At 41.0% G+C, this 57,671-nt stretch carries 53 protein-coding genes (1 of these 53 running past the window's edge); 2 read left to right on the forward strand and 51 right to left on the reverse strand.

Going from position 1 to position 57,671, the window contains the following annotated elements:
• A partial coding sequence (gene galT, locus Q4549_RS14215; RefSeq protein WP_303553019.1) for a galactose-1-phosphate uridylyltransferase occupies window positions 1-690 on the reverse strand: 690 nt, incomplete at its 3' end.
• Window positions 691-1,295: 605 nt separating this feature from the next.
• On the opposite strand from galT, the gene Q4549_RS14220 reads away from it, so the two are divergent.
• Window positions 1,296-3,077 (forward strand): long-chain fatty acid--CoA ligase, encoded by a 1,782-nt coding sequence (locus tag Q4549_RS14220; RefSeq protein WP_303553018.1) that lies wholly within the window; start codon window positions 1,296-1,298, stop codon window positions 3,075-3,077.
• A gap of 69 nt (window positions 3,078-3,146) precedes the next feature.
• On the opposite strand, the gene Q4549_RS14225 is transcribed toward Q4549_RS14220, so the two are convergent.
• From Q4549_RS14225 to Q4549_RS14275, 11 genes are all read right to left on the reverse strand, one after another.
• A complete protein-coding gene (locus Q4549_RS14225; protein WP_303514465.1) occupies window positions 3,147-3,518 on the reverse strand; it encodes an AAA family ATPase in 372 nt (123 codons plus the stop codon).
• Between the two features lie 9 nt (window positions 3,519-3,527).
• Window positions 3,528-5,426 carry a nucleoside-diphosphate sugar epimerase/dehydratase gene (locus tag Q4549_RS14230; protein ID WP_303553017.1) on the reverse strand — a complete coding sequence of 633 codons (1,899 nt, stop codon included), beginning with the start codon at window positions 5,424-5,426 and terminating at the stop codon, window positions 3,528-3,530.
• A gap of 34 nt (window positions 5,427-5,460) precedes the next feature.
• Window positions 5,461-6,630, reverse strand: a complete 1,170-nt coding sequence (locus Q4549_RS14235) for a DegT/DnrJ/EryC1/StrS aminotransferase family protein (RefSeq protein WP_303553016.1) — start codon at window positions 6,628-6,630, stop codon at window positions 5,461-5,463.
• A gap of 81 nt (window positions 6,631-6,711) precedes the next feature.
• Entirely contained in the window at window positions 6,712-7,332 is a 621-nt protein-coding gene (locus Q4549_RS14240) for an acetyltransferase (protein ID WP_303553015.1), read from the reverse strand.
• Window positions 7,333-7,334: 2 nt separating this feature from the next.
• Window positions 7,335-7,955 (reverse strand): sugar transferase, encoded by a 621-nt coding sequence (locus Q4549_RS14245; protein ID WP_303553014.1) that lies wholly within the window; start codon window positions 7,953-7,955, stop codon window positions 7,335-7,337.
• Window positions 7,942-9,075 carry a glycosyltransferase family 4 protein gene (locus Q4549_RS14250; RefSeq protein ID WP_303553013.1) on the reverse strand — a complete coding sequence of 378 codons (1,134 nt, stop codon included), beginning with the start codon at window positions 9,073-9,075 and terminating at the stop codon, window positions 7,942-7,944. The genes Q4549_RS14245 and Q4549_RS14250 overlap by 14 nt, the downstream gene beginning before the upstream one ends.
• Before the next feature lie 4 nt (window positions 9,076-9,079).
• Window positions 9,080-10,180, reverse strand: coding sequence for a glycosyltransferase (locus Q4549_RS14255; RefSeq protein ID WP_303553012.1), 1,101 nt, complete (start codon window positions 10,178-10,180; stop codon window positions 9,080-9,082).
• The gene (locus Q4549_RS14260) at window positions 10,177-11,247 is read right to left on the reverse strand and encodes a glycosyltransferase (RefSeq protein ID WP_303553011.1); all 1,071 of its coding nucleotides are present in this window, start codon (window positions 11,245-11,247) and stop codon (window positions 10,177-10,179) included. The genes Q4549_RS14255 and Q4549_RS14260 overlap by 4 nt, the downstream gene beginning before the upstream one ends.
• A 2-nt stretch (window positions 11,248-11,249) precedes the next feature.
• Entirely contained in the window at window positions 11,250-12,368 is a 1,119-nt protein-coding gene (locus Q4549_RS14265; RefSeq protein WP_303553010.1) for an O-antigen ligase family protein, read from the reverse strand.
• A 20-nt stretch (window positions 12,369-12,388) separates the two neighbouring features.
• On the reverse strand, window positions 12,389-13,486 hold the full coding sequence (locus Q4549_RS14270) for a glycosyltransferase (RefSeq protein ID WP_303553009.1): 1,098 nt from the start codon (window positions 13,484-13,486) through the stop codon (window positions 12,389-12,391).
• Complete coding sequence (locus tag Q4549_RS14275) at window positions 13,479-14,786, reverse strand: lipid II flippase MurJ (protein ID WP_303553008.1); 1,308 nt, start codon at window positions 14,784-14,786, stop codon at window positions 13,479-13,481. The genes Q4549_RS14270 and Q4549_RS14275 overlap by 8 nt, the downstream gene beginning before the upstream one ends.
• Window positions 14,787-15,171: 385 nt before the next feature.
• On the opposite strand from Q4549_RS14275, the gene Q4549_RS14280 reads away from it, so the two are divergent.
• Window positions 15,172-15,813 (forward strand): glycine zipper family protein, encoded by a 642-nt coding sequence (locus tag Q4549_RS14280; RefSeq protein ID WP_303553007.1) that lies wholly within the window; start codon window positions 15,172-15,174, stop codon window positions 15,811-15,813.
• Between the two features lie 86 nt (window positions 15,814-15,899).
• On the opposite strand, the gene ppiC is transcribed toward Q4549_RS14280, so the two are convergent.
• From ppiC to Q4549_RS14475, 39 genes are all read right to left on the reverse strand, one after another.
• On the reverse strand, window positions 15,900-16,178 hold the full coding sequence (gene ppiC / locus Q4549_RS14285; protein WP_303553006.1) for a peptidylprolyl isomerase PpiC: 279 nt from the start codon (window positions 16,176-16,178) through the stop codon (window positions 15,900-15,902).
• Window positions 16,179-16,299: 121 nt separating this feature from the next.
• Window positions 16,300-17,466, reverse strand: coding sequence for a nucleotide sugar dehydrogenase (locus Q4549_RS14290; RefSeq protein ID WP_303553005.1), 1,167 nt, complete (start codon window positions 17,464-17,466; stop codon window positions 16,300-16,302).
• A gap of 235 nt (window positions 17,467-17,701) precedes the next feature.
• On the reverse strand, window positions 17,702-18,532 hold the full coding sequence (locus tag Q4549_RS14295; protein WP_303553004.1) for a glycosyltransferase: 831 nt from the start codon (window positions 18,530-18,532) through the stop codon (window positions 17,702-17,704).
• Window positions 18,533-18,579: 47 nt separating this feature from the next.
• Window positions 18,580-19,809, reverse strand: coding sequence for a hypothetical protein (locus tag Q4549_RS14300; RefSeq protein WP_303553003.1), 1,230 nt, complete (start codon window positions 19,807-19,809; stop codon window positions 18,580-18,582).
• A 6-nt stretch (window positions 19,810-19,815) separates the two neighbouring features.
• A complete protein-coding gene (locus Q4549_RS14305; RefSeq protein ID WP_303553002.1) occupies window positions 19,816-21,030 on the reverse strand; it encodes a hypothetical protein in 1,215 nt (404 codons plus the stop codon).
• A 2-nt stretch (window positions 21,031-21,032) separates the two neighbouring features.
• Complete coding sequence (locus Q4549_RS14310) at window positions 21,033-21,713, reverse strand: acylneuraminate cytidylyltransferase family protein (RefSeq protein WP_303553001.1); 681 nt, start codon at window positions 21,711-21,713, stop codon at window positions 21,033-21,035.
• Window positions 21,714-21,720: 7 nt separating this feature from the next.
• Window positions 21,721-22,878 carry a UDP-N-acetylglucosamine 2-epimerase gene (gene neuC / locus Q4549_RS14315; protein ID WP_303553000.1) on the reverse strand — a complete coding sequence of 386 codons (1,158 nt, stop codon included), beginning with the start codon at window positions 22,876-22,878 and terminating at the stop codon, window positions 21,721-21,723.
• Window positions 22,875-23,888, reverse strand: a complete 1,014-nt coding sequence (locus Q4549_RS14320; RefSeq protein ID WP_303552999.1) for an N-acetylneuraminate synthase family protein — start codon at window positions 23,886-23,888, stop codon at window positions 22,875-22,877. The genes neuC (Q4549_RS14315) and Q4549_RS14320 overlap by 4 nt, the downstream gene beginning before the upstream one ends.
• Window positions 23,875-25,308 (reverse strand): lipopolysaccharide biosynthesis protein, encoded by a 1,434-nt coding sequence (locus Q4549_RS14325; protein ID WP_303552998.1) that lies wholly within the window; start codon window positions 25,306-25,308, stop codon window positions 23,875-23,877. Before Q4549_RS14325 ends, Q4549_RS14320 begins: the two co-directional genes overlap by 14 nt.
• The gene (locus tag Q4549_RS14330) at window positions 25,301-26,629 is read right to left on the reverse strand and encodes a hypothetical protein (RefSeq protein WP_303552997.1); all 1,329 of its coding nucleotides are present in this window, start codon (window positions 26,627-26,629) and stop codon (window positions 25,301-25,303) included. Before Q4549_RS14330 ends, Q4549_RS14325 begins: the two co-directional genes overlap by 8 nt.
• The gene (locus tag Q4549_RS14335; protein ID WP_303552996.1) at window positions 26,626-27,384 is read right to left on the reverse strand and encodes an oxidoreductase; all 759 of its coding nucleotides are present in this window, start codon (window positions 27,382-27,384) and stop codon (window positions 26,626-26,628) included. The genes Q4549_RS14330 and Q4549_RS14335 overlap by 4 nt, the downstream gene beginning before the upstream one ends.
• Window positions 27,377-28,294 carry a Gfo/Idh/MocA family protein gene (locus tag Q4549_RS14340; protein ID WP_303552995.1) on the reverse strand — a complete coding sequence of 306 codons (918 nt, stop codon included), beginning with the start codon at window positions 28,292-28,294 and terminating at the stop codon, window positions 27,377-27,379. The genes Q4549_RS14335 and Q4549_RS14340 overlap by 8 nt, the downstream gene beginning before the upstream one ends.
• Window positions 28,288-29,085 carry an SDR family NAD(P)-dependent oxidoreductase gene (locus tag Q4549_RS14345; protein ID WP_303552994.1) on the reverse strand — a complete coding sequence of 266 codons (798 nt, stop codon included), beginning with the start codon at window positions 29,083-29,085 and terminating at the stop codon, window positions 28,288-28,290. The genes Q4549_RS14340 and Q4549_RS14345 overlap by 7 nt, the downstream gene beginning before the upstream one ends.
• Window positions 29,078-29,776 (reverse strand): acylneuraminate cytidylyltransferase family protein, encoded by a 699-nt coding sequence (locus Q4549_RS14350; RefSeq protein ID WP_303552993.1) that lies wholly within the window; start codon window positions 29,774-29,776, stop codon window positions 29,078-29,080. Before Q4549_RS14350 ends, Q4549_RS14345 begins: the two co-directional genes overlap by 8 nt.
• 2 nt (window positions 29,777-29,778) lie before the next feature.
• Window positions 29,779-30,837, reverse strand: a complete 1,059-nt coding sequence (locus Q4549_RS14355; RefSeq protein ID WP_303552992.1) for a nucleotidyltransferase family protein — start codon at window positions 30,835-30,837, stop codon at window positions 29,779-29,781.
• A 16-nt stretch (window positions 30,838-30,853) separates the two neighbouring features.
• Entirely contained in the window at window positions 30,854-31,507 is a 654-nt protein-coding gene (locus Q4549_RS14360) for an acetyltransferase (protein ID WP_303552991.1), read from the reverse strand.
• Complete coding sequence (gene neuB, locus Q4549_RS14365) at window positions 31,500-32,573, reverse strand: N-acetylneuraminate synthase (protein ID WP_303552990.1); 1,074 nt, start codon at window positions 32,571-32,573, stop codon at window positions 31,500-31,502. The genes Q4549_RS14360 and neuB overlap by 8 nt, the downstream gene beginning before the upstream one ends.
• Before the next feature lie 19 nt (window positions 32,574-32,592).
• The gene (neuC, locus tag Q4549_RS14370; RefSeq protein WP_303552989.1) at window positions 32,593-33,774 is read right to left on the reverse strand and encodes a UDP-N-acetylglucosamine 2-epimerase; all 1,182 of its coding nucleotides are present in this window, start codon (window positions 33,772-33,774) and stop codon (window positions 32,593-32,595) included.
• Between the two features lie 17 nt (window positions 33,775-33,791).
• Window positions 33,792-34,943, reverse strand: coding sequence for a LegC family aminotransferase (locus Q4549_RS14375; RefSeq protein WP_303552988.1), 1,152 nt, complete (start codon window positions 34,941-34,943; stop codon window positions 33,792-33,794).
• Window positions 34,944-34,955: 12 nt separating this feature from the next.
• A complete protein-coding gene (locus tag Q4549_RS14380; protein WP_303552987.1) occupies window positions 34,956-36,146 on the reverse strand; it encodes a UDP-N-acetylglucosamine 4,6-dehydratase in 1,191 nt (396 codons plus the stop codon).
• Entirely contained in the window at window positions 36,143-37,411 is a 1,269-nt protein-coding gene (wecC, locus tag Q4549_RS14385) for a UDP-N-acetyl-D-mannosamine dehydrogenase (RefSeq protein WP_303552986.1), read from the reverse strand. Before wecC ends, Q4549_RS14380 begins: the two co-directional genes overlap by 4 nt.
• A gap of 17 nt (window positions 37,412-37,428) precedes the next feature.
• The gene (gene wecB, locus Q4549_RS14390; RefSeq protein ID WP_303552985.1) at window positions 37,429-38,553 is read right to left on the reverse strand and encodes a non-hydrolyzing UDP-N-acetylglucosamine 2-epimerase; all 1,125 of its coding nucleotides are present in this window, start codon (window positions 38,551-38,553) and stop codon (window positions 37,429-37,431) included.
• A gap of 191 nt (window positions 38,554-38,744) precedes the next feature.
• On the reverse strand, window positions 38,745-39,833 hold the full coding sequence (gene wecA, locus Q4549_RS14395) for a UDP-N-acetylglucosamine--undecaprenyl-phosphate N-acetylglucosaminephosphotransferase (RefSeq protein ID WP_368411620.1): 1,089 nt from the start codon (window positions 39,831-39,833) through the stop codon (window positions 38,745-38,747).
• A 54-nt stretch (window positions 39,834-39,887) separates the two neighbouring features.
• Window positions 39,888-40,856 (reverse strand): Wzz/FepE/Etk N-terminal domain-containing protein, encoded by a 969-nt coding sequence (locus tag Q4549_RS14400; protein WP_303552983.1) that lies wholly within the window; start codon window positions 40,854-40,856, stop codon window positions 39,888-39,890.
• A 53-nt stretch (window positions 40,857-40,909) separates the two neighbouring features.
• A complete protein-coding gene (locus tag Q4549_RS14405) occupies window positions 40,910-43,714 on the reverse strand; it encodes an SLBB domain-containing protein (protein ID WP_303552982.1) in 2,805 nt (934 codons plus the stop codon).
• Window positions 43,715-43,902: 188 nt separating this feature from the next.
• Complete coding sequence (locus Q4549_RS14410) at window positions 43,903-44,418, reverse strand: outer membrane beta-barrel protein (RefSeq protein ID WP_303514353.1); 516 nt, start codon at window positions 44,416-44,418, stop codon at window positions 43,903-43,905.
• Window positions 44,419-44,670: 252 nt separating this feature from the next.
• Entirely contained in the window at window positions 44,671-45,636 is a 966-nt protein-coding gene (locus Q4549_RS14415) for a DHH family phosphoesterase (RefSeq protein WP_303552981.1), read from the reverse strand.
• A gap of 28 nt (window positions 45,637-45,664) precedes the next feature.
• A complete protein-coding gene (gene cysC / locus Q4549_RS14420) occupies window positions 45,665-46,273 on the reverse strand; it encodes an adenylyl-sulfate kinase (protein ID WP_303514349.1) in 609 nt (202 codons plus the stop codon).
• A gap of 33 nt (window positions 46,274-46,306) precedes the next feature.
• Window positions 46,307-48,034: an SLC13 family permease gene (locus Q4549_RS14425; RefSeq protein ID WP_303514347.1), complete on the reverse strand. Its 1,728-nt coding sequence runs from the start codon at window positions 48,032-48,034 to the stop codon at window positions 46,307-46,309.
• Window positions 48,034-49,455, reverse strand: a complete 1,422-nt coding sequence (gene cysN, locus Q4549_RS14430) for a sulfate adenylyltransferase subunit CysN (RefSeq protein WP_303514345.1) — start codon at window positions 49,453-49,455, stop codon at window positions 48,034-48,036. Before cysN ends, Q4549_RS14425 begins: the two co-directional genes overlap by 1 nt.
• Window positions 49,456-49,564: 109 nt before the next feature.
• On the reverse strand, window positions 49,565-50,470 hold the full coding sequence (gene cysD / locus Q4549_RS14435; protein ID WP_137671372.1) for a sulfate adenylyltransferase subunit CysD: 906 nt from the start codon (window positions 50,468-50,470) through the stop codon (window positions 49,565-49,567).
• Between the two features lie 243 nt (window positions 50,471-50,713).
• Window positions 50,714-51,787: a dTDP-glucose 4,6-dehydratase gene (rfbB, locus tag Q4549_RS14440; protein WP_303552980.1), complete on the reverse strand. Its 1,074-nt coding sequence runs from the start codon at window positions 51,785-51,787 to the stop codon at window positions 50,714-50,716.
• Window positions 51,788-51,808: 21 nt separating this feature from the next.
• Window positions 51,809-52,678: a glucose-1-phosphate thymidylyltransferase RfbA gene (rfbA, locus tag Q4549_RS14445; protein ID WP_303552979.1), complete on the reverse strand. Its 870-nt coding sequence runs from the start codon at window positions 52,676-52,678 to the stop codon at window positions 51,809-51,811.
• A 31-nt stretch (window positions 52,679-52,709) separates the two neighbouring features.
• Window positions 52,710-53,711: a response regulator gene (locus Q4549_RS14450; protein ID WP_303552978.1), complete on the reverse strand. Its 1,002-nt coding sequence runs from the start codon at window positions 53,709-53,711 to the stop codon at window positions 52,710-52,712.
• Between the two features lie 216 nt (window positions 53,712-53,927).
• Entirely contained in the window at window positions 53,928-54,701 is a 774-nt protein-coding gene (locus Q4549_RS14455) for a VacJ family lipoprotein (RefSeq protein ID WP_137671374.1), read from the reverse strand.
• A gap of 162 nt (window positions 54,702-54,863) precedes the next feature.
• Window positions 54,864-56,120, reverse strand: a complete 1,257-nt coding sequence (gene ccmI / locus Q4549_RS14460; RefSeq protein WP_303552977.1) for a c-type cytochrome biogenesis protein CcmI — start codon at window positions 56,118-56,120, stop codon at window positions 54,864-54,866.
• On the reverse strand, window positions 56,120-56,590 hold the full coding sequence (locus Q4549_RS14465) for a cytochrome c-type biogenesis protein (RefSeq protein WP_303552976.1): 471 nt from the start codon (window positions 56,588-56,590) through the stop codon (window positions 56,120-56,122). The genes ccmI and Q4549_RS14465 overlap by 1 nt, the downstream gene beginning before the upstream one ends.
• A gap of 2 nt (window positions 56,591-56,592) precedes the next feature.
• Window positions 56,593-57,123: a DsbE family thiol:disulfide interchange protein gene (locus Q4549_RS14470; RefSeq protein ID WP_137671377.1), complete on the reverse strand. Its 531-nt coding sequence runs from the start codon at window positions 57,121-57,123 to the stop codon at window positions 56,593-56,595.
• A protein-coding gene (locus Q4549_RS14475; RefSeq protein ID WP_303552975.1) for a heme lyase CcmF/NrfE family subunit crosses the window boundary here: on the reverse strand, window positions 57,124-57,671 show its 3' end. 1,447 nt of this gene lie beyond the right edge of the window; 548 of the gene's 1,995 nt are visible here — the last part of the coding sequence; its start codon lies off the right edge, out of view; the stop codon is at window positions 57,124-57,126.

Consider the following 57,671-nt stretch of genomic DNA (forward strand, 5'->3'; position numbering starts at 1 on the left):
AGCGGCCCAATACGGCACTACTGCTATCCAATGTTCAGTTTCCACCACGGTACGGCTGCCATCGGCTTGCTCTCGAGTAGCGTAATCCACCAGCAAGTTGCTGCCGTGCTGGGCGGTATAATCGCGCAAGTGTTGGTCTTTACGCTCAATCTCGTTAGGGAGAAAGCTGTTGGCCCAGATTTGGCCATGTGGATGAGGCTGCGAGCAGCCCATGGTTTCGCCCTTGTTCTCAAAGGCTTGTACCCACAGGTAGTCTTTACCTAATTCTTCGATTTGCTCATTCCAGGTATCAATCACCCCACGAATTGCCGTGGTGGATAACTCCGGCAGGGTTTTACTGTGGTCTGGCGAGAAACAAATCACTCGGCTTAAACCACGAGCTTCCATGCTGGTAAACAAGGGGTCGGTGGCAGCGGGTACGCTGGGTGAATCGGTCATCAGTGCGGCAAAGTCATTACCAAAGACATAGGTGCCTGTGTAATCCGGGTTTTTATCACCCGATACACGGGTATTGCCAGCACACAAAAAACAGCCGGCATCGTAGCTCGGCAAGGTCGCCGTAGACGGCGCTTCATCTTGGCCGCTCCAGGGGCGTTTAGCGCGGTGCGGCGACACCAATATCCACTGTCCCGTTAAGGGGTTATAACGGCGATGCGGATGCTCGGTAGGGTCAAAGTCTGTGTTTAACATGAAGGCTCCACTAAAATGCTACTACTTGGCGAGTCCGATAATGCAAAAACCAATACTTGAGCCGCCTCCCGAAAGCTCCCTACTTGGCCGCCTATGGCAGGCCGGAGTAGCCCCCAGATTTCAAGTAAAAGTAATTCGCTCTACTCTTTATCTATATATTGAAGCACGAAAGGGAAAACGTTTCCAATTTTAATAGTTAAATCATCAACGATAAGTCTAAAAATGGGCTATCTCTCTATAGTTACGGCCCCTTAGTTATTACTCGAGGCTGTTATTCGTCGCGACAAATTGACAAACAGAGTTAAGGGGAGTTTTAGAAAGATAAAAACACATAGAAGGATAACGTTTACTTTTTCTTATAGGGTTCAGTCCTGTTTTATGAAGCTCGTCATTCATATTCGTTCATCATTAATCAATAAATCCATATAAAACATTGTAACTTCAATGAGTTATTAGCAGTTAACAGGCTTTATATTCACAGAGTCAGAATAAAGCAAAATATAATTTCAATTATGTTGAGCTTACACTTGTTCGCCCAAGTAAAACTACCTAAAATAGCCGCCTTATTGTGGCATCTCGCCCTCATCCGTTTAAAGGTAAAATACATGCAGCACATCGTTACCTTGCTTAGCGAACAAGTTAAGCAGCAAGCTCAGAATGTAGCGCTAAAAATTTGGCGCAACCAAGCTTGGCAGTGCTTTACATGGACAGATTTTTCTCAGCAATGGACGCTAGTCGCAAAAGGTTTAATTGGTTTAGGTCACCAGGAAGAGCAATGTGTGGCAATTATGTCACCTAATATGCCTGAGTGGACAATAACTGACCTGGGTATTTTGGCTGCTCGAGGTTGTGTAGTTCCTATCTACCCTACCAATACCCTGGATCAAAGCCAGTACATTCTAAAAGACGCTGGCTGTAAGATTTTGTTTGTAGGTCAAGCTGAGCAAGTAGAAATAGGTTTAGAACTACTGAAAAGTGGCCAAATAGAAACCTTAATCTGTTTTGAAGAAAGCGAGCATACTCAACAAGAAAACGTGATGAGCTTGCCGCAATTGCTTGCCTTAGGCGAAACTATTGACGCAGATGAACTAGAGCAGCGCCAACAAAACCTAAAAATGGACGACTTAGCCACACTCATCTACACATCGGGCACCACCGGCGAGCCTAAGGGTGTAATGCTCGATCATGCTAACTTTGCTGCAGCGTTTGCGATGCACGATCAACGTTTAAGTGTGAACAATAAAGATGTGTCGCTTAGCTTTTTACCGCTAAGCCACGTATTTGAACGCGCTTGGACTTATTACGTACTGTATCGGGGTGCAACCAACGTATACTTGGAAGACCCCGCGCTCATTCAAGAAGCCTTGCCACGCAGCCAGCCAACCTTAATGTGCAGCGTGCCTCGCTTATACGAAAAAATTCATGCAGCAATTTTGCAAAAAGTTGCCACTGCTTCAGCCTCTAAACAGAAACTGTTTCATTGGGCCTTAAAAGTAGCTGAACTTCGGCTAACCGCTAAGCAACAACAAGTGCAGCCTTCTGCTTGGTTAAACATACGTTATCGTTTAGCCAACAAGTTAGTACTGTCAAAACTTCGAGCCATTTTTGGCCCTGCACGCCTACTGCCCTGCTCTGGCGCTAGACTGGCAGATGACATAAACCGTTTCTTCCAAAGTTTGAATGTGCCAATTAATTACGGCTATGGAATGACCGAGTCTACCGCCACTGTTTCTTGTTATAGCGAAACACAGAAAAGCATTAGCACCATTGGCCAACCCCTAGAGGCCTTGCAGATAAAAATTTCCGAGCAAGGAGAGATTCTAGTCAAAGGCGACACGGTAATGCGCGGCTACTTTAATAAGCCACAAGGCACCGCAGAAACCATTATCGACGGCTGGTTACATACGGGTGATGCAGGGAATTTAGATGCTGAAGGTAACCTAGTACTTACCGAGCGCATTAAAGAGTTAATGAAAACCTCAGGCGGAAAATACATTGCCCCGCAAAGGGTTGAAGGCGCATTAATTCGCGAGCCCTTATTTGAACAAGTCGCTATTATTGCTGATGCTCGCCACTTTGTATCGGCCTTAATTGTTCCCGCTTTTGAAGCGCTAGAACTACATGCCAAACAGCTAGGTATTAAGTGGCAGCACCGCAATGAATTGTTAGAAAATGCTGAAATTAAGCAGCTAATACAAGCAAGGCTAAAACAAGTGCAAACTAATCTAGCTCGATTTGAACAAGTAAAACAGTTTACCTTGCTGCCTAGAGAGTTCTGCATGAAACAAGGCGAACTAACACCAACACTGAAACTACGCAGAGCGGTAATTGAAAGCCGCTTTGCAGAACAAATCAGTGCGATGTACGCAGAAAAACGGATTGCTTAAATCCCCCCTGCAATCAATAAAAAAGGCGCTTGAAGCGCCTTTTTTATTGATAATGTACCGTCATAAACTTTAGTCTTGCCACTTCTTGCGCATAGCATCAATCACTCGCTCATTCACTCCATGCACATTTTGATACTCACCTTTGCAAACTAGTATCTTTAATTCTGCTTGGTATTTTATAGCTAAATCTCTATAGCTTTGCATTTCCCATTGCTGAACAAAGGTATTCGCTACCACGACATCATTTCCCAGGGCTAACTCTCGTTCAGTTTCTCGCTGGCACCATTGATGGGCTTGAGCAATTTGTTCCGCTTGATATAGATACTCGCCATGCTTGTTCACAAAATACATGTCTGCTTCTAATTGCACCGCATCAATAGTTGCTGCCAAAGTAGATTTTCCGCTACCGGGTAAACCACGAATAAGAGTCAGTGTTGTCATAAGTCGTTACTAAGAAACCGCTTTTAATTGAGGCTTAACTTGTTCCTGACAATAAGCTAACGGAGCCTGTTTAAGTAAGGCGATAACGGCATCTTTATCCATGGCTTCACAGGCGTCATTGAGTTCATCAAATAAAGCCATCAATTCGTCCCATGGCATAAAGCTCTCATTGGCGGTAAGGATCCTAGGATGGTCTGTTGGGCGTTCATCGTCCCCTACGAGTAACTCTTCATACAGTTTTTCGCCAGGTCTTAACCCGGTGTATTGAAGCTCAATATCTCCATCGGGGTTTTCATCGTCACGAACTTCCAAGCCCGACAAATGAACCATGCGTTTCGCTAATTCAGCTATTTTTACTGGCTCACCCATATCAAGCACAAATACTTCACCACCATTGGCCATTGAACCGGCCTGAATCACCAACTGAGCCGCTTCAGGGATCGTCATAAAGTAACGAATTATGTCAGGGTGCGTAATTGTTAGGGCTTCACCTTTACGAATTTGATCCTTGAATAATGGGATAACCGAACCTGAAGATCCAAGCACATTGCCGAAGCGAACCATACTTATAGTCGTATCAGATTGCTGCTCGGCTAAGCTTTGCATAACCAGTTCAGCCAAGCGTTTGGTTGCCCCCATCACATTAGTTGGGCGTACCGCTTTATCAGTAGAGACCAATACAAAGGTTTTGACCTTAGCTTTTATGGCTGCCAGCGCAATATTGTATGAACCGAATACATTGTTACATACCCCCTCAACCACATTCTGCTCCACCAAAGGAACATGTTTATAAGCTGCGGCGTGATAGACCGTATCAACATTACTTGCCTCCATCATCGCGCTCAAACGTGGTAAGTGCTGCACCGAGATCATCAATGGGACTAAATCGATATTTAAAGCCAGCGCCTCACGCATCTCCTTAAGTTCTCGTTCAATTTGATACAAAGCGACTTCTGAGCGCTCTACCAACAATAACCGAGCGGGTCTAAATTGTAGGATCTGACGACATAGTTCTGAGCCGATAGAGCCACCAGCACCGCTCACCAGCACCGTTTTGTTGCGAATAGAACTTTCCATTAAATGCGCGTTTGGTGTTACAGACTCCCGGCCAAGTAAATCCTCAACATCCACTTCTTTTATTTGATCAACTTTTGCATCACCGGTGACTAAGTCATTAAGCCGAGGGACTGTCAGTACTTCGGTATTCAAATCCGCCAGTGCTGTTAGTACCTCTGCACGGCGTTTGGTACCAGCATTAGGAATAGCTAAAAGTACTTTGGTGGCGTGAAAGCGACGAATAAGCATTGGCAACTGCTTAGGTTGGTATACGGTTAAACCATGAATCAATGAGTTACGTAGCTCTTCTTTATCATCAATAAACGCTACCGCTTGAAAATCATCGCCTTGGCCAATCGCTTGAAGCAGTTGGCGCCCGCTATCCCCAGCACCAAAAATAATCACGTTCTGCTTAGTGGCATTTTCCAACCAAACAAACAAAAAGCGAATAGCAAAACGTGTACCGCCACAAAATATCACCCCAAAGGCCAGATAAATAAATGGCGCGGTTCTTGGAATAACGGCTTGTAAATAAAAAGAAGTGACAATCATTAGCAAGGTGGCAATAGCGAAACTAAATAAAATAGCCTGTAGGTTTTTTTCATTTATATAGCGCAGTACAGCCCTATATAAACCAAAATACCAAAATCCAGCAAGAGTAGTAACGATCACCGATACAAATGTTACCCATGTTGGTACGTCATAAAAATAATGAACAGACTCAAAACGCACCCACAATGCGCCCCAGAAAGCCAAACTTAAAAAGAGTAAGTCTAAGCCAAAAACTATGGCGATTTTTTGTCTACGAGTCGGTAATTCAAACCAACTCATCGCATTAAGTTGAGGTAACATCTAAATTCCTTTTAGATCATCTTTGCGCTAGCAGTTATTGGCCAAGCAAGCCTTGTAAACTTAGCGTTATCTTTTCGCACACCGCGAGCATATCCTCACGAGTAATAGTAGGGTGAACCATAAACATCAATGAGTTAGCCGCTAACTGTTTTGCATTTTCTAGGGGCTTGCTAGGCAAAACATCTAAACCATCAAATGCTTTCTCAAGGTAAACCTCACTGCAAGTACCTTGCATACAAGGCACGCCAGCTTCATTTAAACAGCTTATTAATTGGTCTCTAGTTATTCCATTTAACTTATCTACTTCGATAAATACATAAAATTTATAATAAGCATGCTGTATATAATCAGGCACTTGAGGGATTCGGATAAAAGAGAATTCTCTCAGGCTGCTGGCCAATAGCGTAGCGTTCGCCTCGCGTTGTTGTTGCCAACTAGGCATACGCTGTAATTGAATACGGCCAATGGCAGCTTGCATTTCGGTCATACGCCAGTTGCTGCCGATGCTTTCGTGTAACCATCTAAAGCCTGGAGGGTGTTGTTTATTAAACACCGTATCATAGGATTTCCCATGGTCTTTGTATGACCACATTTTGTCCCAGAGTGCGCGGCTACTAGTCGTCACCATGCCTCCTTCGCCACCGGTAGTCATAATTTTGTCTTGGCAAAATGACCATGCAGCTATATCACCTAAGCTGCCAACAGATTTGCCTTTATAAAGCGCGCCATGTGCTTGGGCGCAATCCTCGATAACAAATAAGCCCTGCTGTTTTGCTAGAGTGTTTATCTGGTCCATCTCGCAGGGCCAGCCTGCCAAATGCACACAAATAATGGCCTTGGTTTTGCTTGAAATCACATTTGAGATACTGCTAGCGGTAACATTTTGACTGTCTAGATCGACATCAGCAAATACCGGGGTAGCTCCCACATTAACGATACAACTGGCTGACGCGATAAAGGTACGAGAAGTGACAACAACTTCATCGCCTTCACCGACATTCAAAGCCCTTAATGCGAGTTCTAAAGCTAGGGTACCGTTGGCAATGGCAATGGCATGCTCAACTCCAGCCCACTCCGCAAACTCTTGCTCAAAGTGTTTGCCTTGTTCACCAGTCCAATAGTTAACTTTGTTGGATAACAGAACCTTACTTACAGCTTGGGCTTCTTGCTCTGTAAAGCTGGGCCAAGGAGGGAAATCTTGCATATCTTTACTATTTTTAATCCTTTAAATTTGCAGCTCTATAATGCGTTAAAAATAGACAAGCTACAACTTTGGACTAAGTAATTAGTGTGTTTTGGCAGGGTTTCCGTACACTTTTTCAGCAGGCTTCACATCTTTTACCACTACCGAGCCAGCCCCTATGATAGCTCGATCTTTAATGATAATTTGCTGTATAACGGAACTGCCGATTCCAACCATTGTGGCACGACCCACCTTTACCTCACCTGCAAGGTTACAACCAGGGGCTATATGCACGCCATCGGCTAAAATAACGTCATGATCAATGGAGCTATTATGATTTATGATATTTCCTAATCCAATCTCACATCCTACACTGACCGTTGAATTCGCCATTACAACACTTCCATCACCTAACTCAGCTGAACTACATACGTAGGCTCTTGGATGCACTAAAACAGGTAAGCGAACCCCCAGTTGTTGTAACGCTTTTAAGCGGTCTAATCGCGTAATATTGTGGCCAATAGCAACGTGAGCGCTGCAGCTCTCAGTTGACGATAAATAGTCTAACATTGCTTGCCAGCCACCAATGACTTCGCACCCTTCTAAAGGTTCAAGTTTTTGCCACCGCTCATCAAACAACACAATGGAGTGATAAGCTAATTGCTTAGCCAACTCCACAACTACCTTTGCATGACCACCAGCACCATAAATCGCGAGGTTCATATTTATGGGTTCCCTGTAAATTTCGTCATGGTCGCCTCGCCTTCAGCACTGACCCCCTCTTTAACAAACACCTTTTTAAGGGTTAAAAAGAGTATTTTTATATCTAGCAATACACTGCGATTGTTAACATACCAAACATCTAACTCAAATTTTTGCTGCCAACTTAAGGCATTACGCCCATTGATTTGTGCCCAACCGGTTATACCTGGCTTCACATTGTGTCGCTTTGCTTGCTCATCTGAATAAAGCGGCAAATACTCCATAAGTAATGGCCGGGGGCCAACGAAGCTCATCTCGCCTTTTACAATATTCCAAAGCTCTGGCAGTTCATCTGCACTACTTGCCCTAAGCATTTTGCCAAACGTTCCCAAACGTTCCGCATCTGACAAAAATTGGCCATCGGCGTCTTTGTCACCTCGCATACTTCTAAACTTAATCATTTTAAAAGCGTTACCTTGAAGCCCTGGGCGTAACTGGGTAAAAAATACCGGGCGCCCCAGCTTAATAGCAACCACTAAACATAAAACGAGCAATAAGGGCGCTAGTGCTACCAACGCAACGGCGGCAAGTAAGCGCTCACAAAAATAAAATGCTTTATCCCTAAACAAATCAATCAACTCCATTCATCACATTCAATATTTGCTGGTTTACTCGATTAACGTCATAGCGTTGCTCGGCATATTGCCTGCTCGCTAAACCATGCTGCTTTACCAATTCAGGTTGTTCAAGGTACCTTGTTAGCGCGGTAGTTAATGAATCCGCGCTTTTAGGCTTAATTAAGTAACCGTTCTGATTATTCACTACCGTTTCCCTGCACCCAGGAGCATCTGTAGTAATAATCGCTCTCGCACAGCTCATCGCTTCGAGTACCGTTCTAGGCGTACCTTCGCGATATGAAGGCAATACATATACATGGCATTGTTGAATGAGGCCTATTACATCGCTCACTCTCCCATGGTATTCAATCAAGTCTTGATCTATCCAAGAATCTAAGTCCTGTTGCGATATAGCGCTTGGGTTATCGTCTATCCATCCAGCCAAATGAAATACACAAGAATAACCTTGTGTTTTTAGCTGCTTAGCCGCCTCGACATATTCCGCAACCCCTTTGTCTTTTAATAAACGAGCAATCAGTAAAAAATGAAGTTCTGGTTTATCTGAGTCCATTTCTGGTAAAGCAAGCTCAGGAAAACGTTGCAGATTAATGCCCGAGCCATTTATCAATGTTGTTTTGCTCTTAGCTACCAAGCTCTTACTGATGAATAATTCAGCATCATCAGGGTTTTGAAAAAAAACACCTTTAGAAAACCCTAAGCCTACTTTGTATAAGGTACACACAATCTGATGTAAGAGCTTTTGCTTTGCGGTTAACTGTTGGGTAAACACGTAACCCAAGCCAGTAATCATTGAGTAGACATTTTTAACACCGGCCAAACGTGCAGCAACTGCCCCATAGATAACCGGCTTAATGGTATAGGCAAGGGTTTGCTCTGGTTTGACTTGTTTAATCAACTGATAAAGCGAAATAAGGCTTTTGGCATCCTTTATTGGATTTAAGCCGGTTCGTTGAAGACCATAACTATGGGGAGTAACACCTAGGCCTTGTATGGCATGCTTTTGCTCCTCGGTGTAATCAGGCGCAGCCACATGCACATCTTTCCCTTGGTCTTTCATCGCTTGTAACAGGTCACCACGGAATCCGATGATCGAATCAGCAAAACTGGCGATAACTAATACTCGCATATTTTTAACAGCCTCCTCGCTGATAAACATCTAGATACTGCTGGCTTATATCCGCAATATCAAACTCCTTTGTCACACGATGATAATTACTATTGGCAATGGTTTGCCGCTCTTCTTGGGGGCTCGCTAACATCATCGAAACAGCCTCGCTTAATAAAGCAGACTGCTGCGGTTTAACCACCCATTCAGCATGATTAAGAATAAACGCCGCATCTCCTACGTCTGTGGTTACACACGGCAAGCCTTGGCTCATTGCCTCAACAAGGACATTAGGAAAACCTTCAGTTTTTGATGGCAAAACAAATAAATCTAAACTTCGATAAAAGCTTGCGATATCGTTAAGTTCACCCAGTAACTCGACACGCGCCAAGGGAATATCAAGGTCATTAAGAAGACCCATTAAGCTTACATTGGCAGTCGCCATATCCCTACCCGCCACGCGTAATGTTAATGATGGATACTTATCAAGCAACGGCGCGACTGCAGCAAAAAAAATGGGGTAGTCTTTAGCAGGATGCCAACGGCCTGCTGTACCGATATTCAACACTTCTTTTGACTGTGGCTTTAAGCTAGCAGCAGAAAAATCATAGCCATTAGCGATAAACTGTAGCTTTTCAGCTGAATAACCATAGTTGATATGCTGACTGACACTGCGCTGGCTGCAGCATAGTATTTTGTTTGCTTTACATTGAGTTAACTTACCTAGCCAAAGCGCCAAACGCGTGCTGCGCTTTTCATCCTCTAGTTTATCTAAAGAGTGATGGATACCGAAGTACAATGGGGTACTTACCTGAGACAAGTATTTATATAAACCACCTATCGCATTAGCGTGATACATCCAACATTGAATCAACGATACTGTTCTATTTTTTAATAAGCCTGACAACTTGAAAAGACTAAATAACATCCCTAAAGGCCCACGGGCGTTTAGGCTAATAAATTCCACTTGAGAATGATCTTTAATGAGCGCTTTGTTTTGCTCAGACACACTCATCAAAGCAATAATAATATGCTGATGCTGTGGTAAGTTATTGACTAGATTCGCCAGCATCCGCTCAGCCCCTCCAGTGAGAGCAAAGTTTGTGGTTAAATGAACAATCTTCAAAGTAGTTCCTCAAATAAGGATTCAAAATCGCTAGCATTAGAGCGACGTAGTTGACTTGAGCTTGGAGGGTTAACGATCAATTTAGCCAATGCTGTTGCATCACCTACAGTAAAATAGTTTTGCTGAGGTAGCAGCTCTCCCGCCCCTCCAGGGCAATTACTTGAAATACAATCAGCCCCCAAGTACTGCGCTTGCAGCAATGCGTTTGGCATCCCCTCAACAAAAGAACTCAGTACAAACGCTTTACAATGTTTCATGTACACAAATGGATTACTGACAAAACCCACCAACGATACTAAGTCCTCTACCCCTAATTGCTTAGCTTGAGCTTCTAGCTCACCTCTTAGTGGGCCTTCCCCCAAAATGACCAATCTAATTGTTTGATATTGCTGGCTTAACGCAAGGGCTTTGAGCAAAGTACTGTAGCCTTTTTCAGGAACTAGCCGGCCAACCGCCAAAATATAACCCTTAGCGTCTTTTACCCAAGTGTGTTCACAGGGTTGTAGAGCTTGTTTTTGGATAAAAGCTCCATCTAAAGGGTTGGCCACGATCTTAATATCGGCAGAAATTCCAAAATACTGTTGTACATCGTCAGCCACATACCTTGCGGGTGCCACTAATAGATCAGCTCGTTTATAGGCAAATGCCCCGCTCCACTTCACCCAGCTGCGAACTAGCGATGATTTAATACCAGCTAAATTAACCGAAGGGCACGAAGCCTCTCTAGCTACCAAACTGCATTCGATACCACTTAAGCGAATAGCCGAAACCATACAAAAAGCCAAATGGCTTTGAGAACAAAATACCACCTTAGGACGTATCACTTTCAAATGCTTAACCAAACTTGGTATCGCAACCAAAGAAGACGCCTTATTCAAGTTAATTCTATTAACATCATCTGAAAGCTCTTGTTTAAAAGGTCCTTCATCGCGAATAGACAGCAACTGAACTTGCCACCGTTTAACCAACAGATTTGCTAAGGTAACAGCCAAGCGTTCGGCTCCGCCTTGGTTAAAGCTTGAGCTGAAAATTAGTATGTCACAGGGTAATTGGCTATTTTTACTCACTCTCAGTTCATCCGTCTGTTGTTATTCGTTTGGTGAATCACTGCTGCTACCATTATTGCAATAAACATCAGCCAGCTTCGGCTGTACCAAACGTTCGACGTAGAAAACACAACGCCGATGTTTACCAGCATAAGGCTCCCCCACAAGCTCAATGGAAATATGCGAGTGAGGCTTGCAAGGCAACCAAGTACCATTAAGAGGCCTAATGCCGCTAATAATCCCGCTTCGGCACCGATGTTTAGCAGCGTATTGTGCGCATTTACCTCGCGTTCGGCATTCCCTTCTCGACCAATCCCTAAAGGATTAGTGGCTATAATTTCTAAATACTCAAACACTACATCTAAGCGCGACGAATCTTTACCTACCAGCTCTTTTTGACTTGACGGTGATAGGCGGTCTAACGCGCGCGAATTAATGTTGTCACTTAAACTAAACTGCCAAGCCACTAACACAAATAGTACACCTGACAGTACAAAGGCTAGTTTTGCTCGAAATGAAATCATTGAGTAAAAGCCCATAATCACCAATAAATACAATAACAATCCACTTCTTGAAGCAGTAGCGAGTACGGTGAATAAAGTGAACAATACTGCGGCTGATTCAAACCACCGTAAACCTGAGCGGCTATCTCTACAGAGCAATACTCCGGCAAGTGAAAATACGACAGCTCTAGCGCCATCATTAGCATCTCCTGCAAAACCGGCAGCTCGATAATCTAAATTTGAGAACAATCCCGGCTGCGCTACGTCTCCCCACACAGACAAGGTAATAAATCCTAGACCTATCCAGCAGCATCGTTGAACAGTATTTAGCGACACCTCTCCAAACCAACTAAACAAAATAATTAGCCACATTAAATGGAACCACGGAAATGCCGCATTCGAAAGATTCACTGGTGGGCTAACGATAAATGACAATCCATAACAGCTGTTTACCAACAACATGCTTAACAGCAACCATTGTGTGTTGGGGTAAAGCTGAAAGCGCTTTGCTAGCAAAGCATGCAGTATCGATAAACCAATAATCCCAAGCAAAGCAACGTAAGAAAAGCCCGGTATCATTCGTGTAAGATATAAATCTAAAGCGGATAAATGCATGGCAACAACGAGTATTGTTAGCATTTGAAGTAACTTGCTAAAACTCAAGAATCTAACCCAGATAGCAGCAACTCACGCCATTTAGAATAAATGATGTCTGGGTGATACGCAGTATTGGCTCTTACTGATGCAGCCTTCCCCCAATCAACGATTTGCTCACTAGGTGCATCTATTACGTGCTCTAAAGCCTTAGCTAAAGCAGTAGTATCTTTAAGAGGCACTAGTAAGCCTGTTTGTTCATGTTGAATAATGTCTTCAGGGCCAAACTGGGTTTTATAACTAATCACAGCCAAACCTATCGCTTGTGCTTCCAGAATAGCCACAGGAAAGCCCTCTCGGTAAGAGCTCATTACAAATACCCCGCCTTGAACGAGTACTTGTTTAACTTGATTAGTTGCTCCCATCAAATAGACGGAATCTTGAAGGCCGAGCTCCTTTATAAGCTCGGCCAACGCTAACTTGAATTCCCCATCGCCATAAATCTCAAAACGCCAGCGTTTAGTGCGAGGTAAAGAAGCCAAAGCATGTAAAGTATCTTGTAGGCCTTTTTCTGGCGTTAATCTACCAACAAAAACTAGCCGCTGATTATATGGCAGCACTCGCGTATCGGCTTCACCAAGAGCAATAGACGTACTGTTGCCTATAACTTGATAAGGGGTTAACCGCCAACTGTTCAAGGAATCTGCAATAGTTTGCGTTTGCAGAACCACCTGGTCGAAACGAGCATAACAATAGCGAATGAGCTTTTGCCAAAGCTGCCCATGTCGTTCGATGAGAGGATTACTCACTTCTCCACAATAAATTTCTGTATTCGTTCCTCGAGTAGCAATAAACGCCAAACAAGCCAAACGGTGAGTAAACACCATTAAGCGTTTAACTTTATGTGTAGCTACATAGCGTTTAATCGACTTTATTGTTAACAGGTTTTCTAATACGCCAGCGCCTTTAAAATGAAATTGTTGATGATGCCGAAGAGAATGAATGGTTAGCTTTGGATTAACGTCAAATACAGGTGAGCCTTCAAATAAAGTCACCAAGCTCACTTGGCTTTCATCGGTAACCAACTTAGAGGCAAGTTCACAAGCTATACGCTCTGCACCACCCTGAGCTAAACCAGGGACTAAAATAGCCAACTTAATCATGTTGTTTCCTCAAGGTTAAACCGCTTGAGTTAACAAATACCGAACGCAATACCCAAAACAACATAAGCACTGAAATCAAATAAATAATTGAAGTAGTAAAAGCAATTCCTATTAGACCAAACCAACTACTCATCAAGTAATCCATTACAATATTTAATATAAAGGCCACACCATTAATCGTTAACATCAGTTTTGCTTTCCCGAGACTAACAACACAACGAGAAAGAACCATCCCCACGAGATAAAAAGGGACAAGTAATGTGTAAGCTTGCCCTACTTCACTAAGCTCTGCTGACTGAGAGTTAGTGACCTCACTGCCATTAAACATAATTGAAACAGCAAAAGGCATTATTACATAAAGAAAAAGACCAACAGCGACCCCTACGCCACCCGCTGCACCTAAGGCCTTTATTAAGCGTTGACGCAATAATGTTAAATCATCTGCCCACTCAGCCATGTATGGAATAAGTAAACTACCTAAACTCATAGCCAATACGCTCTGTGCAACGGTGACAAACTTATAGCCATTACTTAAAATACTGACGCTCCCATCCCCTAATTGGCTAGCAAAAGCTAAATCAACTATGGGTAAGGTTGCCAATAAACTAGAGCTCACCACTATCCATCCAAACTCTTTGAATAAGGGTTTATTACTTACTTTTAATGATTCACCAGAGTCACGCTCACTAACAGTAAGATCAGATAGAAACCTTCGGGAACGCGCAAACAACAAGACAAAATGAATGACATAGGCAAACAATAGCGCCAATGTAAGATCGACTACAGTAATCGGTAGCTGCACAATAATTAACGATAGAACGGTAACCACGCCCATTGCTGGCAATACTAGTTGGCTAACGCTCAAGAATACCTGTTGTTTCTTTGCTGTAAGTAAGGCAACTAGCGGGGCCTGGTAAAGCCCTGCCGCTGTCACGCCTACAAAACAAAAAACAACAAATATAGAAGCGTTACTTAATATAGAAAAAGCGCTTGGCAACACATACAGACAACAGATGGAAAATACCAAAACTAGTAAGCAGACTAAAGCTGAGAATTGCTTGTAAAAAGAGTGAAAAGAAAGAGAATGACGGCGTATGTAAGAGGCAAACACACTATTAAGCGCACCAGTAACAATGCTGACCAAAAACATCGCTAAGGTAAAAAGCATTAAATAATTGTCTAATTGGTTATTAAAGCCAAGCTCTCGAGCAAACAATACATCCCTAAAGAATGCCAAGGTTTTACCCAACAAGGACACCGCAGATAACAATAAACCTGCCAACATGAGCTTTTTAAACACGTAAAACTTCCATAAAACAGCGCTAACGAGAGATGTTAGCAAAAACTAATTTCCGTTTAGTCTTTCACTAATACTTCTGTACAACTAAATGAACAATTGTTTATACATTATCACCATTTACATTTTTGCCCAATGACTTGGTAACCAAGCTAATACTAAATGTTTAAAGCCGTGATGTAGGTAAGCTAAACCCTTAAAAGCGTCATGGATTAAACTCTAGGTTTTTGCTAAGTCGAAATTGAACAACCGATGATACTATTCAATACAACCATAATAATCAGGGTTGAATACAGGTAACAACAACTAGCACTCGAAGGAGAAAGCTCGCTATTGCCGCCATTTGTTGTATAAATAAACGAGGAGAAACTAAATACAAGGAAGATCGATGACCACAAATGCAAAGACCAAGTTTTCTCTTAGTAAATTGATACTTACTAGTAGCTTAATCATAAGCTCGTATAACATGCTAGGTTGCGCAAACACAGCCGAAGGCGCTGGCACAGGCGCACTAGCAGGTGCGGCAGGCGGCTTGGTATCAGGACTAATTTGGGGAGGAGACCCGCTAGAATCAGCAGCTAGAGGGGCAGCGGTAGGAGCAGCATCTGGCGCAGTAGTTGGTGCGGTCCAAGGCTCCAAAGAAAGTGCTAGTAACTCAGAAGCAACAACTCCTTCACAACCGGACAGTAAAGCCTTGCCTTCTAAAGAACAATTAGTTGCATTAATCGGCGAGCCGGCAGTAGATGGTATTGTAGCCTTAGCTCAGTGCGACTATTCAAGCGCCTTGAGCAATGCAAATATAGCGTTTAGCTCAACCAACCCAAACCACAAAGAAGCCGGTATTTGGGTGCAAGCTCTCACCTACGCAGAAACAGGTGAAGTAGAGAAGTTGAATGCTAGCTACGCAGACATCATCAAACTAGATAAAGAAGTAAATAATGTGCTTGAAGCGCAATCTGAACTTGCTGAAGGGCTAGACAAATTAAAAGCGATTAGAGAAGAGCACCAATTACCAACCTCTTGCTCTTAACTTACTAACGCTACCAATGCTTGTTTGAGCGAACCATTTACTATCCACTAGCAAGCATTGACTAGTTCCATTGACACTCTTCTGGCTCAAATTCTATAGAGCACTTTAACCACATGCCAACCAAACTTGGTTTTTACCAAATGCGGTACCAGCATTTCGCCACCAAAGCATACCTTATCAAACTGAGGCACCATTTGCCCACGGCGAAACTCACCTAAGTCACCGCCTTTCTTTCCTGACGGGCAGCTAGAATGCTTTTTAGCTAAGGTTTGAAATTTAGCCCCTTTTTTAAGCTGACGAATAATATCTTCAGCTTGCTCTTTATGCTTTACCAATATGTGTAAAGCCGCTGCTGTATTGGCCATAACAACTCCTAATAAATTTACGTAATTAAAACTCGAGCCCTCGAAGCTGTGAGCAGATGTTTGGAACAAAAAAGCCAAGATTTGCATCTTGGCTTTTAAAAAACGGGCAACAAGCTAGGCCCTAGTCACTGCCGAACAAATCCCGAGTATAAACCTTATCTGCAACGTCTTTGATATCGTCTACCATTCGGTTGGCGATAATAACGTCGCAGCTTTGTTTAAACTCTTCTAAGTTACGCATCACCTTAGAATGATAGAATTCATCCTCTTCAAGCACTGGCTCATAAATCACGACCTCTATGCCTTTGGCTTTTATACGCTTCATGATGCCTTGCACGCTCGAAGCACGGAAGTTATCTGAACCTGATTTCATGATAAGACGATACACCCCGACACGCTTGGGGTTTCTGCTTACAATTGACTCAGCAATAAAGTCTTTACGCGTGGTATTCGCATCTACAATGGCACCAATGATATTGTTCGGCACGTCTTTGTAGTTCGCCAATAACTGCTTAGTATCTTTAGGTAAACAGTATCCGCCATAACCAAACGAAGGGTTATTGTAATGGCTGCCAATGCGCGGATCTAAACCTACTCCCTCGATGATGTGGCGGCTATCTAAACCATGGGTTTCTGCGTAGGTATCTAACTCGTTAAAATAAGCTACACGTAGTGCAAGATAGGTGTTAGCAAAAAGCTTAATTGCTTCTGCTTCAGTAGAGTCTGTAAGCAGTACATCAATATCTTCCTTTATTGCTCCTTCTACCAACAGATTGGCAAAAACCTCTGCTCTCTCAGATTCCTCTCCCACCACAATACGAGACGGGTATAAGTTATCGTGTAAAGCACGTCCTTCGCGCAAAAATTCAGGAGAGAAGATGATATTATCAACACCGAACTTCTCGCGTACCGATTTGGTATACCCTACCGGCACCGTTGATTTAATCACCATTACCGCTAGAGGGTTGATTTCAAGAACATCTTCAATCACCGTTTCTACTGATGAAGTATTAAAGTAATTAGTCTCGGGGTCGTAGTCGGTTGGCGTTGAGATTATTACATAATCTGCGCTCGCGTAAGCCTGTTGCTTATCTAACGTAGCCATGAAATTGAGTGTTTTATTTGCTAAGAAATCTTCTATCTCAGTGTCCACAATAGGAGACTGCTTATTGTTGAGCAAAGTAATTTTTTCAGGCACAATATCTACCGCCACAACCTGATGGTGTTGTGCTATCAACATGGCGTTTGATAAGCCAACATAACCTGTACCTGCTATCGCAATTTTCATTTACAACCCGCTACTTATATTACAGTACAACAAATTGGGAGGTATATACTTCGCCGAATAATAACAAACCTAAACCTGAGACGACAGATTTTGAATAAAGTAATACCCACATTTAAAGCACTAAAAGTAGACGTAATAATTATAACTTAATCAGGTTTTCTACAATAGTCGCTTACAATAAGGATGACTGGGTCATATTACCAATACAGAGCGATGCGTCAAGCGACGTAATAAATCAAAGCTTTTTCTCAAGAAAAAAGCGTCTAATTGAAGAGTTGTAAATAAACCTAACTATATTAGAAGGTAGCAACCTGAAAACGAGGCGCAAAAAAGGATAAACATATCCACTACGCAGCCATTTTGCAGCATTAAGGTAGACCTTAAACTCTACAAACGCTTTTTTGTAAGTTCTTCGACTGTATGCATTATCCATTCGAACATCAACGAGTATAGACTGAAGATTTGCTCCTACAGCACCTTGCTTTAAACATTCTAACCAGAATGCTACATCTTCGTTTAATGGGTATTCAATAGGATAAAGCCCGAAGCGTTCAAAAAAACCACCTCTAAAACAAACCGTTACGTGAGCAAAAGGAGATGATTTGCTCAGATTAGCTGATATCTCTTTTGCATTTTCTGGGTAATTTCTATAGGCAACTACATTACTAGGACAGCCGTTAAATTCAGCAATCCCACCACCAACGAAATCTATAGTATCATTTAAATCAAGAAAAGAGATTTGCTCTGACAATCTATCTTTCCGACACAGGTCATCAGCATCCATTCTAAAAATGTATTTCTCATTAGTAAGTAATTTGATTAATAAGTTCAATCCAACTGCCAAACCTACGTTTTTTGGGCTTCTCACTATTTTGTATAAGTCAAATTCCAAAATAACAGTTTCCAATTCACTCGAAATGGTACCATCAACGTGCAAAAATATTCTAACATGGAAGTTAGATTCTGTTTTTAAAGAATGAATAGAAGCCAAGGCATCTCTGAAATGAGACGGAGAATCACCTCCATATACGCACATAATAAATGCTATAGATTTAGCCTGAAACAAAAGCATACCTCTCAACTAGTATGTAACCCAAAAATAGAATGAAGCAATCATAAACTAACACGAATTGGCCTTATTACTTTAAGTCCCTTTCGTCCAAGCAAGCCCCAAACTATACAGAAATAGAACCCGAGACCAGTGGAGAACCCATATACGGCCGGAGTAAATATGCTAATAGCACTAAACCCGATTAGGCAAGAAAAAACAACTCTGTTCATAAAATACAACCGGAATGCTGAGATTAACATTAACATAATAAAGATAGAGGTTCCCAACAAACCAGTTTCAACTAATAACTGAAGAAAGAAACTCTCAGTAGAGCCATGCAATATGACATAATCCCCAATTTGCTGAGCCCCTCTGGAAAAAACGCCAATTCCATGGCCTATAAAAAGACCAGGAAAGCTTAGAGCATAATTTAAAGAATCTTCCCAAATTCTGTAAGCTGAATAATCGTCTATATTATTGAGGAAGTAAACTATTTGAACGACTCTGGCTAGGTGTTCCTGGAAAGAGTATACCCCAATGAAGAAAGCCAATAACAAGAGAATCAAAAAACCGATATATCGTACTGTTAGATAATTAAATAAAACAAAGACAAAAACAAAAACGAAAAACGCTTTGCTAACGGTTAGAAAACCAGCGAACAGCAGTACAGATCTAACCACTCCCCCTTTCCAAGCACCCAACTTACAACCAGTACTCAGGCATAAGGAAAATGCCAGATAAAGAGATAACGATTGTGGGGATGCTATAAAGGAGATAGCTCTCCTTGTAACATTTACATTCTCAAGAACTTCTGAGTCAGCATATACGCCATTACTTATTAATCCAAAGAGGCTAGGTGAAATGTAAAACTGTATAACTGCACCTATAGCATTTATAAAGCCTACTGTAACAAAAAGCATTATAACTTTTTCCGCATTCCTTTCTGAAGAGTAAAAATTAAAATACACGAACCAAAATAAAAAAATACATGCTAAGTTTGAGAAGCCTATTAACGCTGTAAAACCAGACCCAAATGACGCGGTTAACTCAAACACCAAAACCAGGAAAGTCAAATAAAAAATATAAAAAAAGAATAAAACATCGATCCAGTTTACACTACGCCTTCCTGCCACATAAACTAGCAACGGTACATTCAAAAAAAGCAAAGCCAATGAAAAACTACCTACAGCTCCACCTAATGTTGTTGAAATGGTATTTCTGAACATTATTGAAAAGAATGTTAAATAATACAGCGATGAGATAAAATTAAATTTATATGGAGTACGTTTCATTCTAGCTTACTTATTGGTCCTGGATGAAAACCTAAAGTAGTCTCGCAACAGTCCTTTCCTAATGAATGATGAGTTTAAAAATTCCACTGAAAAACAACGAAAGAAAGAACGGACGAAATAAAAACAAGTTCTGAAAGGAACTATAGTGCTACATTGTACAGGATTACCCTCGGGAAGGTTAATAATCCAATGAGCTATTCTCTCGATCATATCAGTCTGTATAACTAACTCTTGTGAATCGAACTGCTCAACCAAAGCGAAATCCTTTGGTTTGCTAATATTTGGCACAAGGGAGTTCCAATAAGTTTCTAACCAACTAGGTCTAGGTAGAGGCGTAAACAAAAAGGCTTTTTTTCCCACAGCAGCAGAATCCCAAACAGAGGTGCTCCAAGAGCTACCGACAATATCGGCAGACGAAATCCATTCTCGTACAGAATAGTCTTTCGAAAAGATAATGTTATCAGGAATTTTTCCGATCTTACTCGTAAATACATCTATATATTGTTCTATAGAAATTGACGGGTGAGGCCTAATCACCAAATATCGATTTTTATCCGCATTAGCGATATCTCTAGAGAAAAATACAAATTTGTAAAGACAAGCTAAAGAGTAATCTCGATAATCCCAAGCTATGTTTTTATCATAGCCCATTTCGATCTTCTTTTTTATTAACTTGTCACTAGAGAAAGCCCATCCATAATTCATTGGAAAGAAAACTAACTCAGCAGAGTCTGGGATTCCAGAAATTTTTCTTAAATTAACCTTTTCTAAATCTTTTTGTCGCATATAGCCCAAAAGAATAGCGTGATTAGGATTACCAATCACTCGGGTATTTTTCTTTTTCACGCCAGACGACAATAGGAAACTCTGAAAATCATCGGACCAACAGAGGTGGTTTATATATTGCTGAATAAACTCCCCTTTAGGAGCCTTAAACGCTTTATTTGCATCACTTAACAACTGCTCCCAATTTAAAGAAACAAATTTAGTATGCTTAAAGCGTTTGCCGGTAAAATAACTCAATGGCCAACGAGATGAGTCTATGGAGTAAGGGAATATTACACAACCAGCCTTTAAGAATAACAAATAATGCGAATGAAACTCTATTGATAACATCTGGTAAGTGTAACCCTTATCTTCTAAAGACTTACACAATTCTTTAACCGTATTACTTTCTCGGTCATCGTGTTCGATTAAAAACAAAAAATCTACATACTTCATACTTATAACTCAACAAGCCCTTTATTAATCATAAACTCAAAGAAAAAAAAGTCTTGCTCACTATCAATATTAACAAACAAATCATGCTTTATAGATTTAGTGCCATCAGAGAAAAAACTCTTATTCATCAAAATATTCTCAACGCTTGAAACGTATACAGCTCCAGTTAACTCGTAAGCAGGTAAAAACTGTTGCCTAGGTGTTTCGGAATCACTGTTATCTATAAAGGGAACAAGCACGCCATTTGTTATTTTTTTCACCTTATAAGGATGAGGGTCTTCTATTTGGGCAACAGTGACCACAGACTCATTAGATTTCAAAGCCAAATCGATACATTCATCAACCAACTTACTATCTCTTACCGGCGATGTAGGTTGTAACAATACGATATGAGTAACGTTTCTGAAAGTTGGCTTACTAATTAAATCTAAAACAACATCTATGGTTTTAGAAGAATCACTTGCTAGATACTTAGGTCTTATGCCTAAGCTCTTTGCGCCGCGATTTAATGCAATTGCTTCATATTCAACGCTGTCCGTTGAAACAAATACATTAGATAACAGTTCAGAACCTAAACCAACATCCACAGCCAATTCGAGTAATGTTACTCCTTTTATCTTGGAGATATTTTTATTTTTGAATCCTTTAGAACCTGAACGTGCTGGTACTATTCCGATTATCATTTAATGCCTAATAAGTAATTGGTTTTAATAGTGAAGGGGTTAAGCTTAGAATTTGGTTAGATATCAACTTTCCAGCGTTTCCAATACCGAAAACATCGCTAGACTCATACTTCCCGTGTCCTAACTGTTTAGAAATACAATCAATAATATTGGCCTCGTCGTAATCAGTAAAAATCACATTCTTGCCGTGCTCCCTTTTGTTCTGCCTATCGCCGACAGCAACTGATGGAGTACCAAGAAAAGCACCTTCTCGCAAGAACGATGAAGAATTACCAACAGCACATGCCGCGTTATTTAGAACGCGAATAAAATCTTCGGCTGAAAAGTTTTTGTAAAAATGGAAGTTATCTTCCATGTGTTTCTCACGAAAAGTCCTAATACCTTTAGATACATCCTCGCCTCCCGCATCGGAATTTGGCCATAAAACTATTTTTTGATATTCTTGGAATTTTTTCAAAGCCTTAAGTGTTTCATTAACTTGATAAAAGCCATTACCATAGCTAGTTGTCACGGGATGTTGAATCATCAATATATAAGGACGTTCCCAATCAACATCTACACCCACGCCTCCGTATTTAGACATATCCTGATTGGAAATAGATTTTTCTGCATGCGCTATAACATCCATAGCTGGACAGCCAAAATTAAAAACGCTGCTAGGCATTTCCCCCATTTTAATCAGCCTGACTTTACTTTGCTCAGTGGCTACAAAATGAAAGTCGGCCAGCTTCGAAATCGCATGCCTAACTCTATCATCGATATTCCCGCTTACTTCTCCTCCTTGAATATGAATCAAAGGTATATTTAAATAGGTTGAAGCGATTGCTGTAGCCATAGTTTCGTATCGATCTGCTACTGATACGACAAAATCAGGGTCTAGCTGCTCTAGAGCTGTAGACAGCTCGATAACCCCTAAACCTGTAGACTTGGCTTGGGTTAAAAGGTTTTCACCTTCTACAATGTAGTATATTTCTTTATTAGGAACAAAACCGTCTTCTTTTATAACATTTACTGCCTTACCGTAACGATCAATTAATAGCGACGCACCTACAATTATCTGTAACTCTAAGTCAACATTCTCTTTAATAGCCTTCAGAAGGTACTTCACCCTTCCGTAATTAGCTCTACTAGCAACAACAACACATACTTTTATTTTAGTTTTCATTTAATATCATCCAAGCTAAGAAAGTCCCAGCATTTCAAGTTTCTTAATAGTGTTTTACCCAAGACAGTTTCATAGTGAGCGGCTGGCACTCCTACATTGCCTGGCTTTTTTGATTCCAAATCTTTTAACTCTAAGACATGACCTTTACTTAAAGGTTTATTAACGGCTAGCGACTTACCAAATATAGTTTTTAAGCCGTCATCAACTTTATGTAAGCCTTTATTTACTGGAGAATCGAGCATCATAGAGATATCTCGTACCCCCCTGCACAGACTCCTTAACTCGTCTATCGTAAGAGATGAGCTAGTATCAGGACCGAACATCATCTTGTCGAAAACAACATGAACCTCTAACACTTTTGCTCCTATTGCCACTGCTGCTAGACTTGGGTAAATAGTTCCAGAGTGATCTGATAATCCTGACTTGACATCGAATTCAGCAGCTAAATCTTGAATCACATTTAGGCCAACGTCCTGGGGGGTTGTAGGGTACTTGGTTGTGCACTGCAATATTGAATACTTAGTTCCACGAGATTTTAGAAAGTCCACAGTGTCTTTGAGTTCCACCGTATTGCTCATCCCACTGGACAGTATCACTTCTTTTCCGGTTTTACTTATCGCGTCAAGCATGAGCTTGTTAGTAACCTCTCCAGATCCTATCTTGTAGCGGCTAACTCCGACTTCTTCGAGCAAATTGACTGCAGCTACAGAAAATGGGGAGCTAATGAACTCCAAATTCACTTCATCACAGTGAGCCTTTATATTTTTCCAATGCTCTAAACTAAAAGACATTCTTTTCCAATAGTCGAATCGAGAATTATCTTCGTACGAGAAATTCACACGAAATGGTTCAAGCTCACTGCTTTCAGCTTCTGCGATGTGAGTCTGAAACTTAATAGCGTCGGCACCAGTGGTTGCTACAGCATCTATATATGAATGCAGTATACCCAAACTTCCTTCATGAGCCTGACCTACCTCTGCTATTATCAAAACTTTGTTATCTTTCATCATGTTCCCTTAAACCAAAAATAAAACTTTTAACATTCCAAATATCAAACCTATACAGCCCCCATCCCCCTGAAAGAATAATAATTAAACTTCCTAAAGAGAAAACCCAGAAGCTTCTTTCATATAGAAAAAACATAGGAGATAGAAATAAAAAAGCTGACATCATCATGAGTCTAGGATGAATTTTTATTGTTACGCTATATACATCCTTAGAAAAAAATCGAGCTAATATAAATGAAGTTAAAAAAGACAAAAAAATTGAAGCTGCAGCTCCTATAAGACCCCAAAAAGGAATAAGAACCCAATTGAAGATTAAAGATAAAAAACCCGTCATCATAGTGATTTTTGGAATAACCTTTGTCTCCTTATGAAAAAACAAAGGTGCAGTTACGAAACAATAAAGACCTCGAAACAAATACGATAAACAAATAATAAGGAGTATATTAAACACTCCGTCAAACTCTCCCTTCATATACGTCTCTATAAATTTATCCGCTAGAAAAACATAAAGAACGATTATTGGAACGAATACTGCTAACCAAATAGGAATGATTTTTTCAAGAAAATCATTCCCTTTCAAGGTATTGGTAACGGATATTTGATTATACTTTGGCATAATTACATTATTAATAGAATTGACTAAAGCTTTAACTAACTGAGAAAACTTTTCTGCAATGAAGAAAACTCCCAACAAAGTCAAACTTAGGTATGTCTCAATAAAAAATGTCCCAGCATACATAAAAACAACAGCACCTAGGGCATGAAAAATAAGAGGAAAAGAATATGTGACAGATTCATAAAAATAACTAAATTTCAGACAAAAAATATAATGACGTCGTAATAAAACCAGAGAAAAAACAGACATAGAAAAAAAATAAAATGCTTGAGACCAAAGGAAACCAAGAACTCCTCGCTCCATTTCCACTACTAGAAAAAGACCTAAACAAACAGAAAGACTCTGGCAAACTATTCCTCTAAGAAGAATTTTCCCACCTTGCTTTTTATTTATTAGAATTCGCTCTAGAGTTAAATGTGATGAATTAAAAAGAAGTACAAAAATTGATACATGAATAACTCTACTGTCGACATCAGAACTAAAGATCAGGCCAGATATATCATCACTAAGAAAAAAATATAAAGCTGAAAAAAGACCAGTCAATAAAAAACTGCTATTTACCACCGTAGATATATATCTATCTCTATCAACCCCCTTGTAATCGAAATACATTCTTGATAGTGCGCCCGGCAATTGAAAGTTGGACCAAGTACTTGCAATCAATATACTTGCCATAGAAATACCAATGATACCGAACTCTTCTTTCGATAAGTATTTACTATATATAGGCAGAGAGAAAAAGCTAATAAAGTAAGGAAGAAAACCGACTGCGACTAAACTAGATAAATTGACTAGTGACTTATTCACTGATTGTACCTAGTACTCGTTCAAAGCAATTTCCATCAAAAGGAGATAACATTGCTATTTTTCTGTCAAACTCTGGTTTGAGAATACAATTAGAATTTTTGAGGTGTTCAATAACGTCCTCATTCGTTTTACCTATAGGAATCGAAAACTCGCTATAAAAATCATCGTAGTCTAGTGCGATGTAGTCAAATATTACAACAGGCACCCGGCACATTAATGCCCAAGTTATGGTTGAAGAGTAAGTCGCAAGAAACATATCGGCAGCGGCTATTATTTTAGACAACTCCTGAGTGGCAATAGACAAATCGAACTTAGTTTCCAAGTACTTATAATTTTTCGGATCCATTTTAGGGTGTAACGACACTAAAATGTTGTACCCTAAAGAAGTAACTTCAGATAGCATAGAGTCTATTATGGCAAAGTGTTTAACTTTACTGCAAAGTCCATGCTCATAATACTGAGGAAGAGATATTATCAACAGTTGCCTTTCTTCGTTAAAATAGTCACTGTTAACAGACTTTTTTAGTTTTTCTTTTTGATTATACGCTTCATACAAGTGATCATGAGATGAAGTTCCGGTAACCACATATTTATCAGTTTGACCACCAAGATCGACCAATCGATTTTTCTCTCGAAGACTATCGACTATCATTAGATCAGAATATCCTCCACCAAGGACCCAAGGTTTTTTTGGGAATAATCCTAACATCGATAAGGCTTTTTGTTCATATGGTCTAAAAAACAGCTTTCTGCCAAGGGAACTGTCAACATATTCATTATCTTGACAACCTTTGTATCGAGCTAGATAAATTTTGCTATTTCTAAGTTTATACGAGGAAACATAGTCTGCGGAGTATGCAAAAGAAACTACTATTTTTTTTAAGTCATAGTTTTTGGAAAAGTATGCTACGGCAGCCTCTGCTCCAACACTTCGATCCGTGGCGAGCAAACACGTGCTTATTTTTTTTTCTACGATGATATTGCCAATTAAGTCAGACTGCTTCTTTATATTTTCCACTAGTGACTTTGACAATGTATTTTTGAGTAAGTGAGTTTGAACGAACACACCTAAATTAGTGTTGTCAAAAAAATTCTTCGCTACATATTTAAGCCAGCTTTTGACCTGAGAATTTTTACCATTTTTATTTTTGTTATAAATAATTTCCCAGCCTTTCCCTTCAATTACTTTTACAAAATTAGTTGCAAAAGGAATATAGAATACCGGCTCAAAACTTCTCCCTTCAGCCAAAGAGGAAAACTTTATAAGCTCACTTAAAGAAGCATCATTTGATGGTACAATCAGCACACTTTTTTTATTCATAAAGAAAAACCATCATCAACTACAATGTTTTGACCGGTTATATAGTTAGAGTCCTCAGATAATAGGAAGATAACGGCCCCAACAACATCTTTCGCATCTAACATACCTTTCCCATTAGTATATTCCTTATAGGAATCGCAAAACTCATTAGGTTGACCATTTAAAATACCACCTGGGCTCACACTATTGACTCTAAAACAACTGTTTTTTACATATTTAGATACATATTTATTTAAGTGAATCAGCGCAGACTTTATAGCTGAATACTCCACTGGCATAGTCATATTTGTATGGTCATATATACTAAATCGAGGAGCGATAATACCATAAACAGAAGATATATTTACGAGAGAAAACTTTTCATTATACTTAAGGTTGTACTTAACGCATTGCTGAGAAATCAAAAAAGAACTACCTAAATGCAAAGCTATGTTTTCATTAAAACTGTCCAACGACACATCTAAAAAATGAGTTCCATAGCTTTTATTCCTAGGATAAGTACAATTTACCGCTCCAATAATACCGCCTTCTAAAGAATTAAAAAACGAGATAACATTAGATTCATTGGTCACATCTAAATTAACCCTTTCAATATTGTTAAGAGGTATCTCTTGAGATTGAAGCTCAGATTCTGGAGTGAAGTTATCTACAGCTATAACTTGCCCTCCTTTGTCCAAAATTGATTGGACTAGAGTAGAACCTAAAACACCGTTGGAGCCAAACACAATTATCTTAGAATTTACAAAATTAGTCATTGTATACCTTTACTGTCGACTGTTGAGCTTTAGCTTTTTCTCCCGCAATCATGACACTAATGGACCTTTCAACAGACTTAGATTTTAGATAGGGCGTACCATTATTAACTTGCTCAACAAAGCCCCCTAACATTCTTTTAAAAGCACTAAAATTATCGCTTATATTTGTATGATAAGATTTTTTTTCACCAATAACTTCATACGAAAACGAAAAACACTCAGGCCCAAGAGTATTTATTTGCAATACCATTCCATTAGAATAAACTAAGGTATAAGTATCTATTCCAGATTGAGTCTCGCAACTTACGGTTTCTATTCGTTCGTCCCAGATTCCAAGTGTGGCATCCAACATGTGAACACCGTACTTATCCCAGTGATTTACAACTGATGCCTTTACTAGCTTAATGCGCCCAAACTCAGCTAGGTTTTCTCTAATTAAGTCAAGTTCTTTGCAAAAACGTAAACCAGAGCACGAATAAAGAAGTCCCCTATCGTAATAACTCATAAACCACTTAAGCTCACTTTCGTCCAGTGTCAGAGGCTTATCGATCATCACTGGAATACCTGCATTAAGGAAAGGTTCAGCCATTGCTTTGTGATTTTCATAATCATCCCTAGCAATAATTACGGCATCAACATAACCGATCATATCAACATAATCAAAAACCACATTGTCAATGTAACAACAGGCTGAAATATCTTCCGCACGACGATGATCTTGACACCACACATGAGTGATTTTTGCGTCGAAAGAACAAAAGTCCTCTACGCTTCTTTTTTGCAAATAGCCAAGTATTCCTAACCACTCAGTTTCCTTAAAACGATCTTTATTATATCCGTTCAGTATCGCTGAGAAGGAATACGGGTGCCCATTATTATCACTAAAACCTAACAACCCTATTTTTACCATATTGCCCACCCACCATCTACGCAGATATTTTGCCCTGTCATGTACGATGATGCATCACTGCAAAGAAAAGCCGCAGCCCCCTTAATTTCATGAGCTTTCCCTATACGGCCCATTGGGTTTTTATCACATAAGCGCTGCTTAAATTCAGGGAATTGATCTATCACATGCTCAAATGGGAATGGACCAGGGCTAATACAATTTACTCTTATATTATCTTTAGCTAAAAAACTACCTAAGTACTTAGTTAACTGGATTACACCTGCTTTAGCTGCACCATAACTTGGTGGGTTAGCTTGAGGAACACCTTCATAAAGCCTGTAATCAGGTGCAACGTGTCCGTACATAGAGCCAATATTTAACACGACTCCATTGGTACGCTTGAGTGGTTTCGTAGCAACCTTAATCAGTCTATATACTCCATTCAAACATACTTCAATGTCGTGGTCCCAGTCTTCATCATTGATAGTTTCCCAGCTATTCTTTCTGCCAGACCATGCGCAAGTAACCAATATATCAATGCGACCAAATTCAGACTCTGATTGCTCTACGCACTCTAAAATGCTTTTTTTATCAGTCAAGTCAATAAAAAGTGCTTTCGTTTTTATCTCTGAAAACTCTGATTCCAATTGCTCACATTTTGCTTCGCAGGCCTCTTGGTTACGGCTTGCAATAATGATATTAGCCCCAAGTTCGGCCAAAGCATCAGCAATTTCACCGCCAAGCAATCCCGCACCACCAGTAACGAGGGCTGTCTTGCCCTTCAAATCAAATAAATTATTTAGCTTAATCATTGCTTATACCCTTTATAATTTCTTCTGCTATAGCAAAATGAGTTATGTTGTCAATATCAATTGAACGTTCTTGAGGCATGGTAACTGCAGCAATTTCACCAAAAAGTATTGATGTACCTTCTAACGGCAACTTATCCATATGGAAGCCATATACAGCGCCATTCAACTGATAAGCTTTTGGCAGTTTTTGACGAGGCAGCCATGGTATAGCCCCCTCAATGAATGGCTCAACACTGCCTCCCTCAATCTTCCATGCTCGATGAGGGTTCAACTCAGCCTCACAAAAAGTCGCTGCTGAATCGTGAGATAACAGTTTCTCAATTATTCGGTCCACATCTTCCAAACTTCTAAGAGGAGATGTTGGCTCTAGTAAAACAAGCATCGTTGCCTGCTCTCCTTCAGATTTCAGCCTCGCTATCAACTCTCTCAAACAATCAATAACTAAAGAATTGTCTTGAGCAAGATGGTCTGGTCTGATGTAAACTTCGGCCCCGTATGCCTTCGCTGTTGCCGCAATCTTCTCCCCATCAGTTGACACTATAACTCGGTCGATATAGCGGGATTGCTTTGCTATATCGATAGGCCAAGCAATTAAAGGTTTACCGGCAAGTAGCTTAATATTTTTATCGATAACCGATTTACTACCAGCCCTCGCTGGGATAACTGCAACTACTCTTTTGTTTTTCATCATATTTAAATGCCTAGGTTATATATATCAACTTGCGCCCTATTGAAGTCATCCATACGACCAATATCAAGCCAATATTCGTGGATAGGGAACATTAGTACTTTTTGTCGCTCTTCCATGTGTTGTTCGAGCAACGTAGGCATGTCAATTTTCTGATTCTTTTCTACTGATTGAATCACTCGCGGAGATACTACATAGATACCAGCGTTAACAAAAAAACGTTGAACTGGTTTTTCTACCATGCTGGTGATTTGGATGCCGTCCCCGTTAACAACACCATAGGGGATTTGGTAGTCGTACTCTCGAACACACATGGTAGCATCCGCATCATTTTCTATATGGAAGCTTAGCAAACGCTGAAAATCTACTTTAGTTAACACATCGCCATTGATCATAATCAATGGCATATCTCTCGACATATCTTCAGGTAGCAAACCAAGCGCACCACAAGTACCTAGGGGAATATCTTCATGTACATATGAAATGCTGACTCCCAAGTCACTACCGTCACCAAAATGATTGTGAATTTGTTCTGGCATATAGTGAGTTGAAATATAGAAGTTGTGGAAACCCGCTTTAATAAAGCTAATGAGTACTGTTTCTAAAATAGGTCTATCACCGACTTTAAGCATAGGTTTAGGACAATTATCTGTCAGTGGTCGTAAACGTGTCCCAAAACCACCTGCCATAATGAAAACTGGATTCTCGTATGTATCTTTGCTTAAAGCACTATGAAGAGTTTCAAGACCAACAATTTTACCACTATCATCAAGCAACGGTATTGATAAAATCTGTTCATCTTCCATTAACTGTACCAACTGCTCTTTTGAAGTCGCTATTTCAGCCGTAATGGGTTTGGGATTCATCACCTTGGCAACAGTGTCCGTTAACATCAGGTCATTTAATAAGCCACGTCGAATATCGCCATCAGTAACCATGCCTAGAAGCTTTTTATCTTGATCAACAACTACAACGACACGCAATGCTTCGCTGTTGATGATTTCTAGTGCCTGCTTGATCGTACTTGATTCAGATATCAGCGTTTTTTGCCAACAATGACTCATATTTCACCTTTTATTTCTAAAAATTTGTTTTAATTACTGCTCTAGCAGGATATGCAATGGTATTTTCTTCTAAAGACTGAGCGAGACTAACACCAGCACCCACAATCGCACCACTGCCAATAGATATCCCTTGGATAACGGTAGAGCCTGCTCCAATATAGACATTATCTTTTGTCTCGACTTGACCACACAACGTTGCTTTAGGAGCGATATGGTTATAAGTACCTATTTTACAATCGTGCTCAACCAAAGCGCCCGTATTGATTATACTGTGGCTCCCCACTGTAGCCCCAGTCTGAATCATCGCCATAGGTAAAATCTGAGCACCAATTTCAATTTTAGAAAAAGGTGAAACGAATGCACTGTCAGCGATGACAGTCTCAAATTGATAACCTAATGAGAGAAAATATTCATTAATTTTTTTCTTAAAGCCGGATTTGGGCATCATTCCAATACCGTTGACCAAAAGAATCTTATCTTTGTCAAACCTCAGAATATCTTCGTCCTTTTCAAGGATGGTAATTCCTTTAAACATAGAACGTTGACTGACATCTTCAGGACTTATCACTACAAGTATTTCTCTTCCCTGCGTAAGCAGTATTTCAGCAAGAACGGAGGCATGTCCGCCCCCGCCAATCATTACAATAGGAAGCATAGGTTCATCACTCAATGATCAGCTCTCCTGCTTTGTAGCTTTTGCTCGCTTTGCGTCCAATCAACTCCCAATAACGATATGGTGACAAACCTGAACCTGGACGCTTAATTACGAGGTTTGATTCTGTTAGCTCAGTACCTTCTTTAATATCAGTTGCTGCCACTAAGCTTTTTCGTGCCACCGATTTGTTCTTAACTTCAGAGACTGTCGGGGTTTTCACGCTAGAGCCCAAGGCTACTTCAATTTGGCGAATGCCTTTGACCATAGCCTCTAGCTCTTGTGGCTCAAGAGAAGCCTTATGATCAGGACCTTCCATATTCTTATCTAATGTAAAATGCTTCTCGATCAGAACAGCACCACGGGCAACAGCTGCAATTGGAATCGTTATCCCTTCGCTATGATCTGAATAGCCAGCCTCTAGATTAAATGCTCGGCCTAGTGTATCCATTGCTTTTAGGTTAATTTCTTCAATTGGTGCTGGATATTCTGTCGTGCAATGAAGAATTGTTACTTTTTCTTTTAACGCTTGTTGGCCAGCTTCTGATGCATAGGCCTCTTGAAAGCCCAACATACAAGGCTCCGCATTTTCACCTGCAGTATAACCGAATGCAATAACCCCTAATGCTATCTCAATTTCTGACAGTGTCGCCATCCCTGTCGAGACAATAAGATCGCACCCAGTACGAGCATGAGCTAGCACAAGAGGCGCATTAGTTAACTCACCAGAAGGTAGCTTTAAACGTGTCAAGCCTAGGTCATTAACTAAAAAGTCTAAACTTTCAAAATCGAAGGCCGTAGATAAAAACTCAATCCCAAGGGAGTTACAATATTTTATTAACTTGTGGTGAACCTCGTACGAAAGCTCTAAGCGACTCAGCATAGCAAGTTGTGATTCTTGCTTTTGCGTATTAGTGACTTGGTAATCAGCTTGCTTAGCTTCTTCTGTAACTAGGTTTTTAGCTTTAAACGTTTGAAACTTTACGATGTCTGAACCGGCTTTATGGGCTGCATCTACTAAGGAAAAAGCTAACTCTTCTTGCCCATTATGGTTTACACCCGCTTCGGCAATAATCAACGTCATCACTATCTCACTCTACTTTTTAATTTAAATCAGGTTCAATATTTACATCGAAGAATGACTTACAAAGTTCAAAGCGCAAACCTTTAATCATTTTTATGACTTGCTTACTACTATCACCTTGACCATAAGGGTTTTCAATCATTTCACCCTTAACTTTATACTTCCTATCTACAGCAAGTTTGATAGCAGTGTCGATTGATTCCTTAGTAGCACTTGTATCAAGAACACTTTTGGCCGCTAGTCGCCCTTTTTGTCTTGAACCAATATTGACCGTTGGAACATCAAAAGCCGGAACTTCAATAATACCACTCGACGAGTTTCCAATGACTGCAGCTGCGCGCTTGACTGAACTTAAATAGCGTATTTGCCCGAGAGAGGGGATTGCCAGTACGCGGCCTGGTTGTTTCGCGGCATAAGCCTCTAACATCGGAATGATTCGACGCCCGCCATCATCCGCATTGGGATAAGTCAGGATAATTTGGTGATTTGGGTATTCATCTAGTGCGTCTAACAAAGCTTGAAAGCTATCCTCTGGGGATTCATCTCCGAGAGTGACTGGATGGTAGGTGACCACAAAATAAGGATCTGTAAGATCAAAGTTCAGTGATTCACTCAACTCTGAAATCGTCATAAAAGAGCCTCGATTCAAGTGATCTAAGCCAATCGCACCAACATTTTTTACTCGTTCTGGCGATTCACCTAATTGAATGACTCGATTTCGATATTCGTCTGTTGACGTGCCATGCAGGTAGCTCAATTTGGTAATAGCATGACGAATCGCATCATCGTAGGCGCCTTCGGTTATTTCCCCACCATGCAAATGGATAATAGGAATACGGAGTATCATGGCAGTTTGCGCGGCAGCTAGAGCTTCAAAACGATCTCCAAGAATGACAAGGACATCGGGCGCTAATCGTGACAATGCATCAGCAAAGCCTAGAACGCCCAATCCCATACTTTTTGCCGTTCCTACCGGCGAGTCAGAAGACAGCAAAATCTCTATTTTCTCGTCGATCTGGAAGCCATCTTTTTCTATTTGCTTATAAGTATCACCAAACTCTGGAGATAAGTGCGTACCAGAAACAAGCAATTGTAATGTTAGATCTGGATCGCTTTGTATGTCTTTTAAAAGCCAAAAGAGCAGACCATACTCCGCTCTGGTACCAGTAAAGACCGCGACTTTGTTATGTGTCTGCGTCATGTATGTATTGAACCTACTTAGCTTTTGATATCCACGGGTGTACTTGGAAGGTTGATTAGGTGCGCTTCGATAAATTCAGAGTAAGTAAGATCACCACAAATAGCATTTTCAAACATTGGCAGTCTGTGCATGAGCTGCCAAATTGGGCGAGTCATCACACCTGCACTGTTTGTGCTCGCAAGGATCTCTTCTCTACTTTTTTTATCTGGGCAAATAATGGCATTTAACCAGTAATTCGACTCGGCATAATCTGGCTCAGTAACAAACTGAAAATCAGTCCCACTGAAAAGATTTTCGTAGCATTTTGCCAGTTGTCTTTTTTGCTTTAAGTACTGCTCAATAACTTCCATCTGTGCGCAACCCAATGCCGCGTTTAGATTAGGCATACGGTAGTTAAAGCCCGGTTCATCATGGAAAAACTCGTAGGGGTGAGACACTTTCGCTGTCGTAGTGACATGCTTGGTTCGTGCTCCTAACTCCTCGGTTTTACACAAGACCATACCGCCACCACCGGTGGTGATGATTTTATTGCCGTTGAAGCTGACCGCGCTCACATCACCAATCGTACCGGTGTGCTTGCCCTTATAAAAAGACCCTAGGCTTTCTGCAGCATCTTCGACTAAAACAAGGTTCCATTTGAGGCAAACTGCAACCAGCTCATCGAGCTCTACAGGATGACCAAAGGTGTGCATAGGGACAACCGCTTGAATTCGCTTTCCTGTATTCGTGTGAATACAACCCGCCTCGGTTATCTCGGCATGCTCACTTAAGAATGCATTCACCGCTTTAGGGCATAGCCCCAAGCTTACTGGAGAAACATCCACAAAAATCGGTTCAGCGCCCATATGATACAATGCATTACAAGTTGCAACGAATGTCAGAGCTTGTGTTATAACAAGATCTCCTCGCTGAACATCAGCCATGTACAAAGCCGCATGCAATGCCGCAGTACCATTGACGGTTGCTACCGCTTTAGCTGTACCTGTATACGCTTCAACCTTTCGCTCAAAATCATCAACAAACTTGCCAACGCTAGAAACAAAGGTACTGTCAATCGTTTCCATTACGTAGGCTTTTTCGTTGCCATTAAACGTTGGTGCGTGCAGCGGAATGAATTCGTCCGTTTTGTAGGTATCTCTAACAAATTCAACAATAGATGTCGCTTTCATTACTTACTCCGCTTACATCTTACTGTCGAGGTATTTACCGGTTTCTTTGTGCCCAAAATCAGGAATCATGGTAAAAAAGAGTTTTACAATTTGTTCCTTGGTCCAAGATCGCTCGTCTTTCATCTCTGAAATACTGTTTTCAAACAAAGAAAGTAGCTCTTGCTCATAAAGAGGGGCATTTTTAATAATGCCTAGATTTGTAAATCGAGACATCTCCAATTCTTCTTTATCCGTGAAAAATTCTTCAAAATCTTTCTCGCCCGTTGTATCACTCGCAGTAAACAAACATGGCCATTTTCCTTGTTCAGGAAGTGTATGAGCTAATTGACGAGCTTCTTCTTCTGTTCCACAAAGATAAGGTTCATAGCCAAGTTGTTCTAAATATTTCACTGCAATGTCAGCAAACGAAATCAGATGAAGAGCTTCGCTCAACTTAGGGAAGAAAATGTCACGATTCTCACCAAAGATACATGACATTAAGCAAAGTTCACCTGACTCTTGAGGTGTAACGAAGTAACGCTTGATATCGTTTGGAGCGACGATAGGTTGGCGTTTTTGAATACGTTGGTTGAATCCATGCAACAATGAACCGTCCGAAAACGCAACATTGGCAAAACGGGCTGTTGAGATCGCCATCTGTTCACTTTTTCGCATTAGGAACATTTCCATAATACGTTTAGAAGCGCCCATCATATTGACTGGGTTTGCCGCTTTATCTGTCGATACACAGAAGTATTTCTTAGCGCCAGCCTCAATAGATTGTTGAATGGTTTTATCTGTATTAAAGACGTTTACATCGATCATTCGCATCAATGTATAAGGATCTTTCTCGCTTCTAACATGCTTAAGTGCGGATAAGTTCAACACATAATCAAAGTTACCATCTGCTTTAATGAACGCATCGTACTCTAGAGAGCCTATGTCCAAAGCGAATGTTTGGAAGTCTCCATTGATGTAACCAAATGAGCTACGAATATCTCGAACCAGCTCTACCATGTTGTTTTCACTAATATCAACAACATGCAGCTTTTTAGGGTTTCGTTTGAAAATTTCTTTGGTTACCGCTTGACCGATCGAGCCTGCACCGCCTAGAACTAAGAATCGTGACTCTGAAACAATACGCGCCAACTCAACTTCATTTTGTTCAATATCTTGTGTGAACAAAGCCTCGCTACGACCAATTAAAGATAAAATAGCATTCATTGCCAAATTCCTTTGGTATCGACTAAATATGGCGAGTTCACTGAATCAACTTTAAATTCTTTGTGATCAACGAGTAATACGTGAATATCAGCCATCGATTTTGCAACATCAAAACTCCGAAGCTCAAGTTGCTCCAATGAACTTGGCAGTTGATGTATATTAGGTTCAACTGCGATCACGCTACCCGCATGTAAAGAAGCGATTTCTTCCACTATTTGCATAGCTGGGCTTTCTCGCAAGTCATCAATGTCAGGTTTAAAAGCTAAGCCATAACACGCAATGGCAATATCCTTTACGGTCTTTTCAGGGTTTTCTTGCAAGAAATCTGCAATGGCCATTTTAGTTTGACCTACAACCCAACCTGGCTTGCTGTCATTAACCTTTCGTGCTGTATGAATAATCCTAGCTTCATCTGGTGTTTTTGAAACAATAAACCATGGGTCAACAGCAATACAGTGGCCACCGACACCAGGGCCTGGTTGAAGAATATTTACACGGGGATGACGATTGGCTAGTGCAATCAATTCCCACACATTGATATCCAACTTATAACAGATAACTGAAAGTTCATTTGCAAACGCAATTTGAACATCACGTGAGCTGTTTTCAGTCAGTTTCGCCATTTCTGCCGTTCGTGCATTAGTGATGACACATTCACCTTGAACAAATGTTTGATATAACTCTACAGACCGCTGTGAGCATTTAGGCGTAAGACCACCAATAACACGATCATTTTCAACCAACTCACGCACCACATGGCCTGGCAGTACACGTTCAGGACAGTGGGCAATGTTAATATCTGCGTCTTCACCATGAGTCTGCGGGAACGTAAGGTCAGAGCGAGCTTTAGCTAACCAATCGGCCATTTTCTCTGTTGCACCAACTGGTGAAGTCGATTCTAATATAACTAGGTCACGTTTCTTTAAGACAGGAGCAATTGCTTTACTCGCAGCCTCAATATAAGAAAGATCGGGTGCTGGAACTTCACCTTCTTTACAAGGTAAGAAAGGGGTTGGAACAGCAATGAGAAACGCATCAGCTGCTTCAGGGGTAATCACCGCTTTTAGATAGCCTTCAGTTACTGCGGCGTTTACGATCATATCGAGCTCAGGCTCTACGATATGAATCTTTCCTTGGTTGATAGTGTCGACAGCATATTGATTAACATCAACACCAACTACTCGTTTTTTACGTGATGCAAACATTGCTGCCGTTGGCAGACCAATGTAGCCTAGACCTATAACGGATACTGTTTCGAAAGACATATATACTTCTCGTCAAATTATTTTGCTAGAACATCTAGAATTCGTTGGCACGCTTTACCATCACCATAAGGGTTATGGGCAAAGCTCATCGCTTGATAAGCTTTTTTATCCAATAACAACTCGCTTAGATTGCTTGTTATCGTTTCCACATCTGTACCAACCAACTTTACAGTACCCGCTTCAACTGCTTCAGGCCTCTCCGTCGTATCACGCATAACTAATACTGGTTTACCTAAGGAAGGAGCCTCTTCTTGAATGCCACCTGAGTCAGTTAAAATAATGTGAGCACGGCTCATTAAATAAATGAATGGTAAATACTGTTGAGGTTCAATAAGGTGGATATTTTCAATACACGCAAGAATACGGTTAACTGGTTCGCGGACATTAGGGTTCAAATGCATAGGATAAACAATTTGAGCTTCTGGGTGCTTTTGTGCAGTAAAAGCTAAGGCTTTACAGATACGCTCAAAGCCGCTACCGAAACTTTCACGACGGTGACCAGTAACCAAAACTAATTTCTTATTTTCTTCCAAAAATGGGAATTGAGCTGATAGAGTTGCGTTCAAGTCTTTATCTGAATCTATTTTATTTTTTACCATCAACAACGCGTCAATCACTGTATTACCAGTAACGCTAATATTTTCTGAATTAAAGTTCTCTTTTTGAAGATTTTCTTGTGAGGTTGTCGTCGGCGCAAAGTGGAAATGGGTTAACGCGCCCGTTAATCGGCGATTACCTTCTTCTGGCCACGGCGAGTAAATATTCCCGGTACGAAGACCAGCTTCAACGTGTCCCACAGCGATTTGCTCATAGTAAGCAGCTAAACTCGCAGCAAACGTTGTTGCTGTATCCCCATGAACTAAAACAACATCAGGCTTAAATTCTTGAAGGATAGGTTTTAGCCCTTGAACAATACGAGCTGTCACATCATTGAGCGTTTGGCCTGCTTTCATTAAATTCAGGTCATAATCTGGCGTTAGTTCGAACAACTCAAGCACTTGGTCTAGCATTTCTCTATGCTGTGCGGTTACGCAACACTTCGAATCATAACGTTCATCTATGTAAAGTGCGTGGACGAGTGGTGCCATTTTAATAGCTTCTGGACGAGTGCCAAAAACCGTAAGAATTTTTTTCTTAACCATTATCTTCTCTTTGATAACTCATAATTTTCGTATTTCGTGAACTAGAGTTTATGACAGTTTATAATTTTTCTATGACAAAGCTATTGAAACGTGCGACTAAAAATCTTGTCTAGTTTTGTCTCGTACCTAAAAGTTTTAACGACCAATAATACTCTATAAACCAATAGTTAAAATAGCTCTTAAATAATTAGCTAACTAGACAATTTAATTCGGTTCAATCTCCGCATTCTTCTAAAAGCATTAACCTTACGGAACGCTTTCAGTAGTCGCCACACATTCTTTAATGCAGTTAAATATCCGATAAATATAAATAAAAACAATCCAAAAGACAGCCAATCCGGAGTATTTAAACAATTAAGTAATACTCCAACCATAGAGATGCTAAAACTTAATAAAGTAATGCACATTAACGTTTGCTTTGAGGTAAAACCTGCTCGCATAAAAATATGATGTAGGTGATCTCTATCAGGTTTAAATGGGGATAAGCCTTTGCGTTTTCGCCTAATCATTACCCCAGCCATGTCCATGAGTGGAATAGCAATAACCCACAAGGCCGTTACTGGTTTAAATGCGGGCGCTTCTCCTTGCGAGCCAATAGCCAAGAGCCAAACTACACTCAAGCCTACAAACATTGAACCTGCATCACCCATAAATATTTTAGTGCGCTTAGGATTATCTGCTCGGCTAAGGTTAAAAATCAGGTACGGAATCAGCGCAACAACTAGGCAAAGTGCAATCCAAGATTCAAGCACAAAACCTTCTATAATAAATAGCAATGAAAGGGATAACATACTAGTGAAGGTAACTCCCCCTACCAAGCCATCTATTCCATCTACCATATTGTAAGCATTTATAGCCCCCATTATTGCCAGATATGTAAAAGGAACTGCCGCCCAACCAAGATGAATATCACCCATTACCAATAAGTTACCTAAGTTTTCTATACGGTCACCACTCGCAAACATCATCACACTAGCTGCAACTATTTGGCAGAACATCCGCAGGCGTACGCTAAGATCGTACTTGTCGTCCAGTATACCTACTAACAGAATTCCACCTGAAGCGAGTAAAAAATACTTGAACGAAATATCATAACCTTGGGCAATTATCAGTAAAGACAATACAAAACCTATATAAACAGCAATACCTCCTATTAGAGGTATTGAGCCTACATGAAGCTTACGCTCATTAGGCTTATCAACTAGCTCATGCTTAATAGCTATAGGTTTTAGCACCTTTATCGCACTATAAGTACCGATAAAAGCAACAAATAAAGACAATATGAAAGTACTCATAAGAAACTGTCACTGTAGACAATGAAAAATTGACGACAACTAGTCATTGTCACCTCCTTTTGCGAAATGGCGTACCAATACAATCATCACACCCAACAATCCGCCCAATAAAGAACCCAATACACAAATTAAGGCTCTTTTGGGTTTTACTTTTTGCTCCGCGACTACGGCGGGGTCGACCACTTTGAATACAAAGTCACCATTAGCCTCAGCAAGCATTAAGGTTTTGGTTTGTTCTTCGATAAGCTGGTAAAAAACGGTTTGCATTTGTGCGACTGAAGTTTTACCTAACTGTTCGGTTAGATAACTTATATTAGCCGTGGTTTCTTGCTGAGAACGCAGCCTCATGACTTGATTTATGTCTTTAATCAACCAAGTTACCCATTGTTGGGCAACTACTGGGGAAATATGCTCTGCCGCTATAGTAATTAATCCGGTCTCTTTATCTGTAGCCACACTTAGCACTTCTTCAATGAACACCCCATGACTTTCTTGCATTGAAGGTTCAGCTTTTTTTGGTGCTTTTACTTCTCTAAGCCATTTCCTTGTATGAATATCGTAGATTTCTGGATCATAGGCTAATTGGCCGCTTACAGCATTCCAATCATTCGCAGCAAGTAAATCAACCTTAATACCATATCTAGTTACAAATTCACTAAAAAATTGCCGCGACTTTAATACTTCAATAGCTAGCGTGGTTTGGTCAGTTCCACCACCGCCGCCGAGGTTAATCCCGGCCAGTGAAGCCAAACCACCAAATTGAGAAGCCATACCGCTCAATTTGTTGCTTTCTTGATTAGATGCAGCTAACAGCGCACTCGCACGATAGATATTAGGTTGATTTATCGCGTATATAACAGCAGCGAACGAAAACAACACCGTACAAGCAATGATCAACCACTTTCCACGCCAAATAACCGAGAACAGCTCGCGCAGATCGATTTCGTCTTCAGCGGCTTCAAAATAAGCTGGTTGATATGCTTGTTGTTGCTGTACTTGTTGAGTCATAAGTCTCTAAAAATTTCTGTTGATTTAATACTTTATGTGAAGTTAGTTCCGCGCTACTTGTTAATCGCGTTATACGCTACACCAATTTGATATAGAATCTGGGTAGCGGCTGTCCAAGTACTTAGCGCATCACGGTAATCTGTATCGATAGGTACCACGATTGTGTCACCGGGCTCTAAAGGTTGTTTATTATTTTTAAACCAGAAACCCGATTCTGGCTTATACACAGAGCCATTTGCTCTAACCACAAACACCCTGTCTTCGTCAGCTTGCTTCTTAGCTCCGCCAGCAAAGTTTATATAATCTTTAAAGTTATATTCGTCATTCAACAAGTACGAAGTAGAAATTTGTACTTCGCCCATTATAGTTACCGTGTTGCGGTATTGCGGTACGTAAAGCAAATCTTGATCTTCTAACATAAAGTCTTTAGAAGAGTCACTTAATAAGATAGCTGGAAGATCCACTACCATACGTCCAAGAGCTTGTGTTCCGCTCATCTCTTGAATTAGCTCAAGCTGTTCTGTTGGGCTCGATGATGAGGTAAAACTACCCGGGCCACTTTGGCGTAAGCTTTTCTTAGCAACTTCTTGGCGAATACCTTCAGCGTAAGAGTCCAGTTGTTTTTGCTCCCTTACACGTAATGCTTCACGGGTAAATACAGCGCCATCTTGGTGGGCATATTCGGTTAAGCCGCCAGCTCTTCCTACCAAATCACCAAGTGTTTCACCTCGTTTAATCACATACGTGCCAGGGAAACGTACCTCACCTTGCAGACTAATAGTCCGTTGCTTTCTTAGATTAGGAATAGCCAGCACATTTAGGCGGTCTCGCGCTTGTAAGACTAGGTTTTGCTCCGGGTTATTTTGAAGAACATCGTTTAAGTCTAAGCGAAGTAAGGTGACATCAGCATTTGCATCATGAACAATAGTTCGAGTCAGTTCACTATGCAGCGCATAAGCGCCATTTTTTAGTCCGCCAGCTGCTTCAATAAGATCTTTTAAGGTGTTTTTATTAGTGATGGGATAGATCCCTGGAAATTTAACTTCACCAAACACTTCTACAACATTTAACTCTCTATTCGCACTAGACTGTTCTTGCAACATGATTAGTACTGGAGCTAATAATTTCTCACGGGTTGAATTAAGAACCTTTTCTATTTCTTCTACTGAGGTATCGGTAATTCTGGCAATTCGCTCTATTTCAGTTTCAACCTTTGGTTGGTTGCTTCTAGATTGCATACCTTTCACTGAACTTGGTTGCTCGCCAGGCACCTGCAGACTTGAGTTTTGCTGCTGGCTATTTTGTTGTTGAACATTTTGATTTTGTGCTACTGATTGGTTTGGTACAAAGCCGACTGGCTGTGCGCCAACAGTTTGATTAGCTACCTGTTCTGCATTTTCCATTTTTGCATTAAAGCTTGCGGCATCAGCACTGAGTAAATCCTTTTCTTTCGCACCAATTTGAAAGGCTTCACTAAATAGCTCCAAATCATATTTGGTAAATACCAGTATTTCATCTTCTGGTTTTAACAAAATATTATCAATTGAATGCTTTTCGGTAATTGCTTGTTCTAGGTTTACCTGTAGTACAGAAATAGTTCGGTCATCTGCTTTGCGAATAACTAAGCTATAATTTAAATCACTACTGTTATTTAAGCTTCTGTGAATACTAGGAAACAAGTCAGCTATTCGCTGTCCTTTACGCCACTGGTAACGGCCATCGCGTGCTACGTTACCTTTAATCGATACATAGTTTTGGGTGCGTTTTGCAACTTGCTCAATCGTTAAAAAATCACCATTTTGTAGGTTTTTTGATAAATCCGCTTTAGCATTCAAATCCAGTGTTACTAAGTCAATTAAACCTTCGTGAGTAATACGCTCAAATCGCGCTGATTTTTTGTAAGCCTTAGTCGTATAACCGCCGGCTAGCTTGATTAGCCCATCTACATTTTCAGAACCCGAAAGCTCATAAATAGCAGGCCTCACCACTTCACCTTCTACGCTGACAGTATCACCAAGAGGGCCTACAAAAATCACATCGCCATTACGCAGTTGTAAATCGTTACTGGTGTCACCTTTTATAAGGAGGTCGTAAACATCAAATCGGCTGATCAGCTGCCCGTCACGTAGCAGTCGAATGTCACGTAGGCTGCCTTGTTGATTAATACCGCCACTCGCATAAAGAGCATGGGTAATGGTAGACAAAGAACTCACTAAATACTTGCCAGGTTGGTAAGCATCACCTAATACAAATACTTCAACGGTACGTAGTTCACCCATAGTGATATTGCTACGAACGCCAATCTTCTTTTCTTTGACTTGCTGACTAAGTAATTCTTTTACTTCATCAAAAGTTAAACCCGCTACATAAACAGGCCCTAACTCTGGGAAACTGATGCTACCATGGCGATTAACCCTAAATTCAAATGTACTGTTTTCTTTACCAAATAGTTGAACATTAAGAGAGTCACCAGGGCCAAGCCGATAATTGTCGGTAACCGGGATATTGTTTAGGGGTGCAAAAGTGGTCGGCTGGGTAGCAAAGACATCTAAACCAAAACGCTGTAATTCTTTAGTTTCTCCAGCACTATTTTTATCTGCTAGAGCCTGCTGTTCAGCTTGTAAGTCACGCTTTTGAGGAAGCTGAGGAGTGACCACCTGATTGGCTTGATTTTGCGAAGCGCCACCAGATGAAAATTGGGAAATATCTACGCCATACTGGCGAGCTAATGCAGCCTGTTGGTCAGCCGGTAGATTCTTCAACATTTGCATTTGATCTGGGCTAAGGTTCATAGCGACGACAATATTAGATAAGCCTAACAAGCAAACAACAATGAGACGTCTTAGTCCAAATTTCATTCCGAATTCTTCTCTTTCTTTTAGCAAAAATTTTAAATTATTATATCGTTCTTAATGACAAGTGCGATAATACTTCAAATAGCATCTTTACGTAAACTTACATTTGGCATTCAGCCTTCTAAAAGCCAATTAATAAACAAAATGTATGTTATCTGTTCACTTATGCTAAACACATGCGCCCTTAGGGACTAAAAGCGATATTGAAAAGCCATATTCACTCCACCAATTTTTGCATTGTCACTGTTCAAACTACTCAGATACTCTAAAGTGATGGCGCTACTTTTACTCAAGGCATAATGACCACCTAAACCAAAACTCATCCCAGATTCTGTACTAGAGCCGACATTCTGTTGATCAAGTTTAGCGCTTGAGCCGCCCAGTAAGCCGTACATAGCTATTTGCTCTGTTAACGGAATGTTTCCCTTAACCAATAGTGAGGCCAGCCCGTCGATTGATATACCACCTGAACGCCCTGTAGATACACCGTAACGACCTTCTACAGCTAAGTAATCGTTGAAGTAATGGCCGACTTGAGCTTGCAAGACCCACGGCTTGCCTTCTTGACTAGAAGAGCCTTCAGCGGTGTATTCTGCGGAGGTATACGAGAAAATGGCTCCAGCATATGTATTAGCTTGAGCGCTAGTGCTAATAGATAGAAAAGCGAAGATTGAAAATAGAATTTTTATACGTTTCGACGTAAACACGAGCTTATCCCTACACTCAGCTAATAACCGGGCGAGAGTATAACACAGCAAAAATTACGTTAAACCGAAGAAGGCAGCTGTTACTTTAGATGGAATCTCAATCAAGCCTAATAATTCAACTATTATTCATTGTTAAAACAATAAATTACATAACGGTATAGTTTTACGAAGCGGTACGTTTAATTGATTTAAATTTGATACAAAGCAAGTATAAAGAGCATCAACAGGTTAAATATTAGTCTTTTGATCCAACTATTTAACGCAGTAGAAACCCTCTATATCAGACACAAGTGAATTGAGTGACGCTAATGGGAAGACATTTATACCCGCTGACGATTCGCGTCCCCCACCCGTATCGTACTTTGCGCAAATGTCACCAGCGCCATACTTTTTAGTAATTGGAGACCGCAGGCTAACCACTGAAGTGTCACTATTGCGTTTTGTTAATATTAAATGAGCTCTAGATGGGTCAGAGTTTGCTAGTTCATTGCCCAAAACACCGCTTACCCTTCTAGCCCAGCTTGAATTCGGTAAAATAACTACTTTTAAACTAGAAGACTGATAATGAGGAGAGACACGCTTAGCTAAAGACATGTCTTGTTCATAGGCTTTTTTAAGCTGACGAAAAGGCGAGTTTGGATCAGTTATTACGTCAAATGGAGAGTGGTATGAACGTAATTGATTAAACAGCTCCGCCGGCGCAAAGTGAAGATCTTCAATACTTGAACCATAGCCATTATAGTTAACCAATACGCCAAGTTCTTTTAGTTGATTGCGCTGCTCTTTATTTAAGCCCTCTGCCTCGGCAAGCTCATTAGCTTTAGCAATCAAATTATCGCCGTAAGCTGCCGCAATAGCCCAATGGCGATACTTACCTTTTAGCTTTGCATCCACCAGCAATGCAGTACACATGTCGGCGCTGGTATCTATTTGAGCAAAAAGATTACCGTGCTGTGGAATATCTCCAGAACGGTGATGATCGAAATATTCAACCTGCGCGCCAAGGTCTAAAGCTTGCTTTAGGCCAGCTTGATTTTTCTCCATGGATATATCTAATACGGTCACTTGATCAGCTGTTTTAAACTCGAAGTCATTCATCAACTGATTATCTCGTTTAACTCCAGTGACCAAAATACTGTCTTTAGGCTGATTCAAGCGCAGTTGAATCAGAGAGATAATCCCGTCCGCATCACCATTAAATATATCGATATGTCTCAACAGAAGCTCCTTACAATCAGCCCGTAGCTTAGGCTTTAATAATGCCAGCGCTTACTAATGCGGCAACAACATACTCGGCGCACTGTTCTATAGACTTGCCATCTGTGTTTACATGCACATCCGCCTGCTCTGGTGCTTCGTAGGTAGAACTTATACCGGTGAAGTTTTTAATTTCGCCACTGCGCGCTTTTTTGTACAGACCTTTTGGATCTCTTTGCTCGCACACTTCTAAAGGCGTATCAATAAATACTTCGAAGAACTCACCGGCATCGAGCTGATTTCGAACTAAGCTACGATCAGCCTTAAAAGGGGAAATAAAGGCAGTAGAAACAACTAGGCCTGCATCAACAAAGAGCTTAGCCACTTCACCAATTCGGCGAATATTTTCAACCCTGTCCGTATCAGAGAAACCTAAGTCTCCATTTAGACCATGTCGAACGTTGTCACCATCAAGCACGTAGGTATGAACACCACGTTGATACAACAAATAATCTACGGCATTAGCAATGGTTGATTTGCCAGAGCCACTTAAGCCAGTAAACCAAAGCACACAAGGTTTATGGCCTTTTTTCATTACACGCAGCTCACGATTAACGCTATGGTTATGCCAAACTACATTTTCACTTTTGATGTCCATGTTCACCCTACTCAATTCTATATAACTAACGGCCTATAATGGAAAGACCATTGGAACCAATGTTAATACTACTGCGCCATATACAACAGCTACAGGAAAACCTAATTTTACAAAGTCTCGCAGGCTATAGCGCCCTGCGTTGTAAACCATCAAATTTGTTTGATAGCCGTAAGGACTCACGAAGCTGGCACTAGCCGCAAACGCGACTGTCATTACAAAGGTCATGGGGTTAGCGCCTAAGGCATTAGCTAAACCATAAGCTACAGGAAACATCAAAGCAGCCGCTGCGTTGTTAGTCACCAGTTCGGTGAATATCCACGTAAGCAGATATAACATAAACAAGCTAATAAAGATCCACTGGCCGTCTATACCACCATTAAAAGCGCTTTCTAAAAGCTGAACCAAACCTGCGTTATGCATCGCTTGTGATAACGCCAAGGCTGAGGCGACTATCAACCAAATTTCTTTAGGGAAACGCCTCACTAATTCGCTAGGCGTTAAACACCTGAAGAAAATCAAACCACCGAGCAACAGCACCATAGCTTTAAACAAACTAATTAAACCAAGAGCAGCACTGCCAACAGCAAGTATAAAACCACCAATGGCAATAATTTCAGAAAGCCCATTTAAGCGAGTATCAGGTTCAACACCACTCACTACAATAAAGTTCTTCGCTAAATTGGTTCTCGATTTAAAATCGCCACCCACCGCCAATACTAAAAAATCACCCGCTTGAAGCGTAGCTTCACCAAGCTTGCCGGATACCCGCTCTCCATCGCGTTTAATCGCCACTACAGCAGCATCAAACCGAGCTCGAAACCCTGCACCCTTTAAACTTTTGCCTACTAACATGCTTTCCGGTCGAATAACCACTTCAGTTAGATTCGACCCTAGTAAGCCGTTTGAATCAGCAAAAGTTTGTAAGCCTGAGAATTGATTTAACTGCATAACCTTAGTGACATCGCCACTAAAGATTAAACGATCGCTTTGTTGCATCACTTCGCTAGGAGCAACAGGGCTGATGAGTTTTCCATCGCGAACGATTTCGACTAAGAATAATGACTCTAAGTGGCGTAGGCCGTTTTCTTCAACACTTTTACCAATCAGTGTTGAATCGGCTTGAATTTTTGCGTCAATAAAATAACGATGGTAATTATTTTCTTCGCGTTTATGGTCAGGCAAATAACGCGAAAAAAAGGCTAAGGTGATGCCGCAAAAAACCACTGCTACTAAGCCAATTAAGGTAAAATCAAAAAAGCCTAAGCTTTCACCAGTACTCTCTATTAACAGACTATTTACGATGAGATTCGTCGAAGTACCAATTAGCGTTAGTGTGCCACCCAGGATAGCCGCGTAAGACAAAGGTAACAATAAGCGACTGGCGCTGTGATAAGGGTTGTTACGAATAGGGGCTAATAGCGTTGCTACAACGGCAGTATTATTAAGCGCTGCTGATGACAACACTGTGGTTGAGAACAGCCTTATCCAAGTAACACGTAGTGAAGGCTTAATAATGGATGCGGCCAATACCCTCAGCAAGCGGGTTTTTTCCAAGGCAATAGAACACAGCATCAATAGTACCAAGGTCATTAAGCCTTGGTTAGATACGCTATCAAGGAGCTGCTCGGTACTGACTAAGTCCAGTACAAACAGCAATAGCATTACCCCACCAAATATTTTAGCGGGGTACTGCTGATAGCGTATTAAAGACGCAATGGTGCCAACGAAAATCACCGCCACCATTATTGCCTGAATGCTCATTACTTAAGTAAATCGCTTAAGTCTTTAGCATCCCAATGTGGGAAGTGTTTGCGAACCAAGGCGTTAAGTTCTAGTTCAAAAGCAGAGAACTCATGCTGTTGGCTTGCTTCTTCTAAGTTACCTTTGGCTTTTATTACACCCGCACCCACAGTTACATTAGAAATACGGTCGATAATAATGAAAGAACCCGTCCCTTTAGCCACATCGTAAGCGTCAAAAGCGACCTGTTGGCTGAATTGGATTTGACATACACCAATCTCATTCAAACCTAAACGCACAGCTTCCTGTTCATCTAAGGTGTTTACGTCAATTTGGTGTTCAATTTTAGCCACAGAGCCAGACGTTGTTTTAGATGCCAGTTTAAAATCATACTGTTTGTTAGCGATAAGCGGCTCTTCAGCCATCCACACTATGGTAGCTTCTGCACTGCTCGCTACCCAAGGTTTATTATTGCTATGCACCAGCATGTTACCGCGGCTAGCATCAATTTCATCTTCTAGGGTAAGCGTTACCGCCATTGGCGCATATGCTTCTTCTAACTCACCGTCAAAAGTAACAATGCTTTTAATTTTCGAGGTTTTACCTGATGGCAAAGAAGTGACTTCATCACCCTTACGAACCACACCAGAACTAATGGTGCCGCAAAAGCCACGGAAATCTAAATTAGGGCGATTGACATATTGCACAGGGAAACGGAAATCATCGAAGTTTTGGCCCGCGCTAATAGGCGCCGACTCCAACATGCCCATTAAAGTTTCGCCATGATACCAAGCACTTTGCTCACTACGTTCAACAACGTTATCGCCATTAAGCGCAGAGATAGGCACGAACTTAATGTGTTCTATGTTTAGGTTCTCAGCAAACTTTTGATACTCGGCTTTAATTTCTTCAAAACGCGCTTCAGAAAACTCAACCAAGTCCATTTTGTTAATAGCTACAATGACTTGCTTAATGCCAAGAGTTGAAACAATAAAGCTATGACGACGAGTTTGAACCTGCACACCGTAACGAGCGTCAATCATCACAATCGCTAAGTCACAGTTAGAGGCACCTGTAGCCATGTTTCGAGTGTATTGCTCGTGCCCTGGGGTGTCGGCAATAATAAACTTGCGTTTATCGGTCGAGAAATAGCGATAAGCAACGTCGATAGTAATGCCCTGCTCTCGCTCAGATTGCAAGCCATCAACCAACAGCGCTAAATCAAACTCACCATCAGTGGTATTAAACCGCTTAGAGTCATTTTTAATGGTGGCGAGTTGGTCTTCAAAGATCATCTTTGAATCATGCAACAAGCGACCAATTAAGGTGCTTTTACCGTCGTCTACGCTACCGCAAGTTAATAAACGCAGTAGTTGCTTTTGTTCGTGCTGCTGTAAATACTCTTCAATATCTGAAGCAATCAGTGCTGATTGATGAGACATGTTTCCCTCACTTTCCTAGTTATTTACTAGGCTCATAAATTCTGTTCTAAATACGCCAAACATTTGCTTGGCAAAAATGCTACTTGGTACAGTTAACTAGACAATTACGTTAAAAGTAACCTTCCATCTTTTTCTTCTCCATTGAGCCGGCACTATCGTGATCAATCACACGGCCTTGTCGCTCAGAGGTTTTGGTCAGCAGCATTTCTTGAATAACTTCTTGCAAAGTGGTGGCTTCAGACTCAACCGCGCCGGTTAATGGGTAACAGCCTAAAGTACGGAAACGCACCATTTTGTGCTGTATTTCACCCTCTTCTACTGGCATACGGTCATCATCAACCATAATCAAGGTACCATCACGCTCTACAACGGGACGTTTTTGAGAAAGGTAAAGAGGCACAATATCGATGTTTTCTAAAAAGATGTATTGCCAGATATCCAGCTCAGTCCAGTTAGATAGCGGGAATACGCGAATACTCTCGCCCTTGTTCACCTTTGAGTTATAGGTGTTCCATAGCTCTGGTCGTTGTGACTTTGGATCCCAGCGATGGTTTTTATCACGGAATGAATAAACACGTTCTTTAGCGCGAGATTTCTCTTCATCGCGGCGTGCGCCACCAAAGGCTGCATCAAACTGGTATTTATTGAGGGCTTGCTTCAAACCTTGAGTTTTCATTACATCGGTATGCACAGCACTACCATGCGTAAATGGACCAATGCCCATTTCCATACCCTCAGGGTTTTTATGCACTAACAATTCAAAATCATATTTTTTTGCCATGTGGTCGCGAAACTGGATCATTTCTTTAAATTTCCAGTCGGTATCCACATGCAGCAATGGGAAAGGTATTTTTCCTGGGTAAAAAGCCTTGCGCGCTAAATGAAGCATTACCGCGGAGTCTTTACCCACAGAATAGAGCATTACCGGGTTGTCAAATTCAGCCGCTACTTCGCGAATGATATGGATACTCTCGGCTTCTAATGCTTTTAGATGAGTTAAATTATAATTTTCCATTTAGTCTTCAGCTCTTAGTTCGTTATATCGTAATCGAATATAAAACAAGCTCAGACTAACTGATAAAGCTAGCCACTACTAGTAACCGCTCTATAACATTATGCTACTTTTAATAACTTGTGATTCTAAGGCTATATGAACTTCTGCATTCAGGAACGTGATGTAAGGAATACCTAGGTTTTGTGTCGTATAAAAAATAGAGATGGATGGTTGAACAACAGAACCTTTAAAACTCTGTTTTCACTAAAGTGCTTTCAACCAATTTTGAGCGCTTAAATACCAATCAATAGTAAGTTCAATGCCTTGTTCAAAAGACACCGATGGAACGTAGCCTAATTCTTGTTGAGTTTTTCTAGCATCAATTGCATATCTGCGATCATGCCCCGGTCTATCATCAACAAAACTAATTAACGATTCCGCTTTACCTGCAATAGCGGCTTTAGCCAGTGGATACTGACTAGCCAATTCAGATGATTTTTTGAAACGACGGTTCAATAATTGGCAAACCAACTTTACAATATCAATATTTGCCCACTCATTATTACCACCGATATTGTAGTTTTCTCCTATTCGCCCTTTATTTAGAACCAGCTCGATACCTCGAGCATGATCTTCCACAAAAAGCCAATCTCGAACTTGCATCCCATCACCATAAACAGGCAAAGTTTTGTCGCCTAGTATATTAGTAATCACTAATGGGATAAGTTTCTCAGGAAAATGATAAGGACCGTAATTATTTGAACAATTAGAAGTAGTTACTTTCAAACCGTAAGTATGGTGATAAGCGCGAACTAGATGATCGCTTGCAGCCTTGCTTGCTGAATAGGGCGAGTTAGGTGCATATTGGCTGTTTTCCGAAAAAGCGGAGTCGTTGGGACCAAGTGTTCCGTATACCTCATCTGTACTAACGTGGTGAAACCGATGCACTAACGACGGCATACCCAAGATATTAGGGTTATCAATCCAAACCCTTTTTGCTGCTTTTAATAAACTGTAGGTTCCTATAATGTTAGTTTCGATAAAAGCATCAGGTCCGGTAATCGAGCGGTCGACATGAGACTCTGCAGCAAAATGAACAATGGTATTAAGTTTTTCTTCATCTAACAAACTCGCCACTAAATCAGTATTACAAATATCTCCAAGCACAAATTTAAAATTTGCGTGACTTTCAACCTTAGCAAGACTCGCTTTATTCCCTGCATAAGTCAGAGAATCTAAAACAACAAGTTGATCTTTAGGGTGATGTTGTAACCAATAGTGCACAAAGTTAGCGCCAATAAAGCCCGCTCCTCCGGTTACCAACATTCGTTTATTCATATAAAGACTCACTATCAGGGCTTAAGGTACAAGTGCATTTAGGTATTTACCATAGGAGTTATTGAGCATTGGCTCAGCTAATGCTTTTAGTTGTTGAGCGCTAATTAATCCAAGTCGATACGCTATTTCTTCTGGACAGCAAACTTTCAAACCTTGTCGTTTCTCCAAAACGGCAATAAACTGTCCAGCTTCAAGCAAAGAGTCATGAGTACCCGTGTCTAACCATGCGCTACCGCGACCGAGTAACTGAACTTTTAATAACCCTTGTTCCAAATATAAGTTTATTAGATCTGTAATTTCTAGTTCACCGCGCTTGGAAGGTTTAAGCTGTTTAGCTAAGTTAACCGCTTGATTATCAAAAAAATAGCAACCAGTAACCGCAAAACTTGATTTGGGCACTTCTGGCTTTTCCTCGATAGACAACACTTTTCCATTTTTATCAAACTCAACCACACCATATCTTTCTGCATCTGTTACATGGTAACCAAAAACGCACGACCCTTCTCTTTGTTTAGCAGCAGAGCTTAAAGCTAGAGATAAACCCTGTCCATAAAACAGATTGTCACCTAAAACTAAGCATGTAGGATTGCCATCCAGAAAGGTTTCTGCGATTAACAATGCTTGAGCAATACCATCTGGGGAATTTTGCACTGCATATTCAAATGTTACTCCCCACTGGGAGCCATTACCTAAAAGCTTTTGGAAACGGGGAAGATCGTCAGGCGTAGAAATGATTAAGATTTCGGTGATCCCCGCTAGCATCAATGTGGCTATTGGATAATAGATCATCGGCTTATCATAGATAGGCATTAGTTGTTTACTAATCACTTGGGTTATGGGGTACAAGCGAGTCCCAGAACCCCCAGCTAAAACTATTCCTTTACGTTTCAAAGCAACCTCTAAAAATCTCAGATAAATGAATTCAGCTTACCGGAAATAACTTCAGGTTTATTCGATCATCAGCGAGGTTTTTGAAACGTAAGCTAAAGCCGATATCAGAAAGCTTACTAATCGACTCGAGATAGTGAGCTTCGGCATTTAAGCCCAAGGCTAAACCGGGGTGGGCGGTATTAAACGGCGCTGGTGCGTCTAACAGACCAGCGTTGGCAAACAATACTTGGTCATGTTCAATAATACCGTACAAACAGGCCACAGGAGCGCGTAAATCTGCCGCTTTAATGATTCGATTTAAGTTACTTAAGGCTTCACTGGGTTGTAACGCTGTGGGGTCGTTGACTAAAAAGCGATTCCACATGTCTTGGAAAAAGCCATTAATGATCACGGCAGCGACTACGCCCTCATCGCCCAATAAACAAATATCTACCACCAAAAAGCCTACGTGGTTTTCATCAATTTGTTTAATAATTGGGAATAAGGTTTGGCCTTTTAAGCGGTAATGGCAGAAAAAACCAATCACTTCCTGAGTTGCTTCCGGCAAAATCTCTCTTAACACTAAACTCGCTTGAGCATCGTTGGTTTTGAAGTGAACTTTATGTTCATCAAACTCAGCAAACTCCATTTGCAAGCTATGGTCATCAGCCATTGAGAGATTAGAGAGAATGGTATGAGTAAGTTCGTTAAAGTCAGTTAAGGGTTTAACTAGAAAATCACAGGCTCCCAATTGCAGTACCTTTCGCAAATCGGCCATGGAGCTTTTTCCAGAAATAACCACAACGCTACCGTTGTAATTATCTAAGCGCTGCAGTAACTCAACCCCATTCATACGGGGCATCATGAGATCCATCAAGATAATATCGTAGTGCTGCTGAGCAATTGCGTCTAAAGCTTGTAGACCATCTTCAACAACCCCAACCATTGCACCCTGTTGGGTTAAAAAGGCAAGCAGCTGCTGACGAAAAACAACTTCATCCTCAACAACCAAAATAGAAATCCCATACAGTGGATTATCGTCCCGCTGTTGCATTCCCCGTAAACTTCCCTTTATTAATTAATAAGTTAGTAAGAGACCAATGGTCTAATCAGTTGACTATATAAGTAAATTGTAAATAACGCTAGTTAGCGAGTTCAAAATTTATAACTTATCGAGAGAAACCATGAGCCATCAAATAAAAGTAAACACTAACACCCAGCATAGATCGCTTTCTCTGTAACTAAGCAACTGGTTGATACCATAGCTTAGTTAATATTCTTCGATCTCATCCAAATAATCTTCTAAAGCTGAATCTATGTCTTCTTTAGAACTGGTAGGCGGTTTACCGTTATAAAAACGATATAAACGATATTGCAGGTAGGCATCTTTTACGAAAGTATAGCTGTCGAGGGAGTTGTCTAGCAAAGGTTCTTGTTCAATGACCGATGCACGTTTATAGAGACCATCTAAGCCCCATTTAATCACTTGTTCTGCAAAAGTTAAGTTAGTCAGCGGTGAAGCAAATGCATCAACCCAATCACCCACTTCTTTACGTACAGTGGTGGGACCGAGTACTGGCAACATCACGTAGGGGCCTTCAGGCACTCCATAAAAGCCCATCACATCGCCAAATTCTTCGATGTCACGCTTTACACCTGAGCGGCCCATCAAGTCAAAAACACCAAAAATACCAAAGCTAGAATTAAACAAAAAGCGAACTAGATTATTAGAGGCGCGTTCAACTTTGCCTTGCAATAAATGGTTGGCAAAACTAGCGGGTTCTTCCAGGTTTCGAATAACGTTATTCATCGCTTCGCGTAATCCAAAAGGAATATACTCTGCGTAAACGTGAGTTACGGGTCGGTAAAGCGGTTTGTCTAAATAGTTATAATTGAAGTTCCACATGCTTCGATTGAAGCTTTCAAAGGGGTCGGAAAAATCTTGATAAGGTTCAGGAAGCTCTTCAACTTCATTTGCTGATGTTGAGAATGCAGTTGAAAAAATAGCGCTAAACATCGCAAAAGCTATAACAACACTACGCACCCAGTGCCCCTTCCTTGGTCTTGTACTACTCGCAAAACTAAACAGTGATAGCTAGTTGCGACACAAATAAAAAAAGGTTGCTAAGCAACCTAAGTTTATTATGGCACCGATAGCCTAATGTGAATAGTAAAAACTATTATTGCTTACAGTATTAATACAAAGTTATAGCTGGGTATCAATGACTAACTGTATTGGGCTATCACCACCTTGAGATATAGCAGAAGATTTTCCTTCCCAATCACCATCGGTAGTTTGTACATTATTGTCATAAGATAAACGCGCGGTAATGTAGAAGTCCCCTTGCTGCGACAACTTCAACCCTTCCATCATGCTATCACTGTCGGATAAGTTCACCGTAACAGGGAAGCGAGGGTGAGCAACCTTCTTAGCCGCTAAAGGCATGGGCGGGCCATTTACCGATTTAGCAAATACAAACAAAAAGCTAGAGTCTGGAACCGCTAAACCATCTTTAACATCAACGGTAATACTGTAACTAGGTCCACTTGGAACTACTGGGTCAACACTTACAACTTCAGCTGACTGAGATTGCTGCTGAGCGGCAATTTGTCCCTCAGCAAACTCGATGCTTTGTCCAAGCATTTGGTAGCGTTCAGAGTCTACATCAACCAAACCTTGCATTGTTTGCCAGCGATCTATCGCTAACTGAAACTGTTGTTGCTCTAAAGCCATAAATGCATATAACGACCATAACTCTAACTGGCTCGAATCTTTTTGTAAGGCTAGCACCAAAATTCGCTCTGCTCTTGCCGCTTGATTTGGCTCGCCGCTGTAGAACAAAGACTGAACATACACCGCCACAATATTGGCGCTGTTAGAGTCACGCATATAAGCTTGTTCTGCTGCATCCATCATAATATCTAAACGATTAAGCGCTTGGCCAACTTTTGCTAACAAAAACCAACCTCGAGTATCTGAAGGATCGTTATGCAATTTAGTTCGCAAGCCCAGTGCAAAATTCGACAAATCTTGCTCGGTTACTTCTCCTCCCTCACCAAGTAACACTTTATTACTTAGCTCGGGCATTTGTTGAACAATGTCTTGCCAATCTTGAACTTGTTTTGAACCGCCTAGGCTTGCATACATACCAATAGATAAAGCGATAATAAACACCACACCAGGAATCGCTACCCAAGCTGATACATGAGATTGCTCCTTGGTTGTTTCCTCGGGAATATCGTCTAACAAATTGTGCTGTAGTTCACTCACTAGCACGTCACTGTCTTCGGCTAAACCTTGTTGGTTTTCTTGCTCAATTTCAACTAAGCGGTCTTTATAGAGGGTTTTATTTAACTCAGTTTGGGTGACCGACTTCGATTGTCTTTGCTTCCAAAGCGGCAACACTATTATTGCTAACGCTACAATAGTAAGAACGGTGGCAGCTAACCAGAATACTGTCATTATTTCTTTTGCTCCGTTTGTTTAAGCAACTCTGCTAGGCGTTGTTGTTCTTGTGAATTTAACTCTGGCTGAGCGCTTTTTTTACGCCTAGCTAAGCGCCAAACCGTAAAGCCGCCAATAAAAATAATGCCAATAGGAGCTAACCAAAGCGTTAGTACTGCAGGTGTTAGTGGTGGGTCGTAACGAACAAAATTGCCATAACGCGCCACCATATAATCTAGAACTTGCTGTTTATCACTACCCGACTTCACCATTTGATAGGTCTTTTCCCGTAAGTCTTGGGCTAAACCAGCATTTGAATCAGAGATATTATTGTTCTGGCACTTAGGGCAACGTAGTTCACGGGTTAACTCCCTAAAAAGCTCTTCTTGCTCTGGAGAATCAAACTCATGTGCCTCAATCGCAGCATTGGCCACTATTGGCACACAAAAACATAAGGCGACCAGAATACTTCGTAGATGTTTATTCATCGTTACTCCAAGCCACTAAAAATAGGACCGAGGGTTTCTTGCCAATTACGAGCGTTTACGTCGCCCACATGGCGATAACGAATAACACCTTGGCTATCAATAAAGTAAGTCTCAGGTGCACCGTATACCCCTAAGTCGAGAGCGAGTAAGCCCTTACCATCGTACAAGTTCACTTGATAAGGATTGCCTAATTGCTCTAACCACTTAATTGCTTTGCTTCGGTCGTCTTTGTAATTAAGGCCGACAATTTTTACGCCTTGTGCCGCTAACGAATTCAAGAAGGTATGCTCAGCTCGACAGGTTGGGCACCACGTTGCCCACACATTCAACAACAGGGGCTGCCCTTTAAAAATAGCAGCGTCATGTTGTTTGTCTTGCTGATAAATATCCTGCAAAGTGAATTGAGGCACTGGCTTACCAATAAGTACCGACTCAAGCTCTGTGGCATCGCTATATAAACCGCGATATAAAAACACCGCCATAAACAAAAATGCGATCAGTGGCAAAAGGAAATACATCGCGCGTTTGTTCACTTACGACTCCTCCGCTAATGCTTTAGCTTGAGTAGGAGTTTTGTCACTCAACTGCTCTTGTTTCACTTTAAAGCGGTACCGCTTATCGGCCATAGCAAAAATACCGCCAATAGCCATAATGATAGAGCCTAACCAAATCCAACGAATAAATGGCTTATAGTACAAGCGTACAGCCCACGCACCTCCGGGCAATTGCTCACCCATTGCAGCATATAGGTCTCGCCACAAGCCGGCGTCAATGGCCGCTTCTGTCATCATATTACGCTGCACACGATAGAAACGTTTTTCTGCGCGTAAAGTGGTAGCAAGTTGTTCGCCTTTGTATACGTCAATCACCCCCACGTGACCTTCATAGTTGGGGCCAACTAAAGGGTTAACTTCTTTAAAGTGGAAACGATAAGCAGCGAAGGTAACCGATTCACCCGCCTCCATACGCAAATCGCGTTCAATACTGTAATGGCTAGTCATGGAAACACCAATGACCGTTACTGCCAAACCCAAATGGCCTAATACCATTGCCCAATGAGAGCGACTAAGTACTTTAACGC

It is taken from the genome of Agarivorans sp. 2_MG-2023, from assembly GCF_030548085.1.
Classification (GTDB): domain Bacteria; phylum Pseudomonadota; class Gammaproteobacteria; order Enterobacterales; family Celerinatantimonadaceae; genus Agarivorans.

Bases quoted from the DNA above. Each gene is read 5' to 3' on its own strand.
- Q4549_RS14220 (WP_303553018.1), top strand. From the start codon at position 1,296: ATGCAGCACATCGTTACCTTGCTTAGCGAACAAGTTAAGCAGCAAGCT.
- Q4549_RS14225 (WP_303514465.1), bottom strand. From the start codon at position 3,518: ATGACAACACTGACTCTTATTCGTGGTTTACCCGGTAGCGGAAAATCT.
- Q4549_RS14230 (WP_303553017.1), bottom strand. From the start codon at position 5,426: ATGTTACCTCAACTTAATGCGATGAGTTGGTTTGAATTACCGACTCGT.
- Q4549_RS14235 (WP_303553016.1), bottom strand. From the start codon at position 6,630: ATGCAAGATTTCCCTCCTTGGCCCAGCTTTACAGAGCAAGAAGCCCAA.
- Q4549_RS14240 (WP_303553015.1), bottom strand. From the start codon at position 7,332: ATGAACCTCGCGATTTATGGTGCTGGTGGTCATGCAAAGGTAGTTGTG.
- Q4549_RS14245 (WP_303553014.1), bottom strand. From the start codon at position 7,955: ATGGAGTTGATTGATTTGTTTAGGGATAAAGCATTTTATTTTTGTGAG.
- Q4549_RS14250 (WP_303553013.1), bottom strand. From the start codon at position 9,075: ATGCGAGTATTAGTTATCGCCAGTTTTGCTGATTCGATCATCGGATTC.
- Q4549_RS14265 (WP_303553010.1), bottom strand. From the start codon at position 12,368: ATGCTAACAATACTCGTTGTTGCCATGCATTTATCCGCTTTAGATTTA.
- Q4549_RS14270 (WP_303553009.1), bottom strand. From the start codon at position 13,486: ATGATTAAGTTGGCTATTTTAGTCCCTGGTTTAGCTCAGGGTGGTGCA.
- Q4549_RS14280 (WP_303553007.1), top strand. From the start codon at position 15,172: ATGACCACAAATGCAAAGACCAAGTTTTCTCTTAGTAAATTGATACTT.
- ppiC (WP_303553006.1), bottom strand. From the start codon at position 16,178: ATGGCCAATACAGCAGCGGCTTTACACATATTGGTAAAGCATAAAGAG.
- Q4549_RS14290 (WP_303553005.1), bottom strand. From the start codon at position 17,466: ATGAAAATTGCGATAGCAGGTACAGGTTATGTTGGCTTATCAAACGCC.
- Q4549_RS14300 (WP_303553003.1), bottom strand. From the start codon at position 19,809: ATGAAACGTACTCCATATAAATTTAATTTTATCTCATCGCTGTATTAT.
- Q4549_RS14305 (WP_303553002.1), bottom strand. From the start codon at position 21,030: ATGAAGTATGTAGATTTTTTGTTTTTAATCGAACACGATGACCGAGAA.
- Q4549_RS14310 (WP_303553001.1), bottom strand. From the start codon at position 21,713: ATGATAATCGGAATAGTACCAGCACGTTCAGGTTCTAAAGGATTCAAA.
- neuC (WP_303553000.1), bottom strand. From the start codon at position 22,878: ATGAAAACTAAAATAAAAGTATGTGTTGTTGTTGCTAGTAGAGCTAAT.
- Q4549_RS14320 (WP_303552999.1), bottom strand. From the start codon at position 23,888: ATGATGAAAGATAACAAAGTTTTGATAATAGCAGAGGTAGGTCAGGCT.
- Q4549_RS14330 (WP_303552997.1), bottom strand. From the start codon at position 26,629: ATGAATAAAAAAAGTGTGCTGATTGTACCATCAAATGATGCTTCTTTA.
- Q4549_RS14335 (WP_303552996.1), bottom strand. From the start codon at position 27,384: ATGACTAATTTTGTAAATTCTAAGATAATTGTGTTTGGCTCCAACGGT.
- Q4549_RS14340 (WP_303552995.1), bottom strand. From the start codon at position 28,294: ATGGTAAAAATAGGGTTGTTAGGTTTTAGTGATAATAATGGGCACCCG.
- Q4549_RS14345 (WP_303552994.1), bottom strand. From the start codon at position 29,085: ATGATTAAGCTAAATAATTTATTTGATTTGAAGGGCAAGACAGCCCTC.
- Q4549_RS14350 (WP_303552993.1), bottom strand. From the start codon at position 29,776: ATGATGAAAAACAAAAGAGTAGTTGCAGTTATCCCAGCGAGGGCTGGT.
- Q4549_RS14355 (WP_303552992.1), bottom strand. From the start codon at position 30,837: ATGAGTCATTGTTGGCAAAAAACGCTGATATCTGAATCAAGTACGATC.
- neuB (WP_303552990.1), bottom strand. From the start codon at position 32,573: ATGACGTTGATTATTGCCGAAGCGGGTGTAAACCATAATGGGCAAGAA.
- neuC (WP_303552989.1), bottom strand. From the start codon at position 33,774: ATGACGCAGACACATAACAAAGTCGCGGTCTTTACTGGTACCAGAGCG.
- Q4549_RS14375 (WP_303552988.1), bottom strand. From the start codon at position 34,943: ATGAAAGCGACATCTATTGTTGAATTTGTTAGAGATACCTACAAAACG.
- Q4549_RS14380 (WP_303552987.1), bottom strand. From the start codon at position 36,146: ATGAATGCTATTTTATCTTTAATTGGTCGTAGCGAGGCTTTGTTCACA.
- wecC (WP_303552986.1), bottom strand. From the start codon at position 37,411: ATGTCTTTCGAAACAGTATCCGTTATAGGTCTAGGCTACATTGGTCTG.
- wecB (WP_303552985.1), bottom strand. From the start codon at position 38,553: ATGGTTAAGAAAAAAATTCTTACGGTTTTTGGCACTCGTCCAGAAGCT.
- Q4549_RS14400 (WP_303552983.1), bottom strand. From the start codon at position 40,856: ATGACTCAACAAGTACAGCAACAACAAGCATATCAACCAGCTTATTTT.
- Q4549_RS14405 (WP_303552982.1), bottom strand. From the start codon at position 43,714: ATGAAATTTGGACTAAGACGTCTCATTGTTGTTTGCTTGTTAGGCTTA.
- cysC (WP_303514349.1), bottom strand. From the start codon at position 46,273: ATGGACATCAAAAGTGAAAATGTAGTTTGGCATAACCATAGCGTTAAT.
- Q4549_RS14425 (WP_303514347.1), bottom strand. From the start codon at position 48,034: ATGAGCATTCAGGCAATAATGGTGGCGGTGATTTTCGTTGGCACCATT.
- cysN (WP_303514345.1), bottom strand. From the start codon at position 49,455: ATGTCTCATCAATCAGCACTGATTGCTTCAGATATTGAAGAGTATTTA.
- cysD (WP_137671372.1), bottom strand. From the start codon at position 50,470: ATGGAAAATTATAATTTAACTCATCTAAAAGCATTAGAAGCCGAGAGT.
- rfbB (WP_303552980.1), bottom strand. From the start codon at position 51,787: ATGAATAAACGAATGTTGGTAACCGGAGGAGCGGGCTTTATTGGCGCT.
- Q4549_RS14450 (WP_303552978.1), bottom strand. From the start codon at position 53,711: ATGCAACAGCGGGACGATAATCCACTGTATGGGATTTCTATTTTGGTT.
- ccmI (WP_303552977.1), bottom strand. From the start codon at position 56,120: ATGACAGTATTCTGGTTAGCTGCCACCGTTCTTACTATTGTAGCGTTA.
- Q4549_RS14465 (WP_303552976.1), bottom strand. From the start codon at position 56,590: ATGAATAAACATCTACGAAGTATTCTGGTCGCCTTATGTTTTTGTGTG.